This window comes from Enterobacter sp. ECC-219 (assembly GCF_043966805.1).
Lineage (GTDB): Bacteria > Pseudomonadota > Gammaproteobacteria > Enterobacterales > Enterobacteriaceae > Enterobacter > Enterobacter cloacae_N.
This window is the reverse complement of the sequence record NZ_CP143680.1, coordinates 914,608-971,809: the sequence shown is the minus strand read 5'-3', so window position 1 is coordinate 971,809 and position 57,202 is coordinate 914,608. Positions and strand designations below refer to the sequence as shown.

53 protein-coding genes (1 of these 53 cut by a window edge) are annotated in these 57,202 nt (G+C 57.4%); 14 read left to right on the top strand and 39 right to left on the bottom strand.

All coding sequences use genetic code 11. From position 1 onward, the window contains the following. Nucleotides 1-87: 87 nt before the first annotated feature. Nucleotides 88-576 carry an N-acetyltransferase gene (yhhY, locus tag V1603_RS04490; RefSeq protein ID WP_395313546.1) on the top strand — a complete coding sequence of 163 codons (489 nt, stop codon included), beginning with the start codon at nt 88-90 and terminating at the stop codon, nt 574-576. Between the two features lie 88 nt (nt 577-664). Here the strand turns inward: yhhY and ggt are convergent, their stop codons facing one another. Continuing rightward, on the bottom strand, nt 665-2,410 hold the full coding sequence (gene ggt / locus V1603_RS04485) for a gamma-glutamyltransferase (protein WP_395313545.1): 1,746 nt from the start codon (nt 2,408-2,410) through the stop codon (nt 665-667). A 123-nt stretch (nt 2,411-2,533) separates the two neighbouring features. Here ggt and V1603_RS04480 point away from each other — a divergent pair, with 123 nt between their 5' ends. Then, the gene (locus tag V1603_RS04480; protein WP_023326493.1) at nt 2,534-2,911 is read left to right on the top strand and encodes a DUF2756 family protein; all 378 of its coding nucleotides are present in this window, start codon (nt 2,534-2,536) and stop codon (nt 2,909-2,911) included. Here the strand turns inward: V1603_RS04480 and ugpQ are convergent. From ugpQ to livK, 10 genes are all read right to left on the bottom strand, one after another. After that, nucleotides 2,895-3,641, bottom strand: coding sequence for a glycerophosphodiester phosphodiesterase (gene ugpQ / locus V1603_RS04475; RefSeq protein ID WP_395313544.1), 747 nt, complete (start codon nt 3,639-3,641; stop codon nt 2,895-2,897). The two genes, V1603_RS04480 and ugpQ, sit on opposite strands and share 17 nt — an antisense overlap. Then, nucleotides 3,638-4,708: a sn-glycerol-3-phosphate import ATP-binding protein UgpC gene (locus tag V1603_RS04470; RefSeq protein ID WP_116343993.1), complete on the bottom strand. Its 1,071-nt coding sequence runs from the start codon at nt 4,706-4,708 to the stop codon at nt 3,638-3,640. The genes ugpQ and V1603_RS04470 overlap by 4 nt, the downstream gene beginning before the upstream one ends. 1 nt (nt 4,709) lies before the next feature. After that, nucleotides 4,710-5,555, bottom strand: a complete 846-nt coding sequence (gene ugpE / locus V1603_RS04465; protein WP_395313543.1) for a sn-glycerol-3-phosphate ABC transporter permease UgpE — start codon at nt 5,553-5,555, stop codon at nt 4,710-4,712. Beyond that, nucleotides 5,552-6,439 (bottom strand): sn-glycerol-3-phosphate ABC transporter permease UgpA, encoded by an 888-nt coding sequence (gene ugpA / locus V1603_RS04460; protein WP_014833586.1) that lies wholly within the window; start codon nt 6,437-6,439, stop codon nt 5,552-5,554. The genes ugpE and ugpA overlap by 4 nt, the downstream gene beginning before the upstream one ends. A 106-nt stretch (nt 6,440-6,545) precedes the next feature. Then, nucleotides 6,546-7,862, bottom strand: coding sequence for a sn-glycerol-3-phosphate ABC transporter substrate-binding protein UgpB (ugpB, locus tag V1603_RS04455; protein WP_395313542.1), 1,317 nt, complete (start codon nt 7,860-7,862; stop codon nt 6,546-6,548). A 258-nt stretch (nt 7,863-8,120) separates the two neighbouring features. Then, a complete protein-coding gene (gene livF / locus V1603_RS04450; RefSeq protein ID WP_032650575.1) occupies nt 8,121-8,834 on the bottom strand; it encodes a high-affinity branched-chain amino acid ABC transporter ATP-binding protein LivF in 714 nt (237 codons plus the stop codon). Between the two features lies 1 nt (nt 8,835). Next, nucleotides 8,836-9,603 carry a high-affinity branched-chain amino acid ABC transporter ATP-binding protein LivG gene (livG, locus tag V1603_RS04445; RefSeq protein WP_023310024.1) on the bottom strand — a complete coding sequence of 256 codons (768 nt, stop codon included), beginning with the start codon at nt 9,601-9,603 and terminating at the stop codon, nt 8,836-8,838. Then, on the bottom strand, nt 9,600-10,877 hold the full coding sequence (livM, locus tag V1603_RS04440) for a branched chain amino acid ABC transporter permease LivM (protein WP_395313541.1): 1,278 nt from the start codon (nt 10,875-10,877) through the stop codon (nt 9,600-9,602). The genes livG and livM overlap by 4 nt, the downstream gene beginning before the upstream one ends. Continuing rightward, complete coding sequence (gene livH, locus V1603_RS04435; RefSeq protein ID WP_013099131.1) at nt 10,874-11,800, bottom strand: high-affinity branched-chain amino acid ABC transporter permease LivH; 927 nt, start codon at nt 11,798-11,800, stop codon at nt 10,874-10,876. The genes livM and livH overlap by 4 nt, the downstream gene beginning before the upstream one ends. A 46-nt stretch (nt 11,801-11,846) precedes the next feature. Continuing rightward, on the bottom strand, nt 11,847-12,956 hold the full coding sequence (livK, locus tag V1603_RS04430; RefSeq protein ID WP_116343990.1) for a high-affinity branched-chain amino acid ABC transporter substrate-binding protein LivK: 1,110 nt from the start codon (nt 12,954-12,956) through the stop codon (nt 11,847-11,849). 424 nt (nt 12,957-13,380) lie between these two features. On the opposite strand from livK, the gene panM reads away from it, so the two are divergent. Further along, on the top strand, nt 13,381-13,770 hold the full coding sequence (gene panM, locus V1603_RS04425) for an aspartate 1-decarboxylase autocleavage activator PanM (RefSeq protein ID WP_059355744.1): 390 nt from the start codon (nt 13,381-13,383) through the stop codon (nt 13,768-13,770). A gap of 104 nt (nt 13,771-13,874) precedes the next feature. On the opposite strand, the gene livJ is transcribed toward panM, so the two are convergent. The 6 genes from livJ to ftsY form a co-directional block, all read right to left on the bottom strand. Next, nucleotides 13,875-14,975: a branched chain amino acid ABC transporter substrate-binding protein LivJ gene (livJ, locus tag V1603_RS04420; protein WP_072201786.1), complete on the bottom strand. Its 1,101-nt coding sequence runs from the start codon at nt 14,973-14,975 to the stop codon at nt 13,875-13,877. A gap of 197 nt (nt 14,976-15,172) precedes the next feature. Beyond that, nucleotides 15,173-16,438: a 4-aminobutyrate--2-oxoglutarate transaminase gene (locus V1603_RS04415; RefSeq protein WP_395313540.1), complete on the bottom strand. Its 1,266-nt coding sequence runs from the start codon at nt 16,436-16,438 to the stop codon at nt 15,173-15,175. 135 nt (nt 16,439-16,573) lie between these two features. Further along, nucleotides 16,574-17,431: an RNA polymerase sigma factor RpoH gene (gene rpoH / locus V1603_RS04410; protein WP_028015143.1), complete on the bottom strand. Its 858-nt coding sequence runs from the start codon at nt 17,429-17,431 to the stop codon at nt 16,574-16,576. 251 nt (nt 17,432-17,682) lie between these two features. Further along, a complete protein-coding gene (gene ftsX / locus V1603_RS04405; RefSeq protein WP_028015142.1) occupies nt 17,683-18,738 on the bottom strand; it encodes a permease-like cell division protein FtsX in 1,056 nt (351 codons plus the stop codon). After that, on the bottom strand, nt 18,725-19,396 hold the full coding sequence (gene ftsE, locus V1603_RS04400; RefSeq protein WP_003861525.1) for a cell division ATP-binding protein FtsE: 672 nt from the start codon (nt 19,394-19,396) through the stop codon (nt 18,725-18,727). The genes ftsX and ftsE overlap by 14 nt, the downstream gene beginning before the upstream one ends. Before the next feature lie 2 nt (nt 19,397-19,398). Then, entirely contained in the window at nt 19,399-20,844 is a 1,446-nt protein-coding gene (gene ftsY / locus V1603_RS04395) for a signal recognition particle-docking protein FtsY (RefSeq protein WP_395313539.1), read from the bottom strand. A 127-nt stretch (nt 20,845-20,971) separates the two neighbouring features. Between ftsY and rsmD the strand changes: the two genes are divergently transcribed. After that, the gene (rsmD, locus tag V1603_RS04390; RefSeq protein WP_028015140.1) at nt 20,972-21,574 is read left to right on the top strand and encodes a 16S rRNA (guanine(966)-N(2))-methyltransferase; all 603 of its coding nucleotides are present in this window, start codon (nt 20,972-20,974) and stop codon (nt 21,572-21,574) included. Continuing rightward, the gene (locus V1603_RS04385; RefSeq protein ID WP_014882110.1) at nt 21,558-21,839 is read left to right on the top strand and encodes a DUF1145 family protein; all 282 of its coding nucleotides are present in this window, start codon (nt 21,558-21,560) and stop codon (nt 21,837-21,839) included. Before rsmD ends, V1603_RS04385 begins: the two co-directional genes overlap by 17 nt. Nucleotides 21,840-21,934: 95 nt before the next feature. On the opposite strand, the gene V1603_RS04380 is transcribed toward V1603_RS04385, so the two are convergent. Continuing rightward, nucleotides 21,935-22,294 (bottom strand): DUF2500 domain-containing protein, encoded by a 360-nt coding sequence (locus tag V1603_RS04380; RefSeq protein WP_163330891.1) that lies wholly within the window; start codon nt 22,292-22,294, stop codon nt 21,935-21,937. A 129-nt stretch (nt 22,295-22,423) separates the two neighbouring features. On the opposite strand from V1603_RS04380, the gene V1603_RS04375 reads away from it, so the two are divergent. Together V1603_RS04375 and zntA are read left to right on the top strand one after the other, a co-directional pair. Further along, the gene (locus V1603_RS04375; protein ID WP_116343986.1) at nt 22,424-23,050 is read left to right on the top strand and encodes a lysoplasmalogenase; all 627 of its coding nucleotides are present in this window, start codon (nt 22,424-22,426) and stop codon (nt 23,048-23,050) included. A gap of 76 nt (nt 23,051-23,126) precedes the next feature. After that, nucleotides 23,127-25,298 (top strand): Zn(II)/Cd(II)/Pb(II) translocating P-type ATPase ZntA, encoded by a 2,172-nt coding sequence (gene zntA, locus V1603_RS04370; RefSeq protein WP_395313538.1) that lies wholly within the window; start codon nt 23,127-23,129, stop codon nt 25,296-25,298. Between the two features lie 58 nt (nt 25,299-25,356). Here zntA and V1603_RS04365 read toward each other — a convergent pair whose 3' ends face one another. The 8 genes from V1603_RS04365 to malK all read right to left on the bottom strand — a co-directional run bounded on the left by V1603_RS04365 (nt 25,357) and on the right by malK (nt 33,494). Next, complete coding sequence (locus tag V1603_RS04365; RefSeq protein ID WP_116343984.1) at nt 25,357-26,643, bottom strand: TRAP transporter large permease; 1,287 nt, start codon at nt 26,641-26,643, stop codon at nt 25,357-25,359. Between the two features lie 10 nt (nt 26,644-26,653). Then, nucleotides 26,654-27,163 (bottom strand): TRAP transporter small permease, encoded by a 510-nt coding sequence (locus V1603_RS04360; RefSeq protein WP_061099578.1) that lies wholly within the window; start codon nt 27,161-27,163, stop codon nt 26,654-26,656. A gap of 12 nt (nt 27,164-27,175) precedes the next feature. Further along, entirely contained in the window at nt 27,176-28,147 is a 972-nt protein-coding gene (locus tag V1603_RS04355; RefSeq protein ID WP_163330888.1) for a TRAP transporter substrate-binding protein, read from the bottom strand. A 200-nt stretch (nt 28,148-28,347) separates the two neighbouring features. Continuing rightward, nucleotides 28,348-29,217 (bottom strand): 4-hydroxybenzoate octaprenyltransferase, encoded by an 870-nt coding sequence (gene ubiA / locus V1603_RS04350; protein ID WP_080329933.1) that lies wholly within the window; start codon nt 29,215-29,217, stop codon nt 28,348-28,350. Nucleotides 29,218-29,230: 13 nt separating this feature from the next. Beyond that, a complete protein-coding gene (gene ubiC / locus V1603_RS04345; RefSeq protein ID WP_014882105.1) occupies nt 29,231-29,728 on the bottom strand; it encodes a chorismate lyase in 498 nt (165 codons plus the stop codon). Between the two features lie 180 nt (nt 29,729-29,908). Next, on the bottom strand, nt 29,909-30,862 hold the full coding sequence (gene malM, locus V1603_RS04340) for a maltose operon protein MalM (protein WP_395313537.1): 954 nt from the start codon (nt 30,860-30,862) through the stop codon (nt 29,909-29,911). Nucleotides 30,863-30,975: 113 nt separating this feature from the next. Then, complete coding sequence (locus V1603_RS04335) at nt 30,976-32,313, bottom strand: maltoporin (protein ID WP_395313536.1); 1,338 nt, start codon at nt 32,311-32,313, stop codon at nt 30,976-30,978. Nucleotides 32,314-32,384: 71 nt separating this feature from the next. Continuing rightward, nucleotides 32,385-33,494 carry a maltose/maltodextrin ABC transporter ATP-binding protein MalK gene (gene malK / locus V1603_RS04330; protein WP_028015130.1) on the bottom strand — a complete coding sequence of 370 codons (1,110 nt, stop codon included), beginning with the start codon at nt 33,492-33,494 and terminating at the stop codon, nt 32,385-32,387. Between the two features lie 370 nt (nt 33,495-33,864). Here malK and malE point away from each other — a divergent pair, with 370 nt between their 5' ends. From malE to malG, 3 genes are all read left to right on the top strand, one after another. Beyond that, complete coding sequence (gene malE, locus V1603_RS04325; protein WP_061099581.1) at nt 33,865-35,055, top strand: maltose/maltodextrin ABC transporter substrate-binding protein MalE; 1,191 nt, start codon at nt 33,865-33,867, stop codon at nt 35,053-35,055. Nucleotides 35,056-35,180: 125 nt separating this feature from the next. Further along, nucleotides 35,181-36,725 (top strand): maltose ABC transporter permease MalF, encoded by a 1,545-nt coding sequence (gene malF, locus V1603_RS04320; protein WP_163330887.1) that lies wholly within the window; start codon nt 35,181-35,183, stop codon nt 36,723-36,725. Nucleotides 36,726-36,739: 14 nt separating this feature from the next. Continuing rightward, on the top strand, nt 36,740-37,630 hold the full coding sequence (malG, locus tag V1603_RS04315; protein WP_006810496.1) for a maltose ABC transporter permease MalG: 891 nt from the start codon (nt 36,740-36,742) through the stop codon (nt 37,628-37,630). A gap of 96 nt (nt 37,631-37,726) precedes the next feature. On the opposite strand, the gene psiE is transcribed toward malG, so the two are convergent. The 6 genes from psiE to pgi all read right to left on the bottom strand — a co-directional run bounded on the left by psiE (nt 37,727) and on the right by pgi (nt 44,091). Further along, nucleotides 37,727-38,137 carry a phosphate-starvation-inducible protein PsiE gene (gene psiE / locus V1603_RS04310; RefSeq protein WP_000202963.1) on the bottom strand — a complete coding sequence of 137 codons (411 nt, stop codon included), beginning with the start codon at nt 38,135-38,137 and terminating at the stop codon, nt 37,727-37,729. Between the two features lie 162 nt (nt 38,138-38,299). Then, a complete protein-coding gene (locus V1603_RS04305; RefSeq protein WP_116343978.1) occupies nt 38,300-40,396 on the bottom strand; it encodes a YjbH domain-containing protein in 2,097 nt (698 codons plus the stop codon). After that, entirely contained in the window at nt 40,393-41,133 is a 741-nt protein-coding gene (locus tag V1603_RS04300) for a capsule biosynthesis GfcC D2 domain-containing protein (RefSeq protein ID WP_395313535.1), read from the bottom strand. Before V1603_RS04300 ends, V1603_RS04305 begins: the two co-directional genes overlap by 4 nt. Beyond that, nucleotides 41,130-41,768: a YjbF family lipoprotein gene (locus V1603_RS04295; RefSeq protein ID WP_116343976.1), complete on the bottom strand. Its 639-nt coding sequence runs from the start codon at nt 41,766-41,768 to the stop codon at nt 41,130-41,132. The genes V1603_RS04300 and V1603_RS04295 overlap by 4 nt, the downstream gene beginning before the upstream one ends. 63 nt (nt 41,769-41,831) lie before the next feature. Then, the gene (gene yjbE / locus V1603_RS04290) at nt 41,832-42,074 is read right to left on the bottom strand and encodes an exopolysaccharide production protein YjbE (RefSeq protein ID WP_013095034.1); all 243 of its coding nucleotides are present in this window, start codon (nt 42,072-42,074) and stop codon (nt 41,832-41,834) included. 367 nt (nt 42,075-42,441) lie between these two features. Further along, nucleotides 42,442-44,091, bottom strand: coding sequence for a glucose-6-phosphate isomerase (gene pgi, locus V1603_RS04285; RefSeq protein WP_163330886.1), 1,650 nt, complete (start codon nt 44,089-44,091; stop codon nt 42,442-42,444). A gap of 374 nt (nt 44,092-44,465) precedes the next feature. On the opposite strand from pgi, the gene lysC reads away from it, so the two are divergent. From lysC to V1603_RS04270, 3 genes are all read left to right on the top strand, one after another. After that, nucleotides 44,466-45,815, top strand: a complete 1,350-nt coding sequence (gene lysC, locus V1603_RS04280) for a lysine-sensitive aspartokinase 3 (RefSeq protein WP_041911575.1) — start codon at nt 44,466-44,468, stop codon at nt 45,813-45,815. Between the two features lie 93 nt (nt 45,816-45,908). Beyond that, nucleotides 45,909-46,853 carry a ketopantoate/pantoate/pantothenate transporter PanS gene (gene panS, locus V1603_RS04275; RefSeq protein ID WP_116343974.1) on the top strand — a complete coding sequence of 315 codons (945 nt, stop codon included), beginning with the start codon at nt 45,909-45,911 and terminating at the stop codon, nt 46,851-46,853. Between the two features lie 50 nt (nt 46,854-46,903). Further along, nucleotides 46,904-47,176, top strand: a complete 273-nt coding sequence (locus V1603_RS04270) for a DUF3811 domain-containing protein (RefSeq protein WP_003860346.1) — start codon at nt 46,904-46,906, stop codon at nt 47,174-47,176. Here V1603_RS04270 and rluF read toward each other — a convergent pair whose 3' ends face one another. The 5 genes from rluF to metH form a co-directional block, all read right to left on the bottom strand. After that, nucleotides 47,177-48,049 (bottom strand): 23S rRNA pseudouridine(2604) synthase RluF, encoded by an 873-nt coding sequence (gene rluF, locus V1603_RS04265; RefSeq protein WP_022646725.1) that lies wholly within the window; start codon nt 48,047-48,049, stop codon nt 47,177-47,179. A gap of 54 nt (nt 48,050-48,103) precedes the next feature. Continuing rightward, entirely contained in the window at nt 48,104-48,421 is a 318-nt protein-coding gene (locus V1603_RS04260; RefSeq protein WP_395313534.1) for a CcdB family protein, read from the bottom strand. Further along, complete coding sequence (locus V1603_RS04255; protein ID WP_395313533.1) at nt 48,421-48,714, bottom strand: type II toxin-antitoxin system CcdA family antitoxin; 294 nt, start codon at nt 48,712-48,714, stop codon at nt 48,421-48,423. Before V1603_RS04255 ends, V1603_RS04260 begins: the two co-directional genes overlap by 1 nt. 95 nt (nt 48,715-48,809) lie before the next feature. Then, entirely contained in the window at nt 48,810-50,441 is a 1,632-nt protein-coding gene (locus tag V1603_RS04250) for a Na/Pi cotransporter family protein (RefSeq protein ID WP_395313532.1), read from the bottom strand. Between the two features lie 113 nt (nt 50,442-50,554). After that, nucleotides 50,555-54,238 carry a methionine synthase gene (gene metH, locus V1603_RS04245; RefSeq protein WP_395313531.1) on the bottom strand — a complete coding sequence of 1,228 codons (3,684 nt, stop codon included), beginning with the start codon at nt 54,236-54,238 and terminating at the stop codon, nt 50,555-50,557. Between the two features lie 193 nt (nt 54,239-54,431). Between metH and iclR the strand changes: the two genes are divergently transcribed. Next, on the top strand, nt 54,432-55,259 hold the full coding sequence (iclR, locus tag V1603_RS04240) for a glyoxylate bypass operon transcriptional repressor IclR (protein ID WP_125915538.1): 828 nt from the start codon (nt 54,432-54,434) through the stop codon (nt 55,257-55,259). A 22-nt stretch (nt 55,260-55,281) separates the two neighbouring features. Here the strand turns inward: iclR and aceK are convergent, their stop codons facing one another. Then, nucleotides 55,282-57,033 carry a bifunctional isocitrate dehydrogenase kinase/phosphatase gene (gene aceK, locus V1603_RS04235; protein WP_395313530.1) on the bottom strand — a complete coding sequence of 584 codons (1,752 nt, stop codon included), beginning with the start codon at nt 57,031-57,033 and terminating at the stop codon, nt 55,282-55,284. A 48-nt stretch (nt 57,034-57,081) separates the two neighbouring features. Then, nucleotides 57,082-57,202, bottom strand: the end of a protein-coding gene (gene aceA / locus V1603_RS04230) for an isocitrate lyase (RefSeq protein ID WP_192984274.1). It continues 1,184 nt past the right edge of the window; the window shows 121 of its 1,305 coding nt (coding positions 1,185-1,305); its start codon lies off the right edge, out of view — the gene reads right to left on this strand; it ends in the stop codon at nt 57,082-57,084.

Genomic DNA, 57,202 nt, shown 5'->3' with positions numbered 1-57,202 from the left:
CAATACTTTTTGCAAAAAATAGCGGTTGACTCAAATTTTAAAGTCATTGATGTTGGAGGGGACTTTTAACTGACTGAGGAACAAGGAATGAGTGAGATAGTGATACGCCACGCGGAACCGAAAGATTATGACGCCATTCGTCAGATCCACGCCCAGCCGGAGGTGTACCACAACACGCTACAGGTTCCTCATCCCTCTGAGCAAATGTGGCAGGAGCGGCTATCCGACCAGCCCGGCATTAAGCAGCTCGTCGCCTGCATAGACGGTCACGTCGCCGGCCATCTGTGCATCGTCGTCTCGCAACGCCCGCGCCGCAGCCATGTGGCTGATTTTGGGATTTGTGTGGGCGCGCAGTGGCAAAACCGGGGCGTTGCCAGCGCGCTGATGCGCACCATGATTGATATGTGCGATAACTGGCTGCGCGTTGACCGCATTGAGCTGACGGTGTTTGTCGATAACGAACCGGCGATTGCGGTGTACAAAAAACACGGGTTCGAAATTGAAGGCACCGGCAAACGCTATGCCCTGCGCAACGGTGAATATGTGGATGCGTATTATATGGCGCGGATGAAGTAGTTTGTTGCCCTCACCCTAACCCTCTCCCACAGGGAGAGGGAATGAAACACGTAGGCCGGGTAAGGCGAAACCGCCACCCGGCAACATATCAATACCCCGCCGTCAAATCATCCACCGACCGCGGATCCGACGCCCCGAACAGCGCCCCATCCGGCCCGACCATAATGCTCTGAGTGCTGCCCATCGCCTCTTTCACCGCCACCTTCTGTCCGCGCTGCTCCAGCAGCTTGATGGTGTCCGGGCTAAAGCCCTTCTCCACGCGCAGTTCGTCCGGCAGCCACTGATGATGGAAACGCGGGGCGTTGGTCGCTTCGGCAACGTTCATCCCAAAGTCGATGCTGTTCACCACCATCTGCAGCACGGTAGTGATAATCCGGCTGCCGCCAGGACTGCCGGTTACCAGCCAGGTTTTCCCGTCTTTCACAACGATTGTGGGCGACATGGACGACAGCGGACGCTTCTTCGGCCCGACCGCATTCGCATCGCCGCCGACAAGCCCGTAGACGTTCGGCACGCCCGGCTTGGCGGAGAAGTCATCCATCTCGTTGTTCAGCAGAATGCCGCTGTTGCCCGCCACAATCCCGGTGCCGAAGGTGGTGTTGAGCGTGTACGTCACCGCCACCGCATTACCGTCTTTATCCACCACCGAGAAGTGCGTCGTCTGGTTGCTTTCGTACGGCGCCAGCTTGCCGGGGCGGATCTCGCTCGACGGTTTGGCCTTGTTGATGTCGATCTGTTCCGCAATGGATTTGGCATACGCCTTGTTGGTCAGCGCCTGCCACGGCACCTTCACGAAGTCCGGATCGCCGAGATATTCCGAGCGGTCAGCGTAGGCGCGTTTTTCCGCTTCCGCCATCACCTGCATGGCGTCCGCGCTGCCGAAGCCGAACTTGTGCATATCGAAGTTTTCAAGAATGTTGAGGATCTGCACGATGTGGATCCCGCCGGAAGACGGCGGCGGCATGGAGAAAACCTCGTAGCCGCGATAGGTGCCGCTAATCGGCTCGCGCTCCACCGCCCTGTATTCCGCCAGATCCGCTTTGGTGATGAGCCCGCCGTTCTTCTGCATCTCTTGTGCAATCTGATCGGCAATCGCCCCTTTATAGAACGCGTCCGGACCGTGCTCCGCAATCAGCTCCAGGCTTTTGGCGAGGTTCTTCTGCACCAGCTTGTCGCCCTTCTTCAGCGGCTCACCGTCTTTCCAGAAGATAGCCTTGCTGTTTTCATGATTGGGAATAACTTCGCTGCCGTAGGTCTTGAGATCGTCCGCCAGAGCGTCATTCACCACAAAGCCGTCGCGCGCCAGCTTGATGGCAGGCTGCACCACCTTGTTCAGCGGCATCGTACCGTATTTTTCCAGCGCCAGCGAAAAGCCCGCGACGGTGCCCGGCGTGCCGGAGGCAAGGTGCGAGGTCAGAGATTTCTTGCTGTCCGGGTTACCCTGGTCGTCGAGGAACATATCGCGGGACGCCTGAGAAGGCGCCATTTCGCGGAAGTCGATGGCGGTGGTTTTCCCGTCTTTGGTGCGCAGCATCATAAAGCCGCCGCCGCCCAGGTTCCCCGCCTGCGGGTGCGTCACCGCCAGCGCATAGCCGACGGCGACCGCTGCATCCACCGCGTTACCGCCCTGTTTGAGAATATCGACACCCACGCGGGTTGCCAGCGCATCCACCGATGCCACCATGCCATGGGTTGCCCGCTCGGGATGGAAAACATCTTCCTCCACGCCGTAAGAGACCGGAGGCGCCGCCGGCGGGTTGGCCGCCACGCTAAATGTACCGCCTGCCATCAGCGCGGCGATGGCGACCCAGCGCAAGAAGGTTGGTTTCATCATTATTGTTCTCCAGGTGAAGGGATCCATATTCCCCGCTTAAGCCTGGTTCACAACTCCTAAAAAATCATCGTCATGGTGAAATCAGGGTAAACTTAAGAGAGGCCTCAAGAGGAGGAAATGACAATGAAACGCTTGATGATTCTTACGGCGCTGATCCCGTTTGCCGCGCTCGCACAGCCGCTCAATACTATGAATAACCCGAACCAGCAGGGGTATGTTATCCCGAGCCAGCAGCGTATGCAGACCGAAATGATGAGCCAGCAACAGCAGCAGAAAGGGATGCTGAATCAGCAGCTGAGAACGCAGACCCAGATGCAGCAGCAGAGCCTGCAAAACCAGATGAACGCCAACACCCAGCGCGTGCAGCAGGGACAAGTGCGCGAGCAGCCGCTGCCGAATAAAAACGGCGGGATGTTAGGGGGGATGACGTCGTCAGGCAGCGGACAGCAGCATATGCTGCCGCCGCAGTCGAACGGCAGTATGCTTAATCCGCAGAACTAAAGTCCGGGCCGATCAGGTCGATTGCATCGGTACAAATGCTGTCCACGCCCCAGCGCAGCAGCTCGGCTGCACGCTGGGGTTTGTTAACGGTGTAGACCAGAATATGCAGACCCGCGTCTTTCAGCATCTTCACCCGCGCCTCATCCAGCAACTTATGATTAAGATGAATAGAGACACACGCTAAGCGCGTCGTCAGCTCGCGCCAGTCCTCGCGCCACTCGTCAAGCAGCAGCCCGCGCGGCAGCTCCGGCACGGCGGCCTGTGCCGCTTCCAGCGCGTCAATTTCAAACGAGGAGAGCAGCGGCGCAGTCATCCCTTCCCACAGCTCGCGCGCGGCAAGGGCAATCACTTTGCCCGTCAGCGGCCCGGTGCCGGTGGTCGGTTTGATTTCGATATTGGCCATCATACCGTGCTGGCGACAGCGATCCGCCACTTCCGCCAGCAGCGGCAGCAGTTCGCCTTTGAACTCGCCGCTGTACCAGCTTCCGGCATCTACCTTCAGCAGATCGCGCCACGGCAGTTCACCCGCCACGCCCCAGCCGTTGCTGGTGCGCTCGAGGTTATCGTCATGCAGCAGGAAAATCTCACCGTCTTTCGACAGCTTGGCGTCGAACTCGATCATCGTGTGACCGTAGCGCGCGCCAACGTCAATCGCCGCCAGGGTGTTTTCCGGCGCCAGCTTACCGCCGCCCCGGTGGGCGACGACGTGGGGATAAGGCCAGTTGCTCATACTCGTTGTCCTGTTTCACCGTCAAAAAGGTGCAGATGATTTTCCGGCAGGTGCAGCCACAGCGTGCTGCCTGCTTTAGGGCGCTCCTGATGCGCCAGACGCACCACCATTTTTTGATCCCCCCAGCGCCCGTGCGCCAGGTTATCTGCACCCAACATCTCCAGCGTGTCCATCACCAGCGGCACGCCGCCGTCCGCCTGAGAGGTTAAAGCAATATGCTCCGGGCGGATACCGAGCGTCATCTTACGCCCGGCGTAGCCACGATAGTACCAGTTGATCGGCAATGCCATCCCGCTTTCCAGCTCAAAATGCGTGCCCGCGCTGCTGATACGCCCTTCCAGCAGGTTCATCGCCGGGCTGCCGATAAAGCTCGCCACAAAGCGGGTGGCCGGTTTCTCGTACACTTCCACCGGGGTGCCAATCTGCTCGGCGATGCCTTTGTTCATCACCATTACGCGCTGCGCGAGCGTCATGGCTTCGACCTGATCGTGGGTCACATACAGGGAGGTGGTTTTCAGACGACGGTGCAGCTGCTGTAGCTCAAGACGCATCTGCACGCGCAGCTTGGCGTCAAGGTTGGAGAGCGGCTCGTCAAAGAGGAATACCGCCGGATCGCGCACGATGGCGCGCCCCATCGCCACGCGCTGGCGCTGGCCACCGGAGAGCTCGCGCGGGCGGCGCTTGAGCAGGCCATCGAGTTCCAGAATGCGCGCCGCCTCTTTCACGCGCTCGTCGATATGGCCTTTGCCCATGCCGCGGATTTTCAGCCCCCAGGCCATGTTCTCTTCAACGCTCATGTGCGGATAGAGGGCGTAGTTCTGGAACACCATCGCAATGCCTCTGTCTTTCGGCTCCATTTCGGTGACGCGCTGGCGGTCAATCCAGATATCCCCGGAGGTCACGCGCTCCAGCCCCGCCACCATGCGCAGCAGCGTGGATTTGCCACAGCCGGACGGGCCGACCATCACGATGAATTCCCCGTCCGCCACGTCGAGCGTTAACGGCTGAATAACCTGGGTTTTGCCGTCCCAGCTTTTGGTTACTGCCTGAAGTTTTAAACCTGCCATCTTATTTCTCGCTATCGACCAGGCCACGGACAAACGCACGCTGCATGGCTAAAACAATGACTACGGGTGGGATAAGGGTGAGCAGCATCGCCGCCATCACCTGGTTCCAAAGGGTGGTGCCTTCGCCGGTGGCGATCATGCCCTTAATGCCCGCCACGGCGGTGCCGAGGTTGACGTCCTGAATAATCAGCAGCGGCCACAGGTACTGGTTCCAGCCGTAGATAAAGGTGATCACAAACAGCGCCGCAAGGTTGGTTTTCGACAGCGGCAGCACGATGTCGCGGAAGAAACGCATCGGCGACGCGCCGTCGATACGCGCGGCTTCAATCAGCTCGTCCGGCAGGGTCATAAAGAACTGGCGGAACAGGAAGGTGGCGGTCGCCGAGGCCATCAGCGGCAGGGTTAAGCCCGCGTAGCTGTCGAGCATCTTGAGGTTGGCGATTACTTCCACGGTGGGGAAGATACGCACCTCCACCGGCAGCATCAGGGTGATGAAAATCATCCAGAAAAAGAGGTTCCGCAGCGGAAAGCGGAACCAGACAATGGCGAAGGCCGAGAGCATCGATACCGTGATTTTGCCGACCGTAATGCCAAACGCCATGATTAAGCTGTTGAGCATCATCAGCCAGAACGGCGCGCTGTTGGCGCCCACGCCCTGGGTCCAGATGGTCTTCATGTTCTCGAAAAGATGCGTGCCCGGGATCAGCGTCATCGGCGTGTCGAACACCGCTTTGGTGTCCAGCGTGGCGGCGACAAAGGCCACGTACAGCGGGAAGAGGATGACGATAATCCCTAAAATCAGCATGGTATGGCTGAAAATCGTCAGCCCGCGACGGTTCTCAATCATTGGTAGCGCACCTTACTTTCAACGTAGCGGAACTGCACCACCGTGAGGATGATGACGAGGAACATCAGCACGACGGACTGTGCGGCAGAGGCGGAGAGATCCAGCCCGGCAAAGCCTTCGCGGTAAATTTTGTAAATCAGCGTGGTGGTCGCCTGTACCGGACCGCCTGCGGTGGCCGCGTCGATCACCGGGAAGGTGTCGAAGAAGGCGTACACGAGGTTAACCACCAGCAGGAAGAAGCTCACCGGGGCGATCAGCGGCAGCGACAGCCTGAAGAAGCGGCGAATGGGCCCTGCGCCGTCAATTGCCGCCGCTTCCACCAGCGAGCGCGGGATGGACTGCAGCGCGGCAAAGAAGAACAGGAAGTTGTAGCTGATCTGCTTCCACACCGAGGCGAACACCACCAGGAACATCGCCTGGCCGCTGTTCTGGGCGTGGTTCCAGTCGTAGCCCAGTTCGGCCAGAAAATGGGTAATCAACCCGCGCCCTGGGTTAAACAGGAAGATCCACAGCACGGCGGCGACGGCGGGCGCTACGGCATAAGGCAGCAGCATCAGGGTCTGATACAGGCGGCTGCCGCGCACCACGTAATCCACCAGCGCGGCGAAAAACAGCGAGGCAACCAGGCCGCTGACGGTGACCAGCGCGCTGAACTTCATCGTCGTCCAGAAGGAGTCCAGGTAGTAGCTGTCATGGAACAGCGCGGTGAAGTTGTCCAGGCCAACAAACTGGCTGGAGAGCCCGAACGGATCGACGCTTTGTACCGAGTACCACAGCGCTTCGCCCGCAGGCCAGATAAAGAAAATAACGGTGATGACCAGCTGCGGCGCGACCAGCAGGTACGGCAGCCAGCGGGAACGGAACACCGGACGGGATGATGACATTGAGATTTGGTTCCTGAGCAATGCCGGGTGGCGGCTACGCCTTACCCGGCCTACATGGGGCACATCGTAGGCCCGGTAAGCGAAGCGCCACCGGGCGTTTCAGCGATTACGATTTAGTCGACTGCTCAAAGCGACGCAGCAGCTGATTCCCGCGCTCTACCGCCGAATCCAGCGCCTGCTGTGGAGTTTTCTTACCGGTCCACACGCTTTCCAGCTCTTCATCCACGATGGTGCGGATCTGCGGCATGTTGCCCAGACGCAGCCCTTTGGTGAACGGCAACGGCGGCTTGTTCAGCATCTGACGCGTCGCAATGTCCGCGCCCGGGTTCTTGCTATAGAAGCCCTGCTCGCGGGTCAGGTCGTACGCGGCTTTGGTGATTGGCAGGTAGCCGGTCTTCTGGTGCCACTCGGCGGCGTTTTCCGGCTTCGCCAGGAAGTCGAGGAACTCGGCTACGCCTTTGTAGGTGCCCTTGTCTTTGCCCTGCATCACCCACAGGCTCGCCCCGCCGATGATGGCGTTCTGCGGCGCGCCCTTAACGTCTGCGTCGTACGGCATCATGCCCACGCCGTAGTTGAATTTGGCGTAGTGACGAATATCCGCCAGCGAGCCGGACGAGGCGGTGGTAATGGCGCAGTCGCCGTTGTAGAACTTCTCGGTGGATTCGTCTTTACGCCCGAAGTAGCTGAAGTCGCCCTTCTTGTTCAGTGCTTCCAGCAGCGCAATGTGCTTCACCTGCTCCGGCTTGTTGAACTCCAGTACCGCGTCGGTGCCATCGAAGCCGTTGTTTTTGGTCGCAACCGGCAGGCCGTGCCAGGCGCTGAAGTTTTCAATCTGGATCCAGCCCTGCCAGCCGCTGGCGTAGCCGCACTTCATCCCCGCCGCTTTCAGCTTCGCAGTGTACTCCGCCAGGTCCTGCCAGGTTTTTGGCGGCTGCGCCGGGTCTAAACCGGCTTTTTTGAAGGCGTCTTTGTTGTAGTACAGCACCGGCGTGGAGCTGTTAAATGGCTGGGACAGCAGGTGCCCGGTTTTGGAATCCGTGTAGTAACCCGCTACGGTCGGAACGAACTGTGATTCGTCGAAGTTGATGCCCGCTTCTTTGAACACTTCATACACCGGCTTGATGGCTTTGGAGGCCATCATGGTGGCGGTACCCACTTCATAAACCTGTAACAGGGCCGGTGCGTTGCCGGTACGGAAGGCGGCGATGCCCGCGCTCAGGCTCTGCTCGTAGTTGCCTTTGTACACCGGCACAATTTTGTAATCCGGATGGGTGTCGTTGAAACGCTGCGCCAGGGAGTCAACTTCTTTACCCAACTCCCCTTCCATGGAATGCCAGAACGGAATGGTGGTGACAGCCATTGCGTTCGTCGCAAAAGCCAGACCCAGTGCCAGACCCAAAGCTGTGTGTCGTAACGATGTCATTGTCATCTCTCTTATTGTGCCGGATGCGCGATATCACGCGTTTTATGCTCGCGAGGTAACATGCCATGCTCGAATGACAGAAAAATAACTGTTTGTTTACAGATAAGTGACAGCCAGGCGTCAGGGTGATGATGGTTGTGTGAAGGGGGTTGGGGGTGTTGGATTGGGTGCGGTCTGGTGCCCTCACCCCGCCCCTCTCCCACAGTGAGAGGGAGAAAACACTAAAAAAGGCAACTTGCGTTGCCTTTTTGCTTTTACCTATCCGCCCAGGTAAGCGCTCCGCACCGCTTCGTTAGCCAGCAGCGCGTCGCCAGTATCCTCCAGCACCACGCGGCCGTTCTCCAGCACGTAGCCACGGTCAGCGAGCTTCAGCGCCTGGTTGGCGTTCTGCTCGACGAGGAAGATGGTCATCCCCTCTTTACGCAGCTGCTCAATGGTGTCGAAAATCTGCTGAATGATGATCGGTGCCAGACCGAGCGACGGTTCGTCCAGCAGCAGCAGGCGCGGCTGGCTCATCAGCGCGCGGCCAATCGCCAGCATCTGCTGCTCACCGCCGGACATGGTACCCGCACGCTGAATGCGGCGCTCCCACAGGCGCGGGAAAAGCTCGTATACCCACTTGATGCGGGTCTGGTATTCATCGCGGTGAGCGAAGAAGCCGCCCATCGCCAGGTTCTCTTCCACCGTCATGCGTGAGAATACGCGACGCCCTTCCGGAACAATCGCCACCGCCTCGCGCATGATTCTGGCGGTCTGCCAGTCGGTAATGTCTTTACCATCGAACACTATCTGCCCGCTGGTTGCGCGCGGGTCGCCGCACAGGGTGCCGAGCAGCGTGGTTTTGCCCGCGCCGTTGGCGCCTATCAGAGTGACGATTTCACCCTGATTGATGTGCAGGCTGACGTCGTGCAGCGCCTGGATCTTGCCGTAGTGCGCGTTGACCTTGTCGAACGTTAACATCGCTTTTTCCATCTTATGCCTCACCAAGGTATGCGCGGATCACGTCCGGGTTGTTGCGGATCTCTTCCGGCGTGCCGTTCGCCAGCGGCGTGCCCTGGTTTACCACGTAGATACGGTCCGAAATGCCCATCACCAGCTTCATGTCATGCTCAATCAGCAGGATGGTGGTGTCGTGACTATCGCGCAGCTCGGCAATCAGCTCGTCCAGCTCTTTGGTCTCTTTCGGGTTGAGCCCTGCCGCCGGTTCGTCGAGCATCAGGATTTCAGGCTGGGTGACCATGCAGCGCACAATCTCCAGGCGACGCTGATCGCCATAGGCCAGATTGCTCGCCTGACGGTTGGCGTGCTGCAGCAGGCCAATCCGGTCGAGCCAGGTGGCGGCGCGATCGAGCGCTTCATCCTGCGCGCGGCGAAAGGCCGGGGTTTTCAGCAGGCCGGAGAACAGCCCGGTTTTCAGCTGCTGATGCTGCGCCACCAGCAGGTTCTCAATCACCGTCATCTCGCGGAACAGACGCACGTGCTGGAAGGTACGCACCACGCCCATGCGGGCAATTTGCTGGCCCGGCAGCCCTTCAAGGTGCTGATCGCGCAGCATGATGGTGCCGCCCGTCGGCTTGTAGAAGCCGGTCAGGCAGTTGAAGACCGTGGTTTTCCCCGCCCCGTTCGGGCCAATCAGGGAGACAATCTCTTTCTTGTGCAGGTCAAGATTCACGTTGTTGACTGCCAGCAGGCCGCCAAAACGCATCATCAGACCGTTAACGGATAATAATGGCTGACTCATGCCTGCTCTCCTTTCGCTTGCCCGTTCTTCAGCTTCAGCTGTGGACGGGTCATCGGCAGTAAGCCCTGCGGACGCCAGATCATCATCAGCACCATCAAACCACCCAGCATCAGCATGCTGTATTCGTTAAAGTCGCGCATCAGCTCGCGCGAGACCACCAGCAGGATGGCCGCGAGGATAACGGCAAATTGCGAGCCCATCCCGCCAAGCACCACAATCGCCAGCACAAAGGCAGATTCGGCAAAGGTGAACGATTCCGGGCTGACGAAGCCCTGACGCGCGGCAAACAGCGTTCCGGCGAAACCGGCAAACGCGGCGCTGATGGTGAACGCGGTCAGCTTGATGCGGGTCGGGTTCAGGCCCAGAGAGCGGCAGGCGATCTCATCTTCACGCAGCGCTTCCCACGCGCGGCCCAGCGGCATGCGCAGCAGACGGTTGATCACGAACAGGGTAATCACCACCAGCAGCAGCGCCACCAGGTAAAGCCAGATCACGCGGTCGGACGGGTCATACTTGATGCCAAAAAAGTTGCTGAAGGTGTCCCAGCCGCCTTCGCGGGCGGTACGGCTAAATTCCAGGCCGAAGAAGGTCGGTTTCGGGATCTGGCTGATGCCGTTCGGGCCGCCGGTCACTTCGGTGTTATTCAGCAGCAGGATACGGACGATTTCGCCGAAGCCTAAGGTTACAATCGCCAGGTAGTCACCGCGCAGGCGCAGCACCGGGAAGCCGAGCAGGAAGCCCGCGGCGGCAGAGACCAACCCCGCCAGCGGCAGGCAGGTCCAGAAGCCGAGGCCGTAGTAGTGGTTCAGCAGCGCGAAGGTGTAGGCGCCGATGGCGTAAAAGCCGCCATAGCCCAGCACCAGCAGGCCAGAGAGCCCCACCACCACGTTCAGACCGAGACCGAGAATTACGTAGATCATGGTCAGGGTGGCGATATCCACGGTGCCACGCGACACCACAAACGGCCACGCCACGGCGGCCACCAGCAGCGCCACGAGGAACAGCTTCTGCTTAACGGTAGAGCCGTCGATTGCCGGCAGCACGAATTTCGGTCCGGAGACATTTTTCAGCGTCTTCTGGAACAGCGGGCGCAGCAGCTGGAACAGGAATACCACGGCAGTGCCGATAAATACCCACTGCCAGCGAATATCAGCCGCGGTATCGACAACGAGTTTGGTGCCATTCAGCTCAAGCTGGACGCCCATAAAGACGCTGGCCAGCACGAAGAACATAGCGGCAGAGAGCAGCGCCATTGCAAAATGCATCGGTTTCATACTTTCTCTACCTCCGGACGGCCCAGAATACCGGTAGGCATCACCAGCAGAACCAGAATCAGCAGGGCAAACGACACCACGTCTTTATATTCCGTGCTCAGGTACGCCGAGGAGAGCGCTTCCGCCACGCCCAGGATCAGGCCACCGATCATCGCGCCCGGAATACTGCCGATACCGCCCAGTACCGCCGCGGTGAAGGCTTTCATCCCGGCCATAAAGCCGATGTACGGGTTAATCACGCCGTAGAACTGGCCGAGCAGGACACCCGCCACCGCCGCCATCGCCGCGCCAATCACGAAGGTCAGGGCAATCACGCGGTCAGTGTTGATGCCGAGCAGGCTCGCCATCTTCAGGTCTTCCGCGCAGGCGCGGCAGGCGCGTCCCATGCGTGAGTAGCGAATGAACAGGGTCAGGGCGAGCATGGCGATAAAGGTCACGACCCAGATAACCAGCTGCATGGTGGTGATAGAGGCCGAGAAGTTTTCGCTGGCCCCTACAATCCACTGGCCGTTAAACAGGCTTGGCAGCGCCACGTCACGCGAGCCTTCGGTCAGGCTGACGTAGTTTTGCAGGAAAATGGACATCCCGATCGCGGAGATCAGCGCAATCAGACGCTTGGAGCTGCGCACCGGCCGGTAGGCCACGCGCTCAATGCTCCAGCCGTAGGCGCTGGCAATCACAATCGCGCCGACAAACCCGGCGGCGACCAGCAGCCAGCTGCTGTCGATGCCCATCATCATCAGCGCGGCAATGATCATAAAGGAGACGTAGCTACCGATCATGTACACCTCGCCGTGGGCGAAGTTGATCATACCGATAATGCCGTAAACCATCGTGTAGCCGATGGCGATCAGCGCGTAGGTGCTTCCCAGCGTGACGCCGTTAAACATCTGCTGCAGGAAATAAAGAAACTGCTCGGACATATGCAAACCTTTTTATACCCGCCCGGTGAGCCGGGCGGTGGGATAATTATTTGGCGGCCGAGGACGAACCGTCGGCGTGCCACTTAAAGACACCAAACTCAAATCCCTTCAGATCGCCTTTCTCATCCCAGTTCAGCGGCCCAATCACGGTGTTAGCCCCGTGCGCTTTTAAATCTTTCACCAGATCCAGCGGTTCTTTGCTGCCGGTACGATCCAGGGCCGTCGCCAGAGACTGCACGGCCGCGTAGGTGATCCAGACGTATGGACCGCTCGGATCCTTCTTCTGCGCCTTGAGCGCATCCACGATAGCCTTGTTGGCCGGATCCTGGTCATAGCGTTTTGGCATCGTCACCAGCATGCCTTCGGCAGAATCCCCCGCGATGTTTGACAGGGAGGCGTTGCCCACGCCCTCTGGCCCCATAAATTGGGTTTTCAGACCGGTGGCGCGCGCCTGGCGCAGCATTTGACCCATTTCCGGGTAGTAGCCGCCGTAGTAAACGAAGTCGATATTCTCTTTTTGCAGACGGGCTATCAGCGCGGAGAAGTCTTTCTCACCGGCGGTAATGCCGTCGAAGAAGACGATGTTCGCGCCGCCTTTTTTCAGGCCGTCCTGAACGGAGCGCGCCAGGCCTTCGCCGTACTGCTGTTTGTCATGAATGATAGCAATACGCTTTGGCTTAACGGTGTCGAGAATGTATTTCGCCGCGGTGGGCCCCTGCGAGGAGTCCAGACCGGCGGTACGCATGATGTGCTGGTATCCGCGCTGGGTCAGCTCAGGGTTAGTTGCTCCAGGAGTGATCATCAGGATGCCTTCGTCTTCGTAGATATCAGACGCCGGCTGGGTGGAGGATGAACACAGGTGGCCGATCACGTACTGGATACCGTCGTTGACGATTTTGTTGGCGACCGCGACAGCCTGTTTCGGATCGCACGCGTCGTCATATTCCACGCCCACCAGCTTGTCGCCCTTGATGCCGCCCTTAGCGTTGATGTCTTTAATGGCCTGGCGCGCGCCGTTGAACTCCATGTCACCCCACTGGGCAACAGGGCCGGACATCGCACCCACTACCGCAACTTTAATGTCCTCCGCCATAGCGGCATGCGAGATCGACAGTGCGACCATCCCCGCGATTAACGTCTTCGCGTTCCTTTTCATCTCTGAATCCCCATTCGTGATGTCGTGTTTATATTTTGTTTTATTATGGTTAAAAAGCATTCTGTACTTTTAATGAACAACGCTATTTTTACCAGTGCCTTTAATGGTTTAGCGCAGGTTTTTGTCAAAAACCAGACTAAAATCTCTATTTTTCAGGCGATTAAGCAAAGATAATATTCTGAAATCAGGCAGAGATAAACAAATAAAAGTGCAGTTTGCAGCATAAAATAACGGTACAAAGCGCCGAATAAAACACTGCCTTTCAGGTTAAAATTCTGCTTATTTTTCGATCCATGTGTTTTCACACTGCCCATTGCATTGCTAAAAAACTAATCACCTGGTTAATGAGAATAAAAAGAGGAAGCCGCTGAGTGAATAAATTGAGTACACTGCCCCTACTCAATTTGATTTGGACAAGTAGCTAATGAAACTGACTATCGTGCGTCTGGTGACCTTTAGCGACCAGGATCATATCGACCTGGGCAAGATCTGGCCGGAATATTCCCCTTCGTCACTGCATGTCGACGAGAACCATCGCATTTATGCCGCGCGCTTTAACGAGCGCCTGCTGGCTGCGGTTCGCGTGACCCTGAGCGGCACGGAGGGGGCGCTGGACTCGCTGCGCGTGCGCGACGTGACCCGTCGTCGCGGTGTGGGACAGTATTTAATTGAAGAAGTGATCCGCGAAAACCCGAACGTGAACTCATGGTGGATGGCCGACGTGGGCGTGGAAGACCGCGGCGTGATGGCGGCGTTTATGCAGGCGTTAGGGTTTACGGCGCAGGAGAGCGGGTGGGAGAAGCGCCAGAGTTGATTTGTGCGGCCTGATCTGTGCGGCCTGATGCCCTCACCCCGGCCCTCTCCCACGGGGAGAGGGAGAAAACATTAAAAAAGGCAACTTACGTTGCCTTTTTGCTTTTATTTGGCGTCTGTCGCCGTGCCGTTCGCATGCCAGTCAAACACGCCGAACTCGAAGCCCTTCAGATCGCCCTTCGCATCCCAGGACAGCGGCCCCATGACGGTTTCGACCGTGTTCGCTTTCAGCCAGGTAGCAATCTCAGCCGGATCGGCTGACTGGTTCAGACCCGCCTGCAGGGACTGCAGCGCAGCGTAGGTAGTCCAGACGAACGCGCCGCTTGGATCCTGTTTCTTCGCCTTGATGGCATCCACGATAGGTTTGTTCGCTGGCACCTGGTCGTAGTTCTTCGGCTTGGTTACCAGCAGGCCTTCGGCTGATTCACCCGCGATGTTAGACAAAGACACGTTCGCCACGCCTTCCGGCCCCATGAACTGGGTTTTCAGACCCGCCGCACGCGCCTGACGCAGGATCTGGCCCATTTCAGGGTGGTAGCCGCCGTAGTAAACGAAATCAATATTCTCTTTCTTCAGACGCGCCACCAACGTGGAGAAGTCTTTCTCACCGGCGGTGATCCCGTCAAAGAAGACCACGTTGGCATTGCCTTTTTTCAGCCCGTCCTGCACCGCACGGGCCAGACCTTCACCATACTGTTGTTTGTCGTGAACAATCGCGATACGCTGCGGCTTCACTTTTTCCAGAATGTACTTAGCCGCCGTTGGGCCCTGATCGGAGTCCAGACCCGTGGTGCGCAGGGTCAGCTTATAGCCTCGCGCGGTCAGCTCTGGTGCAGTTGCAGCCGGAGTGATCATCAGAATACCTTCGTCTTCGTAGATGTCAGACGCTGGCTGAGTAGAGGAGGAGCAGAGGTGACCGATAACGTATTTGATCCCGTCGTTCACCACTTTGTTCGCCACCGCGACCGCTTGCTTCGGGTCACAGGCATCGTCGTATTTTACGATCTGCAGTTTTTCGCCCTTGATGCCGCCCTTAGCATTAATGTCTGCAACCGCCTGTTCAGCGCCCGTAAACTCCTGGTCGCCGTACTGTGCTACCGGACCGGACATTGCGCCCACAACAGCCACTTTTATATCTGCCTGTGCCATGGTGCTGAATGCCAACGCGATACATCCTGCCAGTAACGCTTTACCCTTCATGTTCATCCTGAGATTCCCCATTATTATGGTTATTACGATTGTTGTGATGTTGTTGTGCAGCGCTTTATTTCAGTTATTGGTGTGCTGTTCGCGCTTTTTCAGCATACTCTGCTAAAACATACCCCATTTTTATGTTTTTGGAATAGCTAATTTGAAATGAATATATGATAAGCCCGACAGGATTTACCGCCGGGCTTGTGGCTTTAACGTGTCAGCGACGCGGAGATAATATCCAGCGCTTTACGGAACTGCACTTCTGGGATGGTAAGCGGATAGAGGAAGCGGATAACGTTGCCATACACGCCGCAGCTCAGCAGAAGCAGCCCTTCGTTCAACGCGCGTTCCTGCACCTGGCGGGTGAATTCCGGCGAAGGCTGCCCGGATTGCGGATCGTTAAACTCTACCGCCACCATCGAGCCCTGTGCACGAATGTCAGCGATATATGGGCAGTGTTCCTTGGCTTTATTGAGCACTTCCACCAGGTGATGACCGAGATGCGCCGAGCGCGTGCAGAGATCTTCCTCATCAATCACGTCCAGCACCGCGTGCGCTGCGGCAATCGCCAGCGGATTACCCGCGTAGGTGCCGCCCAGCCCGCTCGGCGCAGGCGCGTCCATCACGTCGGCACGGCCCGATACCGCTGAAAGCGGCATCCCGCCCGCCAGGCTTTTTGCCATGGTGATCAGGTCCGGCTTCACGCAGTGGTGTTCCATCGAGAAAAGCTTGCCGGTGCGAGCGAAGCCGCTTTGTACCTCGTCAGCAATCAGCAAAATGCCGTGGGTATCGCACAGGGCGCGAAGGGCCTGCATAAAATCAGCGGGCGCGATGTTGAAACCGCCCTCCCCCTGAACCGGTTCGAGAATAATGGCCGCGACCTGGTCAGGAGCGATATCCGCTTTGAAGATGCGTTCCAGGCTTTTCAACGCTTCCGCCGTGCTGACGCCGTGCAGCTCGTTCGGATACTGCGCGTGATACACCGAGCCGGGGAACGGGCCGAAGCCGAGCTTGTACGGCGCGACTTTACCGGTCAGCGCCATGGTCATAAAAGTGCGGCCGTGGAACGCGCCGCCGAAGGTGATAAGGCCAGGGCGCCTGGTGTACGCGCGGGCAATTTTGACCGCGTTTTCGACTGCCTCAGCCCCCGTCGAGAAGAACGCGGTTTTGGCCGGACCGTCAATCGGCACGCGCTGGTTGATGCGCTCGGCAAGCGCCACGTAGCCTTCGTACGGCACAATCTGGTAGGCCGTGTGGGTAAACGCGTGGAGTTGTTTTTCTATAGCGGAGATGACTTTGGGATGGCGATGGCCGGTATTCAGCACCGCGATCCCGGCGGCGAAGTCGATGTACTCATTGCCTTCCACGTCCCACACCGTGGCGTTTTCGGCTTTGTCGGCATAGAAGTTACACATGACGCCGATGCCGCGCGGCGTCGCCTGTAAACGCCGGTCGTTCAGTTCGTTATTTTTCACCCTGTCCCCCTGAGAAGTCGCCTGCTTAGCGCATCAGTAAGTGTTTGCCAGGGGGAGGGAATTCGCCAGAGCGGGCGCTAAAAAAACAAAACCCCCAGACTCTCATCCAGGGGTTCTCGGTGTTATTCGCGGTAATTACGCTTCGATAGCGGCGCGAAGTTTTTTCATGGCGTTCTTTTCAAGCTGACGAACACGTTCCGCAGAAACGCCGTAGCGGTCGGCCAGCTCCTGCAGCGTGGACTTGTTGTCTTCGTCCAGCCAGCGGGCGCGGATAATGTCCTGGCTACGTTCGTCGAGGCCTTCCATCGCATGGGTCAGCTTGTTCGCGGCCTGATCTTCCCAGTTATCCTCTTCGATGCCGTCGGCAAAGTTAGAGGTTTTATCCTGCAGATACAGAACCGGTGCCATCGGCTGGCTGTCAGATGCGTCGTCGTCGGAGGACATATCGAAAGTCATGTCCTGAGCGGCCATACGGGATTCCATCTCACGCACGTCTTTGCTGGATACGCCCAGCTCACGCGCCACCATTTCCACTTCATCCTGATTGAACCAGCCCAGACGCTGCTTGGTTTTACGCAGGTTGAAGAACAGCTTACGTTGCGCTTTTGTCGTGGCGACCTTCACGATACGCCAGTTGCGCAGCACGTATTCATGAATTTCTGCTTTGATCCAGTGCACGGCGAAGGAGACCAGTCGCACGCCCACTTCCGGGTTAAAGCGACGTACAGCCTTCATCAGGCCGATGTTACCTTCCTGAATCAAGTCCGCCTGCGGCAGGCCATAGCCCGCATAGTTACGAGCAATGTGAACAACAAAGCGCAGGTGAGACAGGATCAGCTTCTTCGCTGCTTCCAGATCGCCCTGGTAATGCAGCTTTTCAGCAAGCTCCTTTTCTTCCTCGGCCGTTAACATCGGCCAGGTGTTCGCAGCCCGGATATAGGATTCCAGGTTACCAACAGGGGCTAAAGCTAAAGTTTGCATTTCTTTGGTCATTCATTCCTCTCAATGTTTCTTCTGGTCCAGGCTGTCCCCGTCAGGCAACAACCATGCCAAAGCGTTTGAGCAACGAGATTAGCATTCACTCTTTTATCAGACAGTGATTTTATCCACAAGTTCCAGGTGCAACGGTGAATAAATTACGCACAAAATGTGACATGGAGATGATAACAGGGGAAGAGACAACAGGGACGCTTTCCCTGCAGAGCGAACATCTCGGTGCAGGGAAAGATTATATCACGCTTTTATTAGTCGGGAGTAAAGTGGCGTAAATGTTGAACCGTTGCCAGCCATGCGGCAATCCAGCCGATCATGGAGCACACCAGCAGCAACAGCAGGCACTCATCGAAGCCTAAGCCACTGATATCAAACTTAGTTCCGAAAACCTGCGCCACTTCAGTAACGGCAGATGAAAGCCGCATCACCAAAATTTCTGACAATATCAGTGAAAGAAATGCGCCGGAGAAACCGAGCAGTGCGCCGCCGTAAAGGAACGGACGCAGGATGAAACCGTCCGTTGCGCCAATCAGTTTCTGCACGTTGATGGTATCGCGGCGCGCAAAGATGCTCAGGCGCACGCTGTTACCGATGACGAGGAACACCGCCGCCACCATCAGCACGCCGATCATCGCCGACACGCGTCCCACCAGCCCGGTCAGTGCCGCAAGACGGGCAAACCAGCTGTCGTCCATGCGTACTTCATCAATCCCGTTGATGCGGGTGATGCGGTCGCGCAGGGTATTCAGCGAATCGGTGCCCTGGAAATCAAGCTTCGGGATCACCACCGCCACCGCAGGCAGCGGGTTCTCTTCGAGCATATCCAGCGCGCCGCCAAAGCCTGACCAGTTACGGAACTCGCCCAGCGCTTCTTCACGGGAAAGATAATTGACCTTTTCCACGCCCTGCTCGGCCTGGATTTGCCCGACCACCTGCGCCGCCGCGTTATCGTCGAGCGCTTTATCCAGATAAACGGTGATCTGCGGTGACGGATAATACTGCGACGCCGCCTGGTTGACGTTCTTATAGACCATGTAGCAGACGCTTGGCAGCGTCAGGGAGATGGCAATCACCATCACCGTCAGGAACGTCGCCAGCGGTTTGCTTTTCAGGTCCTGCAGCGCGCCGTGGAAGGCGTAACGCACCTGCTCGTTAAACACGTTGGTCTTGCGGGAGGCCGGCTTCGGCGCCGCTTTCTGGCGCTTAGGCGCATTACGATTGCCGTCACCGCCGCCCTGCGGCTTACGGAAACGGTCAAACCGGTTCCCGAACTGCCGAATCTGGTTCATTGCATCACGCTTGTTCACCGTGGCCTCCGTGCAAATGCCCGTCGCTCAGGGTCAGCATGCGGTACGAACGACGAGAAATGAGTCCCATATCGTGCGTCGCCATCAGTACCGTTACCCCTACGCGGTTGAATTCCTCAAACAGACGCAAAATCCCTTCGGACAGGGCATCGTCCAGGTTACCGGTCGGTTCATCCGCCAGCAGTACCGCAGGCTTGTTCACCACCGCGCGGGCGATGCCGACGCGCTGCTGTTCACCGCCGGAGAGCTGGATCGGGAAGTTCTTCGCTTTGTCCAGCAGCCCGACCTTATCCAGCGCCGCAGAGACGCGACGACGGATATCGTCATAGCTGGCGCCGGCAATAATCAGCGGGATCGCCACGTTATCGAAAACGGTGCGATCCATCAGCAGGTGGTGATCCTGGAAAATCATGCCGATCTGACGACGCAGAAACGGCACTTCGCGGTTTTTCAGACGGCTAATTTCGTGGCCGCTGAACCAGATTTTCCCGGCGCTTGGCCGTTCTATCCCACAGATAAGCTTGAGCAGGGTACTTTTCCCCGCGCCGGAATGGCCGGTCAGGAATGCCATCTCGCCCGGCTGCAGGTGGAACGTCACCCCCTGCAGCGCTTGTCTCCCACCGAGATAGGCCTTGCTGACGTGTTCAAAGCGAATCATTGTTAGTCCTCTCGGGCAAATAATGCCTCAATAAAGTCGTCCGCCTTAAACGGACGCAAATCCTCAATACGCTCGCCCACACCGATGTAGCGGATAGGAATGCCGAACTGGTCGGCCACGGAGAAGATCACTCCGCCTTTCGCGGTGCCGTCCAGCTTGGTCAGCGCGATCCCCGTCAGTCCTACCGCTTCATGGAACAGCTTCGCCTGGCTAATGGCGTTCTGCCCGGTGCTGGCGTCGATAGTCAGCATAATTTCATGCGGTGCATCTTCGTCCAGCTTCTTCATGACGCGGACGATTTTCTTCAACTCTTCCATCAGGTGCGATTTGTTCTGCAAACGCCCTGCGGTGTCGGCAATCAGCACGTCCACGTTGCGCGACTTCGCCGCCTGGATGGCGTCGAAAATCACGGACGCGGAATCCGCGCCGGTGTGCTGGGCAATCACCGGAATGTTGTTGCGCTGGCCCCACACCTGGAGCTGCTCAACCGCTGCCGCACGGAAGGTATCGCCCGCCGCCAGCATCACCGATTTGCCCTGCTGCTCAAACTGACGCGCCAGCTTGCCGATGGTGGTGGTTTTACCCACGCCGTTGACGCCAACCATCAGAATAACAAATGGCGTTTTGCCTTCAATATTAAGCGGTTCGTCAACTTTTGCGAGAATTTCACCCATCTCGTCTTTCAGCAGGCCGTACAGCGCCTCGGCGTCGCGCAGCTGTTTGCGGCTCGCCCCTTCGGTCAGGTTGGTGATGATCTTACGGGTAGTTTCCACGCCCACGTCCGCAATCAGCAGTTGCTCTTCCAGCTCTTCAAACAGATCGTCGTCGATCTTCTTGCCGCGGAACAGACTGATAAATCCGGAACCTAAGTTTTCTTTGGTTTTGAGCAGGCTTCGCTTCAGGCGCGCGAAGAAACCTTCTTTGGTCGGTTTTTCCTGCTCCTGCACGATCTCTTCTTCGGCCTGCTCTTCCACCGGCACAACGATGACCGACTCTTCCGCGGCTTCCGCCGCCAGCGCCTGGGCTTCCAGCTCTTCGTCGGTCAGCTCTGGCTCAAGTGCCGCCTCTTCTTCCACCGCCTCAACGATTTCAACGGTTTCCGCTTCGGCCTGCCACTCTTCGGCGTTGACCTCTTCCGGTAGCGGCAGTTCTTCATGTTCTGTTGCGGCCTGAGGCGCATCGGCAACGGTCTCGATGACGACCGGCTCTGGCTTCTCGCTCTCCTGAACCTGTTCAGTAACCTCAACCACCTCTTCAGCAAAGGATTCAATCTCTTCTTTGCTGTGGGCAGGCTCTTCCGCTTCGACAATCGCAGCGGTTTCTACTGGCGTTTCAGGCTGTGACTGCTCTTCTGCAACCTGTTGTTCTTCGGTTTTCTGTTCTGTTTCTTGCTCTTTTTCACCGAAACCCAACCAGGAAAAGAAGCCACGTTTTTTTTGTTTTGCCATCTGCGACTACACTCCTCGCGGCGCTATATACAGGGAAGCTAAAAAAATGATGAAATAGTCTAACACTTTACTTAATTGACATCACCGCCCGCAATCGCAGGGCAATGGTTAACAGAGCTTTCCAGAGATGAAGAAACCCACCCGCGCCCCGGCCGGTCAAATTCGCATTATCGGCGGCCAGTGGCGAGGCCGGAAATTACCGGTGCCGGACAGCCCCGGTTTACGCCCCACCACCGACCGCGTTCGCGAGACGCTGTTTAACTGGCTTGCCCCGTCAATGGTAGACGCCCATTGCCTGGACTGCTTCGCCGGAAGCGGTGCCTTAGGGCTGGAGGCGCTGTCGCGCTATGCTGCCAGCGCCACGCTGCTGGAGATGGAGCGCGGCGTCGCGCAGACCCTGCAGCAAAATCTGGCGACGCTGAAGGCGACGAATGCGAAAGTGGTAAATACCAATACACTAAGCTTCCTCGCGCAACAGGGCACGCCGCATAATGTCGTGTTTGTTGACCCGCCGTTCCGCAAGGGGCTACTGGAAGAGACGTTATCCCTGCTGGAGCACAATGGCTGGCTGGCGGATGACGCGCTAATTTATGTAGAAAGCGAAGTGGAAAACGGCCTGCCACCCGTTCCCGTTCACTGGGATCTGCACCGCGAAAAGGTCGCAGGCCAGGTGGCTTATCGTCTTTATCACCGTCAGGCACAAGGAGGATCCGATGCCGGTACTGATTAACCTGGGACGCTTGCTGATGCTGGGCGTCTGGGCATTTTTGATTTTGAATCTGGTGCACCCGTTCCCGCGCCCGTTGAATATCTTCGTTAACGTGGCGCTGATTTTCACCTCGTTCATGCACGCCCTGCAGATGGTGATGCTGAAAAACGGTCTGCCAAAAGATGGCCCGCCGATGACCGGCTGGCAGCAGCTGCGGGTGTTTATTTTTGGCGTGTTTGAACTGCTGGTGTGGATGAAGAAATTTAAGGCGCAGGTGAAGAAGTAAGGTGCGGCCTGATGCCCTCACCCTAACCCTCTCCCAGAGGGAGAGGGGACGATTACACCCTCTCCCTCTGGGAGAGGGCCGGGGTGAGGGGAAAATTACCGCTCCGGTTCAAACCCTTCAAACCGCGATCCTTTGTAGCTCAGCGTTCCTTTCTCTCCCACCGTCAGCCGATGGTACTGCTGCGCCTCCAGGCGGAAGGTCATCTCCAGGCCGCCCGTTTCTGGCTTAAAGCTCGCTTCATAGCGCATTGTTGTGCCCGCAGGCGTCACCTGCTGCTGGCGCGAGCGGCGGTCGTTGAGCGGCTTCTCACGTTTGTTGGTCACCACCACGCGCTTTTGCATCAGCAGTGCGGCATCGTTATCCGCCTTCTCGCGGCGCTGTTGCACGAAGCGGAACGAGGCGGCAATGACGATAATCGCCACCACGATAATGAAAAACAGCGGCATCTTGCTCATTAAAACATCCCATCAGATTATGCGGAATTCAGGATACCTCGCCTGCCCCGGCATTGCCAAACGCCCGCCCGCGTCACTACACTGGATCAGAAACTGATTATTCAGCCTCAACAGTTACAGGGAGTTAATATGCTTTGGTCATTTATCGCTGTCTGTTTTTCCGCATGGCTTTACGTCGATGCGTCCTATCGCGGTCCAGCCTGGCAGCGCTGGTTGTTTAAACCCGTTACGCTGCTGTTGCTTCTGCTTTTAGCCTGGCAAGCCCCGATGTTTAACGCCATCAGCTATCTGGTGCTCGCCGGGCTGTGTGCCTCCCTGATTGGCGATGCCTTAACCCTGCTGCCGCGCCAGCGCCTGCTGTACGCCGTGGGGGCGTTCTTCCTGTCGCATCTGCTGTATACCATCTATTTTGCCAGCCAGATGACGCTCTCCTTCTTCTGGCCTCTGCCGCTGGTGCTGCTGGTGATTGGCGCCCTGCTGATAGCAGTCATCTGGTCGCGTCTGGAAGAGATGCGTCTGCCGGTCTGTACGTTTATCGCTATGACGCTGGTGATGGTGTGGCTGGCCGGGGAGCTATGGTTCTTCCGTCCAACCGCCCCGGCGATGTCCGCCTTCTTCGGTGCGGCGCTGCTGTTACTCGGCAATATCGTCTGGCTGGGCAGCCACTATCGCCGCCGCTTCCGGGCGGATAACGCGATTGCCGCCGCCTGCTACTTTGCCGGGCATTTCCTGATTGTGCGTTCGCTGTATATTTAAATAAGCCTTGACTCTGGAGTCGACTCCAGAGTGTATGCTGCGGTTAATGAGAAAATTATCATTACCGGAGACTGCCATGTCGACTCCAGAAACATCTAAAAAAGTTCCACAATTTTCGGCACTTAAGCTTAGTCCGGTTCCGCCGAAAGACGACTGCTGCTGCGAAGGCGCGTGCGAAACGCAAACTCAGGCGCCTCCTGAAAGCGGCAACCGCTACAGCTGGATGGTCAGCGGCATGGACTGCGCGGCCTGCGCCCGCAAAGTGGAAAATGCAGTGAAGCAGGTGCCGGGCGTGAACTACGTTCAGGTGCTGTTTGCCACCGAAAAGCTGCTGGTCAGCGCCGATAGCGACGTCATGAAGCAGGTTGAAGCTGCCGTCAGCAAGGCGGGCTATACCCTGCGCAGCGAAACGGCTCCCGCTGAAAAAAACTCCCCGTTAAAAGAAAACCTGCCCCTTATCACGCTCATCATCATGATGGCGGTCAGCTGGGGTCTGGAGCAGATTAACCACCCGTTCGGTAACATGGCGTTTATCGCCACTACCCTGGTCGGGCTCTTCCCGATAGCCCGTCAGGCTCTGCGCCTGATAAGAAGCGGCAGCTGGTTCGCCATCGAAACGCTGATGAGCGTGGCGGCCATCGGCGCGCTGTTTATCGGCGCGACGGCGGAAGCGGCGATGGTCCTGCTGCTGTTCTTAATCGGCGAACGGCTTGAGGGCTGGGCGGCGAGCCGGGCGCGCAAAGGGGTAAGCGCGCTGATGGCGCTGAAGCCCGAAACCGCCACGCGGGTTAATGAAGGCAAACGTGAAACTGTCGCCATCAGCACGCTGCGACCGGGCGATGTGATTGAAGTGGCCGCGGGCGGACGCCTGCCAGCCGACGGTACGCTGCTCACCGCCACCGCAAGCTTTGACGAAAGCGCCCTGACCGGAGAATCCATTCCGGTAGAGCGTGCCGCAGGCGAAAAAGTCCCTGCCGGTGCCACCAGCGTTGACCGCCTGGTACAGCTCAAAGTCCTGTCCGAACCGGGCGACAGCGCCATCGACCGCATCCTGAAGCTGATTGAAGAAGCCGAAGAACGCCGCGCGCCCGTCGAGCGTTTCATCGACCGCTTCAGCCGGATTTACACCCCCGCTATCATGCTGGTTGCCCTGCTGGTTACCGTGATTCCACCGCTGTTTTTCGGCGCGCCGTGGGAGGGCTGGATTTATAAAGGGCTGACCCTGCTGCTGATCGGCTGCCCGTGCGCGCTGGTGATCTCCACGCCGGCGGCGATTACCTCGGGACTGGCGGCGGCGGCCCGTCGCGGGGCGCTGATTAAGGGCGGCGCGGCGCTGGAACAGCTCAGTCAGATCCGGCATATCGCCTTCGATAAAACGGGTACGCTGACCGTCGGCAAGCCGCAGGTGACGGGCGTCTACCCGCAGGCTATCGGTGAAGACGAACTGCTGGCGCTGGCCGCCGCAGTGGAGCAGGGCTCGGCTCACCCGCTGGCGCAGGCGATTGTGCGTGAAGCGCAGGGACGCGGGCTGAATATCCCTTCGGCAACCGCCCAGCGGGCGCTGGTCGGGTCAGGAATTGAGGCCGTCGTCGACGGTAAAAAGGTACTGATTGTTGCGGCGGGCACATTATCTCATCCACAGGTTGAGGCATTAGAGCAGGCCGGTCAGACGGTCGTTGCCGTGATGCAGGACGGCGCGCCACTGGGCATGCTGGCACTGCGCGATACCCTGCGCGATGATGCCAAAGACGCCGTGGCGGAGCTGCATCAACTAGGCGTACAGGGCGTGATCCTGACCGGTGATAACCCGCGCGCGGCGGCAGCGATTGCCGGCGAGCTGGGGCTCGAGTTTAAGGCCGGGTTGCTGCCTGCGGATAAGGTCAGCGCGGTAACCGAGCTAAACAGCCGCGCGCCGCTGGCGATGGTGGGTGACGGAATTAACGATGCCCCGGCGATGAAGGCCGCAACCCTCGGTATTGCGATGGGCAGCGGTACCGACGTGGCGCTGGAAACGGCCGATGCGGCGCTGACCCATAACCGCCTGACCGGGCTGGCGCAGATGATTAGCCTGGCGCGGGCGACGCGCGCCAATATCCGCCAGAACATCGGCATTGCGCTGGGTCTGAAGGGGATATTTCTCGTCACCACGCTGCTCGGTATGACCGGGCTGTGGCTGGCGGTGCTGGCGGATACGGGGGCGACGGTGCTGGTCACGGCGAACGCGCTGCGGCTGTTGCGTCGGAAATAAAATCGTTATCGAACCGTAGGCCGGGTAAGGCGTAGCCGCTACCCGGCATAAAACGGCATCACTGCATCCCTAACACCCCCGGCAACCATAATGAAATCGCCGGGATGTACGTCACCATCCCCAGCACTACCAACAGCATGCCGTAGAACGGCAGCATCGCCCGCACAACGTGCTCGATCTTCTGCTTGCTCACCGCGCTCGCCACGAACAGCACCGACCCGACCGGCGGGGTGATCAGCCCGATCCCCAGATTGACCATCATGATCATCCCGAAATGCACCGGGTCAATCCCCAGCGAGTTGGTCACCGGCAGCAGCACCGGGGTCAGGATCAGGATGATCGGCGCCATGTCCATCAGCGTGCCGATCAGCAGCAGCATAATGTTGAGGTACATCAGGATCACGTACTTGTTATCGGACAGCGACGTGAAGAACTCGGTGATGCGCATCGGCAGCTGCATGTAGGTCATCACCGCGCCAAACGCCGCGGCAAAGCCAATCAAAATCATCACGATGGTGACCGTTTTGACCGTGCGGCACATCAGCTTCGGCAGTTCGTTCCACTGGTAGTCACGGTAGATGAACATGGTGACGAAGAACGCCCACAGGCAGGCCACGGCGGCTGATTCGGTGGCGGTAAAAATCCCTGACAAGATCCCGCCAAGGATAATGACCACTGTCATCAGCCCCCACAGTGCGTCGAGCATGATTTTCAGCGCCTGTTTGAGAGGGATTTTGTCCCCTTTCGGATAGCCGCGCTTGCGGGCGAAGCACAGGCAGAGCACCATCAGACTCACGCCAAGCAGCAGGCCCGGCAGGACGCCCGCAATGAACAGCGTAGCGATGGAGACCGTGCCACCCGCCGCCAGCGAGTAAATCACCGAGTTGTGGCTGGGCGGGATGAGAATCGCCTGCACCGACCCACTCGCCGTGACCGCCGCCGCGTATTCGCGCGGATAGCCCTTCTTCTCCATTTCCGGGATCATCACGCTGCCGATGGACGCCGTATCCGCCACCGACGAACCGGAAATCGCGCCGAAGAACGTCGAGGCGACGATGTTCACCAACGACAGCCCGCCGCGAATGAAGCCGACAAAAACGTAGGCAAAGTTGACCAGCCGCCGGGCAATGCCCCCTTCCGCCATGATCGCCCCGGCAAGGATGAAGAACGGGATCGCCAGCAGGGTAAATTTGTTCACCCCGCTGGTTATCTGGATCATCAGCGCCTCCAGAGGCAGGTCAATCCACAATGCCCCCGCTACGGCGCTTAAGCCCACGGCAAAGGCCACCGGCATTCCCAGCGCCAGCAAAATGGCGAGGGTGAATAACAAAACAAAAGCATCCATCGTTCACCCCTTAACTGTGATTGCCGATCAGCACGACCGGACGGTTTTCCTGTGAGCCAAACAGCAGGCGTTCAAGCACAAACAGGATCAAAATCGCCGACCCAATCGGCAGCGGAAGATAGCTTTCGCCGGAGGTCAGGATCGGGAACTCCGCCACCGGCTGCTCCCACAGTTCGACGCACAGCCAGTAGCTGTACCAGCACATCAGACCGGAGATCAGCAGCATCAGCAGATCAACCACCCGCGCGCACAGCCGTTGCAGCGACGCGGGCAAACGGTCGGTCAGCATGTTGACCGCGATATGCGATCCGGCGCGGTAGCTCACCGCCGCGCCGATGAAGGTGAACGTCACCATGCAGATAATGGCGATCGGCTCCGGCCAGGATTCGCCGCGATTGAGCACGTAGCGTGAAAAGATGCCGATGGGGATGACAATCGTCATCACCAGCAGCGAAATACCCGCCACCGCCATGGCGAGCAGATACAGACGGTCCATCCACTTCAGGTAGAGTTCGGACATACGTACTCCGGCTTACTGGACGTCAGCGATGGCTTTCATCAGATCCTGATGCTTGTCGCCATACTGCGCGCGCACCGGCTCTGTGGCCTTGATGAATACCGTCTTATCGATATCGTGGAACTGCACGCCGCCCGCCTTCATTTTCGCCAGCGCCTGGTCGTTATACGCATTCCACAGCTTACGCTGTTCGAACTGCGCTTCACGGGCCAGCGTCAGGATTTTTTGCTGTTCGTCAGCGCTCAGCTTGTCCCATTTCACTTTTGAATAGAGCAGCATTTCCGGGGTGATAAAGTGGCCGCTAAGAGTGTAGTTTTTAGCAACCGGCATGTAGTTGTGAGCGATAAAGGTGGGCGGGTTGTTCTCCGCGCCGTCAATCACGCCGGTCTGCATACCGCTGTAAACCTCGCTAACGCCCATCGCCACCGAGTTCGCCCCCATATCCTTCAGCGTGGCGAGCGCTACCGGGCTACCCTGCACGCGGATTTTCTTCCCTTTCAGATCTTCCGGCTTCACGATCGGCTCTTTGGTGATGAGGTTACGGGTGCCGGAATCCATCCAGCCGAGGAAGACCAGCTTCGATTTCGGGTTCGCGGTCAGCTTGTCGCCGATCTGCTTGCCGATATCCCCGTCGATCACCTTGTGCATGTGGTCCTCATCGCGGAAGACGTACGGCAGCGTGAAGACTTCAATATCCGGCAGGATGGCGGCAACCGGCGCCATGGAGACGCGGATCATGTCAATCGCCCCCATCTGCGCCTGCTCTATCATCTGCTTTTCATCCCCCAGCACGCCGCCCGGGAAAACCTTAATCTCCAGCTTGCCGTCGGTTTGCTGTTTGAGTTTTTCACCCATGTGCTGAACCGCGACCACGTTCGGGTAGCCTTCAGGATGCACATCGGCAGCTTTGATGGTTTGGGCAGAAACGGTGCAGGCAAAAGCAGACAGGCACAGCACGGCCAGTAACGGCTTGAGGGTCGTTTTCATTGAGTCAGCTCCAGGGTAGTGATGTCAGCGTTAAAACAGTGTTTTATTTTTTTACGCTTAGAAAATAGACTAGCCCGGGAGAAGCGTAGGTGAAGCGCCTCACAAAAGCGCGAATTTATGAAACGACGGTTTAAATTTGTGAGGGCGGTAATGCCGGATAATGATGCGGTCGTACCCGGCAGGGCATGACCGCGCGTCGATCAGGAAAAATAGCTCATGACCAGCCCTAAAAACAGCACCAGACCGACATAGTTATTGTTCATAAACGCCTTAAAACAGGCTTCGCGTTCGCGTTTTGCAATCAGCTTCTGCTGGTAGGCAAACAGCAATCCCGCCACCAGTATCGACCAGTAAAATTCCCAGTTCAGCCCGTTCAGGCGCGCAATCGCGACCATCAGCGCCAGTACCGCAACCTGCAGAATGCCAATAATGAGTTTGTCCTGACGACCAAAGAGGATGGCGGTCGATTTAATGCCTATTTTCAGGTCATCGTCGCGGTCAACCATCGCATATTGCGTGTCATACGCTACGGCCCAGAGAATATTCGCCAGGAACATCAGCCAGCAGCTAAGCGGTAAGGACTCACTAACCGCTGCAAACGCCATCGGAATCGACCAGCCAAACGCCGCCCCCAGCACCACCTGAGGCAGGTGGGTATAGCGCTTCATAAAGGGATAGACCCAGGCCAGAGCCAGCGCTGCGACGGACAGCAGAATCGTCATGGTGTTCAGAGTTAACACCAGCAGGAAAGAGAGCAGCACCAGAACGATGAACAGCACGCGGGCTTCTTTTCCGGTCACCTGGCCGCTGGGTAGCGGGCGGTTGGCAGTACGCTTTACGTGGCCGTCAAATTTACGATCGGCATAGTCATTCACCACGCAGCCCGCCGCGCGCATCAGCCAGACGCCGGCAACAAACACGCCCAGGATCCACAGCGGCGGCACGCCCGGCGTGGCCACCCACAGCGCCCATAAGGTCGGCCACAGCAGCAGCAACGCGCCAATGGGTTTATCGGTACGCATTAAGCGGTGATACGCCAACAGCTTATTCTGCGTCAGGCTCCACTCCATTTTTTTCTTCCTCTTAGTACAACGGTGATGCCGGTAAAAAAAGCTCCGTCAGGATTAACGGCTTACCGCTCAGGCGAAGGCGGGAACGGCGCCCCCACAGTTCGGCATCACGACCAATCTCAATAAAATCACGGGTCAGCTCAGATGAGGTGAAGAGATAACGTCCCAGCGGCGTTTTCCCCAGCCGCTGCAGCGCCAGCTCAGGCCCGGAAAGCGTTGATTCGGGCACCACCGTGCGCCCGGCAAGCCAGGGTTCGCCATCGGCACAGAGCAAAATTTCGCGCAGCCAGTAGCGTTCCTCCTGCGGCAGCAGCGGCAGCTCGCTGGCGATCTCATCGCCAGAGACAAACCCTTCCTGAATCAGGGTCACCGTGACCGTTTTACCCTGTTGCTCAAAACGTTTCGTCATGGAATCTTCCAGCAGCAACCAGTCCAGTTGCTGCGGATCAAGCGCAGGTATTTGGTCGAAATAGCGCAGCGCACGCAGTTGCGTTAGCGCAGGGTGTGACATGCCAGACTCTCCGATACATAACGTAATGGCATTGTATCGCAGAAACACGGATTGAGGGGGGCCAAACGTTATTTAACGATCACGATCGCAACATGGGCGCAACAGCATGGCGGATACGAAAAAAAGTGCGCCCACTCAGGCGCACTAAACTACTAACAAATCAGCACTGTGGGGAAACGGTTACCCCTTGCCTTTTACACTGCTGATAAAGGTGGAACGGGCAGTGGTTGAACCTAAACGTTCGGCTTCATCAAGCAGCTTCAGCGCTTTATCGACATCGCCGCGCTTCACCGCCTGCTTAATGGCGTTGTTGAAGTACTCTTCGGTGTCGTTCAGTACCGGCTCCGCTTTCTTCGCCGGGGCTGGCGCTGCGGCGGCGACCGGTGCGGCTGCCGTGGCAGCAGGCGCGGTGTAAGCAGGTGCTGCGGTATTGCCCACGGTCACAGGGCCGTTACCGGAGGAGCCAAACAGCGGGCCGACCAGCACGCTGGAACCGCTGTTCGTTTTCACCTTCAGCTTTAACGTTCCGTCGGTGACATGACGTGCGATCGGGTCCGGAATGTCCGGAACCGCGTTACCGGTGCCTTTTGCGTAGGCTTTAGCCGGATCGAGCAGCGTGGTGGTCTTCTGGAGGTCTTGCTCGGTGGTAAAGACCAGCACGTAGAGTTTTTGCTGGCCCAGCGCAGGGGTCAGGCGCATGACGCCTTCCAGACGATCGGCGCTCATCACGCCAGGCTCCTGGTAGGTAAAGTATTCGCTTGGGAAAAAGGCTGATGGCGTCATGTTCTGATCGAGAATCAGCACGTTAGGCGCAAATACGCTCGTCTGCTTGTTAACTTCACTGGTCAGGGTAATGGCCAGCTCACCGATATTGGCGGGTACGCTATACGCAGCGACCGGGCCGGTTATACCCGAAACATTAAGCGACTGGCCGCCCGTTGAGAGCTGGGTAGTCTGGGTTTTAGACTGATCGACAGGCGTCCAGACAAGCTGTTGCAGTGCCGCTGTCGGAATAGCTGGCGCAGATGTTGTGTTTTGCGGAACGACGTTGACGTTAGCGAGCGTTACGGCAGGCGCGCTTGCCAGCAGCCCTGCGGATAAACAAAGGGCAAGGAGAGTTTTGTTCATTTTCATTGTTATCACCTCAAAATGCACAGGTTCAGCGGTAGCCAGGCAATAGCGCGCCGTCCCAAGGATTGAGGGGCTTGCGCCCCTCAGTTTGGTCATTACGTCAGGTTAAGACGGGATTACCACCAGATTTCCATCTGGGCGCCGAAGGACCACTCGTCGTTGTCGCCACGGCTGAAGCTTTTCGCAGTGGTATCGCTATAGGCCATGCCTGGGGTGTAACCTGCAACGGAGTTTTTACCGGTTGGCGCATAACCCCACTTCTCATCCCACTTCGCATAGGTTGCGAATACGCGGATTGCAGGACGTGACCAGATGCTGTCGCCTGCCTGCCACTGTTGTGCCAGAGTAATTTTATACTGATCGTTGGTTTCGCCGGTTTCCTGGGATTTGACGTTGTCGTAACCCACTTCCAGCAAGGTGCTCATGATTGGCGTCCATTTGTACATAGGACGAACGCCCACGGTCCACCATTTGGTACCGTTGTTGTTATCCCAGTTGATATCCTGGTACATACCGACATACATCAGGTCCCAGCTATCGCCCAGAGAAATAGCACCGTGGTCAAGTACGCGCCACAGGTGACCATTGTTGTTGATGCCGTAGTTGATATTGTCGGTGGTACCGATGTTCGAACCTTGCGACAGACCTTTGCCCTGAGAGGTCATAGAGTCAGTTGCATATTGCAGAACGAACTTGTTGTAGCCTTTCAGCATGCTCTGCGTGTGTTCAGCAGTGAACATCCAGCCGTCTTTGGATGCGCCATCGATCAGATGATAATCATCACGTGGGTTTGCGCGACCGTAGTCAACGCCAAGCTCCAGCGTACCGCCTGGGTTGATCTCCATCTGCGCTAAACGGACGTCAAAGACATCGTTCGCTGTGCGGGTGGTGTAATCATAAATACTGTTGCTGGCGAAGGAGGAAGAACCACCGGCTTCAGAAGAACGGGTTGCAGCCAGAGAGAGCTTACCGAAACCAACGTCAATGTTTTCCAGACCCGCACCAGGACCTGAAATATCCCAGTAGTAGAAGTCGATCATGTGGACGTCATGACGCTGATAGAATCGCTTACCGGCCCAGATGGTGGAACCTGGCAGCCATTCGATCAGGTTTTTACCCTGCACGTTAGCTTCACGGAACGCCGGGTCAGTGGCTTCCCAGTCGTTCTGCTGCGCCACGGAGTACGCTACGTTGGTGTCGAAGTAGAAGCTCTTGTCGCCTTCTTTCCACACTTCCTGGCCCAGCTTCAGTTCCGCATAGGTTTCACATTCGTTACCAAGACGGTATTTACTTTGGGCACCGGTTGCCTGGAAGCACTGTTGTTCGCCGCCACTACCCGTCCAGCCGATACCGGAACGAGCATAACCATGGAAATCCACGGCCAGCGCCTGAGCAGACATTACGCCCGCTGCGACGGCAACTGCCAGAGGAAGTTTGCGCAGAGTAATCATCATTCTATCTCCTGAGATCATTGCTTTTCTTTGAACACTTCACCTGTCGGTTTCGTGTCTTCTTTTGGGATTGCTTAAACGCCTGGCTCTTTATGCAACCGACGACATGCAGTGCCATCCTCACGGAACAGATGGCAACGCTCTGGCGGCAAGCCGATAGCGAATGTGGCACCCTCTTCTACCAACACCACGTCATTCTGGCGGTAGACCAGGTTCTGACGGATGGCGGGGATCTGGATATGAATCTGTGTTTCGTGACCAAGCTGTTCGACGACCTGAACTTCACCTTCCAGCGTCACATCCGCAATGTGGCTTGGCAGTAGATGCTCAGGACGGATACCGAGGGACATATTTGCCCCGACCTGTACGTTGGCGCTGTCGACCGGCAGCCAGACTTGCTGGCGGTTTGGCAGCTCCACCTGTACCTGTTCAATCGCCGTCGCCGTCACTTTAACGGGCAGGAAGTTCATCTTTGGCGAGCCAATAAAGCCCGCAACAAAGCGGTCTGCCGGATAGTGATAGAGCTCCAGCGGTTTGCCCACCTGCGCCACGCGACCGGCGTCCAGCACCACGATTTTGTCAGCCAGGGTCATCGCTTCGACCTGATCGTGGGTGACGTAAATCATCGTGCGGCCAAGGCGCTTGTGCAGACGGGAGATTTCGATACGCATCTGGACGCGCAGCGCGGCATCCAGGTTAGAGAGAGGTTCATCGAGCAGGAACACGCGCGGCTCGGCCACCAGCGTACGGCCAATCGCCACACGCTGACGCTGACCACCGGAAAGCGCTTTCGGTTTACGCTCCAGCAGGTGCGCCAGCTGTAACACTTCCGCCACCTGCGTAACGCGCTGGTTAATGACCTCTTTTTTTGCCCCGGCCAGCTTCAGGCCAAAAGACATGTTCTCGGCAACGGAAAGATGGGGATAAAGTGCATAAGACTGGAACACCATGCCTACGCCACGTTCGGCAGGCGGGATGTCGTTCATTCGGGTATCACCGATCAGCAAATCGCCGCTGGTGATGGTTTCAAGACCGGCAATCATACGCAGCAGAGTAGATTTACCACAGCCTGATGGGCCCACAAACACCACGAATTCGCCTTCAGTGATGTCCAGATTGATGTCTTTCGACACCACTACGTCGCCCCAGGCTTTCGTTACATTACGCAGCTGTACGCTCGCCATGCCCTTCTCCCTTCGTTACAACCTGTCACCGACAGAAACATTCAAGATAAGTTCACTATGGGGTATCCATTACTTTCGTGAATCCTCCACCCCCCGGCTTTTTTATGGGGGAGGAGGCGGGAGGATGAGAGAGCAGGCTCTGCGACCGCAGCCGGGGGGCTGAGGCGAAATTCGTGAAGCCGCCTGCAAAATTCGGTGGGTTTTTATGTGCGCCAGCACTCATAACTTAAATTTATGCAACGGAGATCACACAAACAGGGGGTGGGGCGTAGGGGTTGGGAGGATGGAAAGAGGATGTCAAATAAGGAGACTGAGTCACGTTGAACCACCTTATGTATCCACGAGCACATCACCAAAAAGGATGGCAGATATGAATATCAAGACTGGCGCACGCGTTTTCGCATTGTCCGCCCTTGCAGCAATGATGATTTCCGCCCCAGCGCTCGCCAAAATTGAAGAAGGCAAGCTGGTTATCTGGATTAACGGCGACAAGGGCTATAACGGCCTGGCCGAAGTGGGCAAAAAATTCGAAAAAGACACCGGTATCAAAGTTACCGTAGAACACCCGGACAAGCTGGAAGAAAAGTTCCCGCAGGTTGCAGCAACCGGTGACGGCCCGGACATCATCTTCTGGGCGCACGACCGTTTCGGCGGTTACGCGCAGTCTGGCCTGCTGGCTGAAGTCACCCCGGACAAAGCTTTCCAGGACAAACTGTTCCCGTTCACCTGGGACGCCGTTCGCTACAACGGCAAGTTGATCGCTTACCCAATCGCAGTTGAAGCCCTGTCTCTGATTTACAACAAAGACCTGGTGCCAAACCCGCCGAAAACCTGGGAAGAGATCCCGAAACTGGATAAAGAGCTGAAGGCGAAGGGTAAATCCGCCCTGATGTTCAACCTGCAAGAACCGTACTTCACCTGGCCGCTGATTGCTGCCGACGGCGGTTACGCGTTCAAGTTTGAAAACGGCAAATATGACGTGAAAGACGTGGGCGTGGATAACGCGGGCGCGAAAAAAGGCCTGACCTTCCTGGTTGACCTGATTAAGAACAAACACATGAACGCGGATACCGACTACTCCATCGCGGAAGCGGCGTTCAACAAAGGCGAAACCGCGATGACCATCAACGGTCCGTGGGCCTGGACCAACATCGACAAGAGCAAAATCAACTACGGCGTGACGCTGCTGCCAACCTTCAACGGCAAGCCGTCTAAACCGTTCGTGGGCGTGCTGAGCGCGGGCATCAACGCCGCCAGCCCGAACAAAGAGCTGGCGAAAGAGTTCCTGGAAAACTACCTGCTGACCGATCAGGGCCTGGGTGAAGTGAACAAGGACAAACCGCTGGGTGCCGTTGCGCTGAAATCCTTCCAGGATCAGCTGGCGAAAGATCCACGCATCGCGGCCACCATGGATAACGCCCAGAAAGGCGAAATCATGCCGAACATCCCGCAGATGGCTGCGTTCTGGTACGCCACCCGTACTGCGGTCATCAACGCTGCAAGCGGTCGTCAGACTGTCGATGCCGCACTGAAAGATGCGCAGGGTCGTATTACTAAGTAATGCTGTAGTCCCCTCTCCCTCTGGGAGAGGGTTAGGGTGAGGGTTGTCGCTATCCGCACGCCCTCACCCCGGCCCTCTCCCCCAGGAGAGGGAGAAAAGATCAAACGTTGTAGAGGAAGAACCCCATGGATGTCATTAAAAAGAAGCACTGGTGGCAAAGCGACGCGCTGAAGTGGTCAGCGATCGGTCTGCTGTGTCTGCTGGTGGGTTACCTTGTTGTTTTAATGTACGTACAAGGGGAATATCTGTTTGCCATCATGACGCTGATCCTGAGCTCTGCTGGCCTGTATATTTTCGCCAACCGTAAAGCCTATGCCTGGCGTTATGTTTACCCGGGCGTGGCCGGGATGGGGCTGTTTGTCCTGTTCCCACTGATCTGCACCATCGCCATTGCGTTCACCAACTACAGCAGCACCAACCAGCTTGCGCAGGAACGCGCCCAGCAGGTGCTTCTTGATCGCTCTTATCAGGCGGGTAAAACCTTTAACTTCGGCCTTTATCCTGCGGGTGACGAGTGGAAGTTAGCGCTTACCGACGGTGAGAGCGGCAAAAACTATATTTCCGACGCGTTCAAATTTGGCGGCGAGCAGAAGCTGGCCTTAAAAGAGGCTGCGGCCCTGCCGGAAGGTGAACGTGCCAACCTGCGTATCATCACCCAGAACCGTCAGGCGCTGACCCAGCTCACCGCCGTGCTGCCAGACGAAAGCAAAGTCACCATGAGCTCGCTGCGCCAGTTCTCCGGCACGCAGCCGCTTTATACCCTGGCGGATGACGGTACGCTGACCAACAACCAGAGCGGCGTGAAGTACCGTCCGAATAACGACATTGGTTTCTATCAATCCATTACCGCCGACGGAAAATGGGGTGATGACAAGCTCAGCCCGGGCTACACCGTCACCATCGGCTGGGACAACTTTACCCGCGTGTTTACCGACGAAGGCATCCAGAAACCGTTCTTTGCCATCTTCGTCTGGACGGTGGTGTTCTCGGTGCTGACGGTGATCCTGACCGTGGCCGTGGGCATGGTGCTGGCCTGTCTCGTGCAGTGGGAGTCGCTGAAAGGCAAAGCGATTTACCGCGTGCTGCTGATTCTGCCCTACGCCGTACCGTCGTTTATCTCGATTCTGATTTTCAAAGGACTGTTTAACCAGAGCTTCGGTGAAATCAACATGATGCTGAGCGCGCTGTTCGGTATCAAACCGGCCTGGTTCAGCGACCCGACCACCGCCCGTTCGATGATTATCATCGTGAACACCTGGCTGGGTTATCCGTACATGATGATCCTGTGCATGGGCCTGCTGAAGGCTATCCCGGACGATCTGTATGAAGCCTCGGCGATGGATGGCGCAGGTCCGTTCCAGAATTTCTTTAAAATTACGCTGCCGCTGCTCATTAAGCCGCTGACGCCGCTGATGATTGCCAGCTTCGCCTTTAACTTTAACAACTTCGTGCTGATTCAGCTGTTGACCAACGGTGGTCCGGACCGCCTTGGCACCACGACGCCGGCAGGCTATACCGACCTGCTCGTGAGCTACACCTACCGTATCGCCTTCGAGGGCGGCGGCGGTCAGGACTTCGGCCTGGCGGCAGCGATTGCCACCCTGATCTTCCTGCTGGTTGGCGCCCTGGCGATTGTGAACCTGAAAGCCACACGTATGAAATTTGACTAAGGAGGGCACTGAACATGGCAATGGTACAACCCAAATCTCAGAAACTGCGCCTCCTGGCGACGCACCTGGGCCTGCTGATTTTCATCGCGGCGATTATGTTCCCGCTGCTGATGGTCATCGCCATCTCCCTGCGTTCGGGCAACTTCGCCACCGGGAGCCTGATCCCGGATGAAATCTCCTGGGAGCACTGGAAGCTCGCGCTGGGCTTCAGCGTGGAGCACGCGGATGGCCGCGTCACGCCGCCGCCGTTCCCGGTGCTGCTGTGGCTGTGGAACTCGGTGAAAGTGGCGACCATCACCGCGATCGGCATCGTGACGCTCTCCACCACCTGTGCCTACGCCTTCGCCCGCATGCGTTTCCCGGGCAAAGCGACGCTGCTGAAAGGCATGCTGATTTTCCAGATGTTCCCGGCCGTGCTGTCTCTGGTCGCGCTGTATGCCCTGTTTGACCGTCTCGGCCAGTACGTTCCGTTTATCGGCCTGAATACCCACGGCGGCGTGATCTTCGCCTATCTCGGCGGTATTGCCCTGCACGTGTGGACCATCAAAGGCTATTTCGAAACCATCGACGGCTCGCTGGAAGAAGCGGCGTCGCTGGACGGTGCTACCCCGTGGCAAGCGTTCCGTCTGGTGCTGCTGCCGCTGTCCGTGCCGATTCTGGCGGTGGTGTTTATCCTGTCGTTTATCGCGGCGATCACCGAAGTACCGGTTGCCTCACTGTTACTGCGCGATGTGAACAGCTACACCCTGGCCGTAGGCATGCAGCAATACCTCAACCCGCAAAACTACCTGTGGGGCGATTTTGCCGCGGCGGCCGTACTCTCCGCCATCCCGATTACCGTGGTGTTCCTGCTGGCCCAGCGCTGGCTGGTCAACGGCCTGACGGCGGGCGGCGTGAAAGGTTAAGTTTCATCTGTTATGCCACTGCAACCCTCAACTTTAGACGTATTGTATTGACCCAACTTGTGACTGTTATTCGGCGGCCTTCGGGCCGCCATTTTTTTATTCCCGTTTCAGCCGCTTCGAATTGCACAGCCAGAGGGTGATCACCAGCAGCAGGATCGCCGCCGAGTAGATCAGCACGTCGAGCGGAGACTTATGATCGACGATGATCAGCCGCACAATCGCAGTGATGCCAATGTAGACAAAATAGCGCAGCGGGAAGTGAAAGCCGGACTGAAAGTACTTCACAATCAGGGCGATAAATTCAAAGTAGAGAAAGTAGACCACCAGGCCTTCCACCAGCGCATATTTGCTGGTTTGCTCAGGGGCGAACAGCACATCCGCCAGATGCACCGTCTCTTTACCGAGAAAGACGACCAGGATCAGGCCAAGGCTCAACAGACCGAGGTTCAGCACGGTCTGGAGGATGGTTGAGATAAACTCAACGCGCGGGCGAGTCAGGGATGTCATACAGCACCTCATTCTCCAGGGCGAGATTCCTGTATAACGCAAAAATGTGACGGGGATCTATATTTTTTGTTTATGTTTGGCGCATTCGCCCGGTGGCGCTGCGCTTACCGGGCCTATAAAAACCGTAGGCCGGGCAAACGCAGTGCCGCCCGGCGTGAAGCATCAGCGGAAGTTAATGTTCTTATCGCTGGTCATGTCATACAGCTGGAACTTACGCCCAAGCTGCTGGCCCCCGTCACGCGTCAGCGGCGTCCAGCCCACCGCCGCGCGGCTGCGGGTCGGACCTGACGAGAAGAGATCCAGCGGAATCGACACGTAGACCCCTTTGGTGAAGTCCCCTTCCCCGTATTCGTCCGGCGAGACGTTGGTGATGGTGGCGTAGCCGCCCACCACGACGCCGCTGTCGAAGTGTTTGGAGATATCCAGCGTGCCGCCCTTATCGCCCGCCAGATACTGGCCGACGCTGGCTTTCACCAGTACGTCCTGCGCGAACGATGGCGTCCAGTAGGCGGTCAGGTGGCCGGTTTTGACGCTGTAGTCGGTGAACTTCATCATGTCCTGCGCGCTGCGCCAGTCACGCTGCTTAACGTAGTTGGCATCAATCCCGAACGCCCAGTTGCTGTCGACGGGACGATACAGCACCTCCGCCCCCGCGCCACCGAACATAGTCTCCAGGTAGCCCCCGTAAACCTGGCCGTAGAAGCCGTTGCCGAAATACTGGAAGTAGTTGGCCTGCAGGTTATTCACATAGACATCGTTCTGCACGTATTCACGCACGCGGGTACGCACGCGCGGCAGCTTCGAGTCGTTCGGCGGGTTGGTGTAGTTAAACTTGTCGTAGTTGTTCGCGATGTTGCCGAACAGGCTACCGGTGGTCAACAGGTGATCGGTGACCCACAGATCCGCCGTCGCCATCGCACCCAGTTGATACATGTAGAAGTTTTCCGGCCCGCCGACGGACTGGTTCAGCACAGGGTCGATATGGAAATCAAAGCGTGATTTGTCGATATACCAGCCCTGCTCGGTGGTTTCCGGCACGATCGGCTCTACGCGTTTTTGCACCAGCTCGGTTTCATGCCCGAGCGGTTCGCCTTCCAGGTGGCGCTTGAGGCTGGCGACATCGGTTTCGGTTGTAACCTGAGGCAGATTCAGGCGGTTCTCCGTCACGCGGATCGTGCGGATCCCGTCCGGGAGATCGTTCATCACGATCCGGTTGGCGCGTTCGATCCCTTCCCGCGAGTCGCGGTATTTCACCTGCTCGCCGGTGACGTACAGCGTATCGCCTTTCACCTGAATTTTCGGATCGGCCAGACCGGCGTTGTATTTCAACAGCGTCAGCTGGTTTGCCACCACGGAGTGCTGCAGAATCGCATCCTGCGGCTCCGGCCGGTAAGCAGGCCGCGCGTTATCGTTGTAGTGCGGCCGCATGTCGTTAAAGTTAGTGCGCAGCGTGAAGCCAAACATCACCGTGTTGCCGCGCTCGTAGCTGAGGTTAACGTCGGCCCAGTCGGTGACGCGATAAATGGCGCCGACGTTAAACTTGCTCTTCTGCTCAATCTTCCCGGCGAAGTCCTGCGAGTAGTCGTTCCCTTCGTACTCCAGCTTCAGGCGCAGCGGCTGCCACGGTGTCTGGTATTCCACGCCGCCGAACAGCGAGGCCGGACCATGGAACATCTGATCGCCGTTGATGGAGCCCGCTTTCTTGTAGCTGTTATCGCGATAGCAGAATTTATCGCTGTAGGTACAGAACGGGTTTTTGACGTTGCCGCTGGTGCCGAGATAACCCCAGCCAAGCCCCAGAGAGAAGTCAAACGGTCCCCAGGCTTTGCTGGCCACGATGTATTCCGCATCAAACAGGCCGGTCCCGCCGATATCTTTTGCACCCACGGAGACCTGCGGCATCCAGTAGCTCTCTTCCCACAGGCGCAGCTTGACGTCGAAGGCTTTATCTTTGTAGGTCTGATCGCCGGAGAAGGCGTCGACGCTGCTGTACTGTTTCGTACGCACGTCGGTGTAGCGCAGCGTGGTTTCGAGCCACGGGAAAAGCTGTACGGAGGCGGAATAGTAGCGATACTGGTCGTTATCGCGGTAGTTCAGGCTAATTTCCCCTTCACGCGCCATGCGCGCGGTAGGCGTTTGCAGTAAACCGACGCCGCCGAAGTCTGACTGAGACGGGCCAACAGGTGCCGGATACGTTTCTGCATGGCAGGCGGCGCTTACGCAGAGCGCCAGCATGCTGTAGAGATAGGTTCTTTTCATTCTTCCGGTATCCGCTGTGTCAGGGAGTGAAGGATATCGGCGTTAAGCCCGTCATATGCCTTCGTCCAGAAATGGTCGGCAAAACCGACAAAAATGATGCTGCCCGGCATGGGTTCGATATGGCGTTTATTCCAGTACGCCACCGGCGCTTTTTGCGTATGCCCGTCGGGATAAATAATCCATGCGTAGCTGTTATCCGCGCCGCTCAGCAGGCTTTGTTCGTCAAGATAGCTCGCCACGTCGCGGCCGGGCGTAAAGGGCTTTTTACCCGGGCTGCTGATAAGCCCCATCACGGTCACCGTCGTCGGCTTCACCGGCAGCCAGAGGGTGTACTCCCCTTGAAGCGTGGGGTTGCCCTTTTCCGTGACGCGCACTTCATCTGGATCAAGATTGACTTTCTGGCGGCCTGTCACCTTCAGCACCTGAAGCTGCTGGCGAACGCTGTTAATGGCTGCGGCATCGTCGCCGTCTTCCTGCTCTGCCAGACCCGTCAGTCGGGCCAGCAAGGCAAGGTGTTCCTGCTCCGCCTTAATCGTCGCCTGACGCTCGCCAATCACCGCTCCCGGCCACCAGCTGTTAGCAAGCCTCGGCTGCCCGACGAGATCGAGCAGATGCTCGGCGTTGGTTAAGGTTTTGGGTTTTTCACTGTCCGGCGTGTAGACCTTTACCGTTCCTGCTGACCATGCCAGCGGCGCGGCAAGACTGGCGAGAAGCGCAGCGTAGATGAGCGTTTTCATGATTTCGCCGCCTTGATCAGGGTGGTTTTCACCGGGAAGAAACCGGCGCCGAGATACTGTAAGGACTGACGGATCTGCCCTTCCTCGTCAATCCAGAAGCGGTTATGCCAGGTGGCCTGGTCGGTTGTCACCTTCTCATCCAGCACGCGAACCTGCGTTTCGTCGCTGCCCACCTTCACGCTATCCGTACCGTCCCAGCGGAAGGTGGAGCGGGCCGTGGCGTAGCGCACCTGCTTGTGCTCGGTCCAGCCCATGGTGCGCGTCCAGCCTGCGCCGTCGACGATCTGATTTGGCTTGATGAGCGGGTCTTCGGCGAGATTATTCACCTCGAGCAGGTTATCGCCGCCGAGCAGCGTTTTCACAATACGACCATGCTGCGTCACGATGGTGGCCTGATCCTGCGTCACCCATTTCTGCTGCCCGTTTTCATCGAAAGCGAGCACCACAAACAGTTGCGGGCCATCATTAAGCTGCATGTACTGGCTGGCGTACGGCATGTTCTGAAGTTCGTCATCGGTCAGATGCACGCCCGGTGTGCCGAACAGGCTGTCCCACAGTGAATGCCCCAGCCCTTTGGTGGTGGCTGAGCACGCCTGCAACAGCAGGCAAATCAGAATGATTGCAGGTCGCTTCACGACTCTTCTCCGAAGGGGCGAAATAACCACACCGAAGTGTGGTTATGATTAAAACACCCGGTATTACTGGGTGCTGGTTGTCGTAGTGGTCGTGGTTCCGGTATTGGAGCCATCACCGCCACCGGTTGCCGCCAGCGCGACACCCACGGCTGAACTTACGGTGCTGGTGCTGGCTGCGGTAGAACTTCCCGCAGACGCAGACGTCGCTGCCGACCCTGCTGCTTCCCCGACCTGGACCGGAGCTGCATAGACAGAGGTCGCCGCAAGTGCAGATATGGCAAAAATGCCATACAGTACTTTCTTCATAACAATTTCCCTTCAATGAATGAATGGAGATTTGCCCGAAAAGAAATTCAGGCGGAATCGAGTATACACAACTACAGCAGTGGGTTTACCGTAGGGGGAAATAGGGGAGTGGTTTTCGGACTAATGGATAAAACAGAAAAGAAAAACAAAACATTAAAATAAATTAACAATTAAAATCAATAAGTTATAATATAACTTTATTATCTTGCTTCTGCGTATTTTCTTAAAATAAACCGCAGCAATTAGCAGGTTAAGCGCCTTTTTCAGATTAAACTCAGAGTCAGAATTTGAGTTAACTAACAGACATCAGGAATTATCCGATAAAAAAAATGCCGGCATATCGCCGGCATTTTTCATGACATATTAATTACGCACGCCATGCTTTATAACGGTTAATCAAACCATTGGTGGAGCTGTCGTGGCTGTCGATCGCTTTATCGTCACCCAGCTCTGGCAGAATACGGTTTGCCAGCTGTTTGCCCAGCTCAACGCCCCACTGGTCAAAGGTGAAGATGTTCAGAATAGCGCCCTGAGTGAAGATCTTGTGCTCGTACAGCGCAATCAGCGCGCCCAGGCTGAATGGCGTGATTTCACGCAGCAGGATGGAGTTGGTTGGACGGTTGCCTTCGAACACTTTGAACGGCACAACGTGCTCCAGCGTGGCCGGATCTTTACCCTGGTCACGGTATTCCTGCTCTACCACCTCGCGGGATTTACCGAACGCCAACGCTTCTGTCTGTGCGAAGAAGTTAGACAGCAGCTTTGGATGGTGGTCGGACAGCGGGTTGTGTGTAATCGCCGGCGCGATGAAATCGCACGGTACCATTTTGGTGCCCTGGTGAATCAGCTGGTAGAACGCGTGCTGACCGTTGGTGCCCGGTTCGCCCCAGATGATTGGTCCAGTCTGGTAATCCACCGCGTTGCCGTTACGGTCAACGTACTTACCGTTGGATTCCATGTTCCCCTGCTGGAAGTAGGCCGCAAAGCGGTGCATGTACTGGTCGTACGGCAGAATTGCTTCGGTTTCAGCGCCGAAGAAGTTGTTGTACCAGATCCCAATCAGCGCCAGCAGCACCGGCAGGTTTTTCTCAGGTGCAGTGGTGGAGAAGTGTTTGTCCATTGCGTGCGCGCCAGAGAGCAGCTCAACGAAGTTGTCGAAGCCCACGGACAGGATGATGGACAGGCCGATTGCAGACCACAGAGAGTAGCGGCCACCAACCCAGTCCCAGAACTCGAACATATTCGCGGTGTCGATACCGAACTCGCTGACGGCTTTACCGTTGGTGGACAGCGCCGCGAAGTGTTTCGCCACGTGCTTGTTGTCGCCCGCGGTTTTCAGGAACCAATCGCGCGCGCTGTGGGCGTTGGTCATGGTTTCCTGAGTAGTGAAGGTTTTGGACGCCACCAGGAACAGGGTGGTTTCCGGATTTACGTTCTTCAGCACTTCGGCGATGTGGGTACCATCGACGTTAGAGACAAAGTGCATGTTGAGGTGGTTTTTGTACGGACGCAGCGCTTCGGTCACCATGAACGGACCGAGGTCAGAGCCGCCGATACCGATGTTAACAACATCCGTAATTGCTTTGCCGGTGTAACCTTTCCACTGACCTGAGATGATCGCTTCGGAGAAGGTTTTCATCTTTTCCAGCACCGCGTTTACTTCCGGCATCACATCTTTGCCGTCAACGATGATTGGCGTATTGCTACGGTTACGCAGGGCCACGTGCAGCACGGCACGGTCTTCGGTGCGGTTGATCTTTTCGCCGGAGAACATGGATTTGATGGCGTCGGCAAGCTCAGTCTCTTTTGCCAGATCCTGCAGTTTTGCCAGCGTCTCTTCGGTAATGCGGTTCTTGGAGAAATCCACCAGCATCAGGTCATCGAAGGTCGCGGAGAACTTAGTGAAACGATCGGCATCTTTCGCGAACAGATCCGCGATGGTGACGTCCTTCATTTCATCAAAATGTTTCTGTAGTGCCTGCCAGGCAGCGGTCTGCGTTGGGTTGATGTTTTTCATTAGCAATACTCTTCTGATTTGAGAATTGTGACTGCGGTCGATTGTAGCGCCTGCAAATAAAAATTGTGATGGTTTTTATGCCATTGCCCTGGCCTGTATCAAACACAGGTGAAAAGACCCGAAAAGTATAGCTGCTGAAGAGCCCTCCCGGGGCGGCGAAATGTTGGTTAAAACAGGGTAAAATGGAGCATAAAATATGGCCCTGTTATAAGTCCTGTTTCTCAGGGGTACCCCCCCATAAAAAATCCGCATAATCCCAGCATTGACAGGACCTCCCCCACATTTTATTTATAGGGCCGTATTTTGCGCCTGCACCTGTTTTCGTTTCACTCTTGTGCCAAGGTCGCTTATTCATTCCCTGACACGAGGTTGTTATGACGAGTTTTGTGGTCGCCAAGTTTGGCGGCACCAGTGTGGCCGATTACGATGCCATGAACCGCAGCGCCGATGTGGTGCTGGCCGATCCGAATACCCGCCTGGTGGTGCTCTCTGCATCTGCCGGCGTGACGAACCTGCTGGTTTCTCTGTCTGAAGGACTGGAAGCGACAGAACGTTTCGTAAAGCTGGATGCACTGCGCAAAATTCAGTTCGACATCCTTGAACGTCTGCAGAATCCAAACGTGATCCGCGAAGAAGTGGAACGCCTGCTGGAAAATATCACCACCCTGGCAGAAGCGGCGTCTCTGGCCACCTCTACCGCCCTGACCGATGAACTGGTCAGCCACGGTGAATTGATGTCTACCCTGCTGTTCGTTGAAATCATGCGTGAGCGTAACGTTCAGGCGCAGTGGTTTGACGTGCGTAAAGTGATGCGTACCAGCGATCGCTTTGGCCGTGCCGAACCGGACGTTGAGATGTTGGCCGAGCTCACCAACCAGCAGCTGGCTCCGCGCCTGGCAGAAGGCATGGTGATCACCCAGGGCTTTATCGGCAGCGAAGCGAAAGGACGCACGACAACGCTTGGCCGTGGCGGCAGCGACTACACCGCCGCGCTGCTGGGCGAGGCCCTGCATGCAACGCGCGTGGATATCTGGACTGACGTGCCGGGTATTTACACCACCGATCCGCGCGTCGTTTCCGCGGCGAAACGTATTGATGTGATCGCCTTTGAAGAAGCGGCGGAAATGGCCACCTTCGGCGCGAAAGTGCTGCATCCGGCAACGCTGCTGCCCGCCGTGCGCAGCGATATTCCGGTCTTCGTTGGCTCCAGTAAAGATCCAAAAGCGGGCGGGACGCTGGTCTGCAAGAAAACCGAGAACCCGCCGCTATTCCGCGCCCTGGCCCTGCGCCGTCGCCAGACGCTGGTGACGCTCCACAGCCACAATATGCTCCACTCCCGCGGTTTCCTGGCGGAAGTGTTTGGCATTCTGGCGCGCCATAACATCTCTGTAGATTTGATTACCACCTCCGAAGTGAGCATTGCGCTGACGCTGGACACCACTGGCTCCACCTCGACCGGCGACACCCTGCTGACGCAGTCGCTGCTGATTGAGCTGTCTGAACTGTGCCGCGTGGAGGTGGAAGAAGACCTGGCGCTGGTGGCCATCATCGGTAACAAGCTGTCGCGCGCCTGCGGCGTGGGCAAAGAGGTGTTCGGCGTGCTCGACCCGTTCAACATCCGTATGATCTGCTACGGTGCCTCCAGCTACAACCTCTGCTTCCTGGTCCCTGCCGATCAGGCCGAGCAGGTGGTGCAGAAACTTCATCAGAATTTGTTTGAATAACATTCGTTAGCACGATAAACAATACCTATAAGCCGGGCACAGACCCGGCTTTTTTATAACTAAACAACACGACAATACTGCAAGGAATTCACTATGTTATCCGCTATCACCCGGCTGTTCCCGCTATGGGCGCTGCTGCTCTCGGTACTCGCTTATTACACGCCCACCACGTTCACCGGCATTGGCCCGTGGGTCACCACGCTGCTGATGCTGATTATGTTCGGCATGGGCGTGCACCTGAAAATCGACGATTTTAAACGCGTGCTGTCGCGCCCGGCTCCGGTGGCCGCAGGGATCTTCCTGCACTACCTGGTGATGCCGCTCGCGGCCTGGCTGCTGGCGATGGCCTTTAAGATGCCGCCCGATCTCTCCGCCGGGATGGTGCTGGTGGGCAGCGTCGCCAGCGGTACGGCATCTAACGTGATGATCTATCTTGCGAAAGGTGATGTGGCGCTCTCCGTTACCATCTCTTCCGTTTCCACGCTGGTGGGCGTGATTGCCACGCCGCTGTTAACCCGCCTGTACGTGGATGCGCATATTCAGGTGGACGTGATGGGCATGCTGCTCAGCATTCTGCAGATAGTAGTAATCCCGATTGCGCTGGGGCTGGTCATTCACCATCTTTTCCCGCGCGTAGTGAAGGCCGTTGAGCCGTACCTGCCCGCGTTTTCGATGGTCTGCATTCTGGCGATCATTAGCGCCGTGGTGGCGGGTTCCGCATCGCACATTGCTTCCGTAGGCTTTGTGGTGATCGTCGCCGTGGTGCTGCATAACACGATTGGCCTGCTGGGCGGCTACTGGGGCGGGAAGCTGTTTGGCTTTGACGAATCCACCTGCCGCACGCTGGCAATCGAGGTGGGCATGCAGAACTCCGGCCTGGCGGCGGCGCTGGGTAAAATTTACTTCTCGCCGCTGGCGGCCCTCCCGGGCGCGCTGTTCTCCGTCTGGCATAATCTCTCCGGCTCGCTGCTGGCGGGATACTGGTCCGGCAAACCGATTGATGAACAAACGAAAAAAGATGCGGTGAAGCAGGGTTAATTTACGCTGCTTGCTTTACACTGAAGCCTCTCTATCAGGAGGCTTCAGCAATGGCTACACCACGTTTGACCCAGAAAGACATGACGGAAGCGGAGCAGCGCGAACTGAAAACGCTTCTCGACCGCGCCCGCATCGCGCATGGCCGCACGCTGACGAACGCCGAAACCAATCAGGTGAAAAAAGAGTATATCGATAAGCTGATGGCGCAGCGTGAGGCTGCGGCGAAAAAAGCCCGCAAGCTGAAAAAAGAGCAGGCTTATAAGCCGGATGCAGAGGCGACCTTTTCCTGGTCCGCCAATACATCAACCCGTGGCAGGCGCTAATCAGCGCCCTTTCTTTTTACGCCCCGGCTGGGTAAAGCGTTTTCCGTTACCCGGCTTGCCTCGCCCTTTTTCTTCCGCCTGCGGCGCCTTCACCACCGGACGCTTAATCGCCTGCGTTTTCGGTTTTGCTTTAGCTTTCGGCTTCGCCTCGGACGACGAGTTCTCGATAAGCTTGAACAGTTCAATCAGCTCGTCATCTGTTAAGTCACGCCACTCGCCCAGCGGAATACCGGACAGGCTGACGTTCATAATGCGCGTGCGTTCCAGCTTCGTCACTTCATAGCCGAAGTACTCGCACATGCGGCGGATCTGGCGGTTCAGGCCCTGCACCAGGGTAATGCGGAACGCGAACGGTGCCTCTTTTTTCACCTTACACTTTTTCGTGACGGTACCGAGGATCGGCACACCGGCGCCCATGCCGCGAATAAATTCGTCCGTGACCGGCTTATTCACCGTCACAATGTACTCTTTCTCGTGGTCGTTACCGGCACGCAGGATTTTGTTGACCAGATCGCCGTGGTTGGTGAGGAATATCAGCCCCTGAGAGTCTTTATCCAGACGGCCAATTGGGAAGATGCGGCTGCTGTGGTTCACGAAATCAACGATGTTGTCCCGCTCGCCGTCTTCCGTAGTGCTGACAATCCCAACCGGTTTGTTCAACGCGATAAACACCAGGTCTTCAGCATCACGCGGTTCGATGACCTGACCATTCACTTTAACCACATCGCCAGGGACCACCTGGTCGCCGATGGTGGCGCGTTTGCCGTTGAGGAACACGTTACCCTGTTCAATGTAACGGTCCGCCTCGCGACGTGAGCAGATCCCGCTCTCGCTAATGTATTTGTTTAATCGGGTTGATTGAGTTGGCAGCATAGTTTCTCCTGTGAAGGGCGAAATATACCTTACCTTGCGGCTGACAAAAAAGTGTTAGTAACCGTTGATTAAAAAATCGAGTGCATCCCGCAATGAAGCCCGGTTTTGCGTAAGATCGGCAACACGCTCACCTAACTCTCCTGGCGATATGCCAGCCATCATGTGCATCATGACCACGCAGGGCTTACCCGCTATCTCAACGACGGGACACACTTTCGCAGGCGGCTGAATGCCTCCCAGGTGGCTAAGCTCAACCGCGGGGGCGACCAGGACATGCTTCATCACATTAGCCACGGGATGCTGCATATTGATTAGCCAGGGATAGGCAGTTTTTCCCTTACCTCCATTCTCATAAGCAAAATATTGCTCCATCAGAACGACCTCTGAAAATCACTAAAGGAGCCGTTTTCATCAACCCACTGGTTAATGGCCTCGATAGAAGCTTTATTTTCTGCTAACCACTCTGCGCGCTGATGCGCACGAAACTGTTCCTGTAGTGCAGCCGTGAGCACAGCGGAAAGATTAAGTTTAAGCCGGCGCGCCTCTTCAAGAATGTCTGGTGCTAACGACACATTGACTGATTTTTTAATGCCAGGAGTAGTGCGCATGAGAACCCCCATCGGAATGCGCATGAATTGGCGAAGTGTAGCGTAATAAACGAGCATTTTCTATTCCCTTAAAAATGTAAGGTCTGAAGAGTAAATGGTGCTTTAAAAGGTGTCACGCCTCGCAAAAACGTTTTGCGAGGCGCCTTCAGAGATTAATACTCATCCCGCTCGTCGTCTTCATCCGGCTGTTCCATCACGCTGTACGCCACCGCGCAGAACAACGAGTTGAGACGCTTCATATCCCCTAGCAGCCCCAGATGCAGCGAACTGGTTTCGATGCTCTGCACGTTCTGCTGGTGCAGACGCTCAACGTGGGCGTGCGAATAGCGGCGGTTGAGGATGCGGAAACGATGCTTGTTGCGGCGCAGGCGGCGAGCGCTCGGTACGTCGCTGGAGAAGAAGACCGACATCGCCAGCTTGAGGTTGCTCACCAGTTGTTCGTGGAGCGCTTCCAGCTCCTTCAGCCCTTCAACGGAGAACGCCCGACGCGCGGCCAGCGATTTGTCGGCGATCTCGCTGCCCATGCGTTCAACGATATCCGAAGCCTGCTCAAGGTTAAGCGACATCTCGATAATTTCCGCCCAGCGGCGGGACTCCTCTTCCGCCAGCTCGTCCTGCGGCATGCGCGCCAGGTAGAGCTTAATGGCGGTATAGAGCACGTTGATATCGTCCGCCAGTCTGCGCAGCTCTTTCTCCTCCCGCGGCTCGCCGTGCATCACCTTTTGCAGGCCTTCGAGCATGGTTTCCATCGCGTCGCCCATGCGCAGCGTCTCGCGCGCGGCATTCGCCAGCGCCAGCGCCGGGGTGTCCAGCGCGGAGGTATCCAGGTGCTTCGGCTTCAGGCGCGCATCCAGCTCCGGTTCGTCGCTGATAAGCCGCTCGCAGAAACGGGCCATCGGCGCGGCAAACGGCACCATCGCCAGACAGCGCACCAGGTTATAGAACACGTGGAAGTAGATCACCAGCTCCGCTTTCGGCAGGGGGAGGTTGTCCATCAGGTTCGCCAGCGGGTGTACAAACGGCAGAATAATCAGGCTGCCCACCAGCTTAAACAGCAGGCTCCCGAGCGCCACGCGACGTGCAGCGGCATTGGCGGCGCTGTTGTTGAGCATTGCCAGCAGGCCAGAGCCGAGGTTAGCGCCTATCACCAGACACAGCGCTACCGGGAAGGAGATCGCGCCTGCTGCGGTGAGCGTGGCCGTCAGCAGCACGGCTGCCAGGCTGGAGTAGCTGATGATGGCAAACACTGCCCCGATCAGCGCATCCAGCATGATGTCACCTGTCAGCGAGGCGAAGATCACCTGCACGCCGTTCGCCTGGGTGATAGGCGTCACCGCCTGCACGATCAGCTCCAGCGCCAGCAGGATGAGGCCGAGGCCAATGCCGACGCGTCCGAGCTGCCCGGCACGCGTCTGCTTGCGGCCAAGGAAGAAAATGACGCCAATAAAAATCAGCAGCGGCGACAGCCACGAGAGGTCAAAGGTCAGGATACGCGCCATCAGCGCGGTGCCGACGTCAGCGCCCAGCACGATCACCAGCGCCGGGGCGAGCGCGACCAGATCCTGCGCCACGAACGAGGTGACGAGCATAGTGGTGGCATTGCTGCTTTGCACCAGCGCCGTCACGCCGATACCCGCGCAGAAGGCGAGCGGCTTCTTCTCAACGCTGCCGCTGAGAACGGTACGTAAGCGCGCGCCAAACACGCGCATCACGCCGGTGCGGACAATATGGGTGCCCCATACGAGCAGTGCGACTGCCGAAAGCAAATGTAACAACGTCAGCACGGAAGTGGGTTCTCCTTATCGTTATAGATTTTATGATTAAGTATAAGGGTTTAAACGTAAGAAAGAGACAGGGCACCGTTGAGGTGCCCTGTTTGTTGTAAGGAAAAGTGACGTTAGTCCGCGTCGTAGCCCAGATTCGGCGCCAGCCAGCGCTCGACGTCTGACACGCTCATGCCTTTGCGCAGGGCGTAATCTTCGATCTGATCCCGCTGCAGTTGCGCCACGGCGAAGTACTTGCTGTCCGGATGGCTAAAGTACCAGCCGGACACGGACGCGCCCGGCCACATGGCGAACGACTCGGTGAGCTTCATGCCGGTATGGGCTTCTACGTCCAGCAGTTTCCAGATGGTGCCTTTTTCGGTGTGCTCCGGGCAGGCCGGATAGCCCGGCGCAGGGCGAATGCCCTGGTAGTTTTCACGGATCAGCTCCTCGTTGCTGAGGTTCTCATTCGCCGCATAGCCCCAGTGCACCTTGCGCACGCGCTCGTGGAGGTACTCGGCGAACGCTTCCGCCAGGCGATCGGCAATCGCTTTCACCATGATTTTATTGTAATCATCGTGCTGCGCTTCGAACGCGTCCGCCAGGGCGTCTTCTTCCAGCCCGCCGGTTACCGCAAACGCACCGATATAGTCGGCTTTCCCGCTCAGCTTCGGCGCGACGAAATCCGCCAGGCAATAGTTGGCAAAGCCCACTTTTTCGGTTTGCTGGCGCAGATGGCGGCTGACCGCCAGCACGTGGGTGCGGGTTTCATCGCGGTAGATTTCCACGTCATCGCCCACGCGGTTCGCCGGGAACAGGCCCACCACGCCGCGCGGGTTGAGGGTTTTCTCTGCGCTCAGCGTGTCGAGCATGTCGTTGGCATCTTTAAACAGGCGCTTCGCCTCCTCGCCTACCACCTCATCTTCCAGGATGCGCGGATATTTGCCCGCCAACGACCAGGTCATAAAGAACGGCGTCCAGTCGATGTAGTTACGCAGCGTTTCGATGCTGGCCGTCACGTCCTGCACACCCAGACGGTGCGCGACCGGTGGCGTATAGCTGGACCAGTCAAAGGCCAGATCGTTATCGCGCGCCGCCTGAAGTGAAACAGGCGGGGTGCGCGGTTTCTTACGTCCGTGCTGGATGCGGACGGTTTCGTACTCTTTGCGGGTGCGCGCCACAAAGTCGTCGCGCTGGGCGTCGGAGAGCAGCGCGGAGACCACGCCCACCGTGCGCGAGGCGTTCTGCACGTAGACCGTCGGGCCGCTGTAGTTCTGCTCGATTTTCACCGCCGTGTGCGCTTTCGAGGTGGTCGCCCCGCCAATCAATAACGGAATGGTGAAGCCCTGACGCTCCATCTCCTTAGCCACGTTGACCATCTCGTCCAGCGACGGGGTGATCAGCCCGGAGAGACCAATCAGGTCGGCGTTCACTTCGCGCGCGGTCTTGAGAATTTTATCCGCCGGGACCATCACGCCAAGGTCGATAATTTCGTAGTTATTACACTGCAGCACCACGCCGACGATATTTTTGCCGATGTCGTGCACGTCGCCCTTCACGGTGGCGATAACCATTTTACCGTTGCTGGAGCCTTTCTCTTTGCTGGCTTCGATAAACGGTTCCAGATAGGCGACGGCCTGCTTCATGACGCGGGCGGATTTCACCACCTGCGGCAGGAACATTTTGCCCTCGCCGAACAGATCGCCGACCACGTTCATGCCGTCCATCAGCGGGCCTTCAATCACTTCAATCGGACGGGCTGCCTGCTGACGCGCTTCCTCGGTATCCTGCTCAATGAACTCGGTAATCCCTTTCACCAGCGAGTATTCCAGACGCTTTTTCACGTCCCAGGAGCGCCATTCGGCCTGCTGAACGTTGGCTGCGTCATCCGACTTGCTGCCACGGTATTTTTCGGCCAAATCCAGCAACCGCTCGGTCGCGTCGTCGCGGCGGTTAAGGATCACGTCCTCGACGGCGTCGCGCAACTCGGCAGGGAGGTCGTCATAAATCGCCAGCTGTCCGGCGTTGACGATCCCCATGTCCATCCCGTTGCGGATGGCGTAATAGAGGAACACGGCGTGGATCGCTTCTCGCACCGGATCGTTGCCGCGGAACGAGAACGACACGTTCGACACGCCGCCGGAGATCAGCGCATGCGGCAGCTCGCGTTTAATATCTTCACACGCCCCGATAAAGTCCTGGGCGTAGTTATTGTGCTCTTCAATCCCGGTCGCGACGGCGAAGATGTTCGGGTCAAAGATGATGTCTTCCGGCGGGAAGCCCACCTTTTCGGTCAAAATCTTGTACGCGCGGCGGCAAATCTCGATTTTGCGCTCGCGGGTATCCGCCTGGCCCACTTCGTCGAAGGCCATCACTACCACGGCGGCACCGTAGCGGCGGACCATCTTCGCGTGGTGGATAAAGATATCAACGCCTTCTTTCATCGAGATAGAGTTGACGATGCCTTTACCCTGAATGCACTTCAGCCCTTTTTCGATGACTTCCCACTTGGAGGAGTCGATCATGATCGGCACGCGGGCGATGTCCGGCTCACCGGCGATCAGGTTGAGGAAACGCACCATCGCCGCTTCGGCGTCGAGCATCCCCTCGTCCATGTTGATATCGATAATCTGTGCGCCGCTTTCCACCTGCTGGCGGGCAACGTCCAGCGCCTCGCTGTACTTCTCTTCTTTGATCAGACGCTTGAACTTTGCAGACCCGGTGACGTTAGTACGTTCACCCACGTTCACAAACAGGCTGTCGTCGCCGATGGTCAACGGCTCCAGGCCGGACAGGCGACAGGCAACCGGAAGCTCGGGCAGCTTGCGCGGTGGAAGACCCGCTACCGCATGGCTCATGGCGGCGATGTGCTCCGGCGTGGTGCCGCAGCAGCCGCCGACGATATTCAGGAAGCCAGACTCGGCCCACTCGCGGATTTGCGCCGCCATAGTGTCGGCATCCAGATCGTATTCACCGAATGCATTCGGAAGACCAGCGTTCGGGTGGGCGGTGACGTAGCATTCCGCGATGCGCGAAAGCTCCTGCACGTACTGGCGCAGTTCGTCCGGCCCCAGCGCGCAGTTCAGGCCGAAGGAGAGCGCTTCAGCGTGACGCAGGGAGTTATAAAACGCTTCGGTTGTCTGGCCGGACAGGGTACGACCGGAGGCGTCGGTGATGGTGCCGGAAATCATGATCGGCAGGTCAACGCCCAGCGCCTCGAACTCCTCTTTCACCGCGTAAATCGCGGCCTTGGCGTTGAGGGTGTCGAATACGGTTTCAATCAGGATCAGGTCGGAACCGCCTTCCACCAGCGCTTTGGTCGATTCACGGTAGGCGACAACCAGCTGGTCAAAGGTGATGTTGCGAAACGCCGGGTCGTTCACGTCCGGTGAAATCGACGCGGTGCGGTTCGTCGGGCCCAGCACCCCGGCAACGTAGCGCGGCTTATCCGGCGTGCGGGCCGTCCACTCGTCGGCGCAGGCGCGCGCCAGCTTCGCGGCTTCAAAGTTGATCTCCGCCGACAGGGATTCCATCTGGTAATCCGCCATGGCGATGGTTGTCGAGTTGAAGGTGTTGGTTTCAACGATATCCGCACCCGCTTCGAAGTAGGCGTTGTGGATATCCTTAATCACGGACGGCTTGCTGAGCACCAGCAGGTCGTTGTTCCCTTTGAGGTCGCAGGGCCAGTCGGCAAAGCGCTCGCCGCGGAAATCGTCTTCGCTCAGACGATAGCCCTGGATCATGGTGCCCATGCCGCCGTCCAGCACCAGAATTCGTTCATTTAACTGCGCACGCAGTTGCTCTACTTTGCTGCTCACACTTGCTCCCGACAACGCTCAACAAGGCCAAAAGGCTGCGTTCCATACTGGCACAATCTCGCAGGGTGGAAAAGTCACACAGCGGTAACATGAGACATGTTCACCATCACTCCTCCGATCAGTCAGGAAAGCGGTTGCAAATCCACCAAATAAAACGAAAATGATTTCCACGATACAGAAAAAGGAGATCGTCATGGTCGCGACCGTTCCCGCTAAACGCGGCAGAAAACCTGCCGCCACCACTGCCGCACAACCTGGCGGACAGGTTCAGTCGCTCACGCGCGGTTTGAAGCTGCTGGAATGGATAGCCGAGTCGCACGGCAGCGTAGCACTGACGGAGCTGGCCCAGCAGGCTGGCCTGCCGAACTCCACCACGCACCGCCTGCTGACCACTATGCAGCAGCTGGGCTTTGTCCGCCAGGTAGGCGAGCTGGGGCACTGGGCGGTGGGCGCACACGCGTTTATCGTGGGCAGCAGCTTCCTGCAGAGCCGCAACCTGCTGGCGATTGTGCATCCGATTCTGCGCAAGCTGATGGAGGAGTCCGGCGAGACGGTGAACCTGGCGGTGCTGGACCAGAGCGACCATCAGGCAATTATCATCGACCAGGTGCAGTGTACGCAGTTGATGCGTATGTCCGCACCGATTGGCGGCAAACTGCCGATGCACGCCTCCGGCGCAGGGAAAGCGTTTCTCTCGCAGCTGAGCGAAGAGCAGGTGACGGGGCTGCTGCACCGCAAAGGTCTGCACGCCTACACCCACGCCACGCTGGTGTCGCCGGTGCATCTGAAAGAAGATCTGGCGTTAACCCGCAAGCGCGGCTATTCGTTTGATGATGAAGAACATGCCCTGGGCCTGCGCTGCCTGGCGTCCTGCATTTTTGACGAGCATCGCGAGCCGTTCGCCGCGATCTCCATCTCTGGCCCCATCTCACGTATGACCGACGACCGCGTGACCGAGTTGGGTGCGCTGGTGATTAAGGCGGCAAAAGAGGTGACGCTGGCGTACGGTGGGATTCGTTAAGATTGAGTGCGGCCTGATGCCCTCACCCCGGCCCTCTCCCACAGGGAGAGGGAGAAAACCGGATGCAAAACCGCTGCTTGCGGCGGTAGGCATACACATCTTCCACGTGCCCATTTTTGATCCGCGTTTGCAGCCCGCGCCAGTAGCTGGCGCGGAACAGATCCTCATGCATCTCTTCAAATAGCGGGCCGATGCGCGGGTCGGCACACAGCCAGTGGCGAAACTCTTCAGGAAACACATCTCCCGGTGAAACGCTGTACCACGGCTCGCTGGAGAGCTCATCCTCCGGGTAACGTGGTGCTGGGATATCGCGGAAGTTCACTTCGGTCATGTAGCAAATTTCGTCGTAATCGTAGAACACTACCCGCCCGTGCCGGGTGACGCCGAAGTTTTTAAACAGCATGTCTCCCGGGAAAATATTGGCGGCGGCCAGCTGGCGAATCGCGTTGCCGTATTCTTCAATGGCATCCCGCAGCGCCTGACCGTCGGACTGCTCAAGCCAGATATTTAGCGGCACCATGCGGCGCTCAATGTAGAGATGGCTTATCACAATTTTGTCACCCAGATCGGTAATTTTCGCGGGCGCTTCCTGCATCAAAAGCGTCATCAGCGCCGGGTCGATCTGCTGTTTATCCAGCACAAAGTTTTCGAACTCCTGGGTATCCGCCATGCGCCCGACGCGGTCGTGCTCTTTAACCAGCTGATAGCAGGCGCGGACGTGCGCGGCGCTCATCTCTTTCTGCGGCGCGAATCTGTCTTTTATCACCTTAAAGACCCGGTCAAAACCCGGAAGCGTGAAGACCAGCATCACCATACCGCGAATGCCGGGCGCTTCGATAAACTGCTCATCGGCCGTGGTGACGTAGCGCAAGTATTCCCGGTAGCTTTCCGTTTTGGCGTGCTTCTGGCAGCCAATCGCCATATACAGCTCGGCGGTGGTTTTACCGGGCAGGATCTCGCGCAGCCACTCCACAAGGGCAGCAGGCAGCGGGGCGTATACCATGAAATAGGAGCGGGCGAAGCCAAACACGATGCTGGCCTCGGCGCTGGTAGTCAGGCAGGTATCGACAAACAGTTCCCCGTTGTCGGTACGGTGGATCGGTAACAGAAAAGGCACGATGGCCGTCGGCGTAACCAATTTGCCCACCAGCCAGGCGGCTTTATTACGGTAGAAAAGCTCGTTGGCAACCTGCAAATGGCTACGGCTAAGCACCGCCTCGCCGAAGGTTTCATTGAGATGCGCGTGGATATAGCCGATATCCCGGGCTTTATTCTCCCAGGGCAGGCGCAGCGGCAAATCGGTTAATACGCGGTGCAGGAGCTTTTCCCATCCGCGATCGGGAAAGAAGTCTTTCGCCAGCGGACGCGGAATGGAACGAAAGCGTCGCTCCGGCTGGGAGCTAAAAATAAATAACCGCTCAGGAGATAACGAGCGGTGGTCAAATAACCGGCAATAGACGGAGTTGAAAAAGCTCTCCGCAATCTCGAAGCGAGGGTAGTCGGGTAACAGATGGGTGTAATGCTCTTTCACGCGCAGTAAAAATTCCGCGTCCGGGCTTTTACCGTCGGTAATACAGCGCAGCTGCTCCACCACCAGACCCACGTGGTGGTCGTAGAGATGGATACGCTGCTTCATGGCCTGCTGAACCGCATGCCAGTCTGCATGTTCAAAGCGCTGCTGCGCGCCGGATGTCACTTCAAGAAAACGACCATACTGGGCATCGAAGCCCTGCAAAATAGTTTGGGCAATCAGTAATTCCAGGCCACGCGACATATATTCCCCTTACCCAACCCTCTCCCCAGAGGGGAGAGGGGGAAAAGATTAGAACTGTGCTTCTTCCGTTGACCCCGTTAAGGCGGTGACGGAGGAGGTGCCGCCCTGAATAATCGTGGTCACATTATCAAAGTAGCCGGTTCCCACCTCCTGCTGGTGAGACACGAAG

Bases quoted from the DNA above. Each gene is read 5' to 3' on its own strand.
- livJ (WP_072201786.1), bottom strand. From the start codon at position 14,975: ATGAACATGAAGGGTAAAGCGTTACTGGCAGGATGTATCGCGTTGGCA.
- ugpQ (WP_395313544.1), bottom strand. From the start codon at position 3,641: ATGAGCAACTGGCCTTATCCCCACGTCGTCGCCCACCGGGGCGGCGGT.
- V1603_RS04380 (WP_163330891.1), bottom strand. From the start codon at position 22,294: ATGAGCAAGATGCCGCTGTTTTTCATTATCGTGGTGGCGATTATCGTC.
- ubiC (WP_014882105.1), bottom strand. From the start codon at position 29,728: ATGTCACACCCTGCGCTAACGCAACTGCGTGCGCTGCGCTATTTCGAC.
- rpoH (WP_028015143.1), bottom strand. From the start codon at position 17,431: ATGACCAAAGAAATGCAAACTTTAGCTTTAGCCCCTGTTGGTAACCTG.
- V1603_RS04270 (WP_003860346.1), top strand. From the start codon at position 46,904: ATGGCTACACCACGTTTGACCCAGAAAGACATGACGGAAGCGGAGCAG.
- V1603_RS04305 (WP_116343978.1), bottom strand. From the start codon at position 40,396: ATGAAAAGAACCTATCTCTACAGCATGCTGGCGCTCTGCGTAAGCGCC.
- V1603_RS04375 (WP_116343986.1), top strand. From the start codon at position 22,424: ATGCTTTGGTCATTTATCGCTGTCTGTTTTTCCGCATGGCTTTACGTC.
- V1603_RS04335 (WP_395313536.1), bottom strand. From the start codon at position 32,313: ATGATGATTACTCTGCGCAAACTTCCTCTGGCAGTTGCCGTCGCAGCG.
- livM (WP_395313541.1), bottom strand. From the start codon at position 10,877: ATGAAACCGATGCATTTTGCAATGGCGCTGCTCTCTGCCGCTATGTTC.
- V1603_RS04300 (WP_395313535.1), bottom strand. From the start codon at position 41,133: ATGAAAACGCTCATCTACGCTGCGCTTCTCGCCAGTCTTGCCGCGCCG.
- yhhY (WP_395313546.1), top strand. From the start codon at position 88: ATGAGTGAGATAGTGATACGCCACGCGGAACCGAAAGATTATGACGCC.
- V1603_RS04255 (WP_395313533.1), bottom strand. From the start codon at position 48,714: ATGCTCGTTTATTACGCTACACTTCGCCAATTCATGCGCATTCCGATG.
- malK (WP_028015130.1), bottom strand. From the start codon at position 33,494: ATGGCGAGCGTACAGCTGCGTAATGTAACGAAAGCCTGGGGCGACGTA.
- ugpE (WP_395313543.1), bottom strand. From the start codon at position 5,555: ATGATTGAGAACCGTCGCGGGCTGACGATTTTCAGCCATACCATGCTG.
- malF (WP_163330887.1), top strand. From the start codon at position 35,181: ATGGATGTCATTAAAAAGAAGCACTGGTGGCAAAGCGACGCGCTGAAG.
- rsmD (WP_028015140.1), top strand. From the start codon at position 20,972: ATGAAGAAACCCACCCGCGCCCCGGCCGGTCAAATTCGCATTATCGGC.
- malE (WP_061099581.1), top strand. From the start codon at position 33,865: ATGAATATCAAGACTGGCGCACGCGTTTTCGCATTGTCCGCCCTTGCA.
- livK (WP_116343990.1), bottom strand. From the start codon at position 12,956: ATGAAAAGGAACGCGAAGACGTTAATCGCGGGGATGGTCGCACTGTCG.
- V1603_RS04480 (WP_023326493.1), top strand. From the start codon at position 2,534: ATGAAACGCTTGATGATTCTTACGGCGCTGATCCCGTTTGCCGCGCTC.
- rluF (WP_022646725.1), bottom strand. From the start codon at position 48,049: ATGCTGCCAACTCAATCAACCCGATTAAACAAATACATTAGCGAGAGC.
- ggt (WP_395313545.1), bottom strand. From the start codon at position 2,410: ATGATGAAACCAACCTTCTTGCGCTGGGTCGCCATCGCCGCGCTGATG.
- aceK (WP_395313530.1), bottom strand. From the start codon at position 57,033: ATGTCGCGTGGCCTGGAATTACTGATTGCCCAAACTATTTTGCAGGGC.
- malG (WP_006810496.1), top strand. From the start codon at position 36,740: ATGGCAATGGTACAACCCAAATCTCAGAAACTGCGCCTCCTGGCGACG.
- livG (WP_023310024.1), bottom strand. From the start codon at position 9,603: ATGAGTCAGCCATTATTATCCGTTAACGGTCTGATGATGCGTTTTGGC.
- zntA (WP_395313538.1), top strand. From the start codon at position 23,127: ATGTCGACTCCAGAAACATCTAAAAAAGTTCCACAATTTTCGGCACTT.
- livF (WP_032650575.1), bottom strand. From the start codon at position 8,834: ATGGAAAAAGCGATGTTAACGTTCGACAAGGTCAACGCGCACTACGGC.
- yjbE (WP_013095034.1), bottom strand. From the start codon at position 42,074: ATGAAGAAAGTACTGTATGGCATTTTTGCCATATCTGCACTTGCGGCG.
- lysC (WP_041911575.1), top strand. From the start codon at position 44,466: ATGACGAGTTTTGTGGTCGCCAAGTTTGGCGGCACCAGTGTGGCCGAT.
- V1603_RS04470 (WP_116343993.1), bottom strand. From the start codon at position 4,708: ATGGCAGGTTTAAAACTTCAGGCAGTAACCAAAAGCTGGGACGGCAAA.
- V1603_RS04360 (WP_061099578.1), bottom strand. From the start codon at position 27,163: ATGTCCGAACTCTACCTGAAGTGGATGGACCGTCTGTATCTGCTCGCC.
- pgi (WP_163330886.1), bottom strand. From the start codon at position 44,091: ATGAAAAACATCAACCCAACGCAGACCGCTGCCTGGCAGGCACTACAG.
- malM (WP_395313537.1), bottom strand. From the start codon at position 30,862: ATGAAAATGAACAAAACTCTCCTTGCCCTTTGTTTATCCGCAGGGCTG.
- ugpB (WP_395313542.1), bottom strand. From the start codon at position 7,862: ATGACATCGTTACGACACACAGCTTTGGGTCTGGCACTGGGTCTGGCT.
- V1603_RS04385 (WP_014882110.1), top strand. From the start codon at position 21,558: ATGCCGGTACTGATTAACCTGGGACGCTTGCTGATGCTGGGCGTCTGG.
- V1603_RS04260 (WP_395313534.1), bottom strand. From the start codon at position 48,421: ATGGAGCAATATTTTGCTTATGAGAATGGAGGTAAGGGAAAAACTGCC.
- ftsE (WP_003861525.1), bottom strand. From the start codon at position 19,396: ATGATTCGCTTTGAACACGTCAGCAAGGCCTATCTCGGTGGGAGACAA.
- ubiA (WP_080329933.1), bottom strand. From the start codon at position 29,217: ATGGAGTGGAGCCTGACGCAGAATAAGCTGTTGGCGTATCACCGCTTA.
- V1603_RS04365 (WP_116343984.1), bottom strand. From the start codon at position 26,643: ATGGATGCTTTTGTTTTGTTATTCACCCTCGCCATTTTGCTGGCGCTG.
- V1603_RS04355 (WP_163330888.1), bottom strand. From the start codon at position 28,147: ATGAAAACGACCCTCAAGCCGTTACTGGCCGTGCTGTGCCTGTCTGCT.
- livH (WP_013099131.1), bottom strand. From the start codon at position 11,800: ATGTCCGAGCAGTTTCTTTATTTCCTGCAGCAGATGTTTAACGGCGTC.
- psiE (WP_000202963.1), bottom strand. From the start codon at position 38,137: ATGACATCCCTGACTCGCCCGCGCGTTGAGTTTATCTCAACCATCCTC.
- panM (WP_059355744.1), top strand. From the start codon at position 13,381: ATGAAACTGACTATCGTGCGTCTGGTGACCTTTAGCGACCAGGATCAT.
- panS (WP_116343974.1), top strand. From the start codon at position 45,909: ATGTTATCCGCTATCACCCGGCTGTTCCCGCTATGGGCGCTGCTGCTC.
- ftsY (WP_395313539.1), bottom strand. From the start codon at position 20,844: ATGGCAAAACAAAAAAAACGTGGCTTCTTTTCCTGGTTGGGTTTCGGT.
- iclR (WP_125915538.1), top strand. From the start codon at position 54,432: ATGGTCGCGACCGTTCCCGCTAAACGCGGCAGAAAACCTGCCGCCACC.
- ugpA (WP_014833586.1), bottom strand. From the start codon at position 6,439: ATGTCATCATCCCGTCCGGTGTTCCGTTCCCGCTGGCTGCCGTACCTG.